Consider the following 57671-nt stretch of genomic DNA (forward strand, 5'->3'; position numbering starts at 1 on the left):
CGCGGTCAGCGCCTGTTCGTCGAACCGCATCGCTGGCATCGCTTCGATGGCGCCGCCGCTCGGCGAGTCACCGCCGGCGCCTCCTGACGACTCTCCCTCTGGTAGCCGGGGCGTTATACTGCAGCCCGAAGGGCCGTCTCGATCCGGCGGCCCGCCATCGACAAGGGAGGAATCACGATGCCAATCACACGCCGGGCGCTGGGCCTGATGGGGCTGCTGGCCACGCTGTTGCTCGCCGGTTGCGCCCAGAGCCCGCAGTATCTCGACGTCAACCCGACGGTTTCCGGCAACCTGCCACGGGCCGGCGACGGCCAGATGGTCACCCTGGCCACGGTCGACGGGCGCGAGTCGGACGTACTGGGCACACGCAGCGGCAAGCGCATGTCCACCGACACCATCACCCTGCCCGCGCACACCGTGATCCCCAAGCTCGAGTCCCAGGCCGAGGCCGCCCTGCGCCAGATGGGCTTCCAGCCGACTTCCCAGCCCGCCGAGGGCCGCCCCAGCCTGACGCTGACCCTCACCCAGTTGAGCTACGCCAAGGGCAACGCCCAGGCGATGCTCGACAAGGCGCAACTGGTCGCCAAGCTGCAGGCCGTGGCCGAGAACGACGGCACCACCTACACCGGCGTCTACACCTCCCGGCGCTCGCAGAGCTACGCCCTGACCCCGGATTACGACAAGAACAACCAGATGGTGACCGAGCTGCTCAGCGACGCTCTCGACCGGACCTTCGGCGACGCCGCGATCGGCGAGCTGCTGTCACGCTGACCCCGCCTCTCGATCCCTGCGCCCGGCGCCGCACCTTGCCCTACGCGCGCCAGCGGCCCGGGCCGCGCCGCACCAGGCGCCACACCTGCTCCGCCAGGCCCGCCTCGTCCGGCGATGACACCGCCAACTGGGTGAGTTCGAAGTTCGGCGCGAACAACCGCTCCACCTCCTCGGCCGCCACCGAATAGGGCGGCCCCTTCTCCATGTCGCGCTCCCGGGTCAGGCTGATCAGCAGCCCCCTGGCCCCGGGCGGCAGCAATTGCGCGAGGTGGAAGGCATAGCGCTGACGGGTGGCGGGGGGCAGCGCGATCAACGCGGCCCGGTCGTAGAAGGCCTGGATCTCCAGCGCCTGATCGATGTGGAAATGGAAGAAATCGCCGCACCACACCTCGATGCTGGCCTGGCGGTAGACCTCGAACACCCCGTGGCGGTAGCGCGACACGTCCCCCGTGCCTTCGGCGACGAACTGTTCGACCGCCTGACGGGCGAGTTCGATGCCCAGCACCGGGTGGCCCCGGTCGGCCAGCCAGCGCATGTCGAGGCTCTTGCCGCACAGCGGCACCAGGACCTTGCCGGGGGTATCGATCTCGAGCGTCGGCCAGTAACGCTCGAGGGCCGGATGCACCGTCTCGCGGTGAAAGCCGATCCGGCCTTCCCGCCAGCGGTCGAGCCATTCGTTGGGCATGTCTCGCCTCTCGTCCTCAGAACCAGCGGTCGCGCTTCTTGCGGCGGCGCGGCAGGTGCGGCACCAGCAGCCCGACGACCAGACCGGCACCGGCCACGCCGCCGCCGTACATGAAATAGCGCATCAGCAGATCCTGTTCCTGGGTGTCCAGACGCGCCTGCAGCTCGCGCAGGGTCGTCTGGGCCTGTGCGAGCTGCTGGTCGAGGGAGCCATTGCGCTGCTCCAGCTCGGCGATGCGCTGTTCGCGGGCCTCGAGCGTGTCGGTCATGCTCGCGGTGCGCGACTGCCAGGTCTGGTTGATGCCGTCGAGCTTGTCGCTGAGCGTGGCGACCTTCTCCTTCAGCGCCGGCACCCGCTCGCTCAGGCTGCGCTGGTCCTGCAGCTGGTCGTTCTTGATCCACACGACATCGCCACTCTCGGCGCGCACCCGGGTGTAGTCGCCCTGGGTACCCAGCACCGTCACCGGCTCGCCCGAGGTCAGCGCCCCCACGATGCGATAGTTGTCGGTGGGGCCGCTACGCACGAAGGCCTTGAGGTCGTCGGCCACCCAGCGGGTGTCGTCGGTCGATTGGGCATCGGCCTGTCCGGCCGCCCCGGTGAGACTCAGCCCCAGTGCGAGGCTTGACATCAACGTCTTGATCTTGAGCATTTTTTTCGGCTGTCTTCAGCTGTCGGAAGGCTCTGGGAGCGCTGGCTCCACGCGATGTGTCGACATCGCCGACACGATTCCGTTCGTGTCGGCGGCCCGGCTCTTGGTCCCCATCCACACTTTCTGTGGATAAGTCTTGGGAAAACCGGGTGGTTGAATCAGCAGACGGGCCGCGAGACCTGCCAGGGCAACAAATCGGTCATTTTTTGATCATCATCCGTCGTCCCGGGGCGGCATGTTGAAGGGCCGCGGGAACTCCGCGACCTTGCCCTCGGCCTTGACCGCCCGGGGCGTACCCTCGCGCTCGACCTCGTCGATGCGCACGATGGCGTTCATCGGCACATAGCTGCGGCTGACGCCCTCGAAGGTGCGCCGCAGCTTCTCGCTCGACGGGTCGACCACCAGCTTCGAGGCATCCTCGAAGACGAAGGACTCGACCTCGATGAACCCCCACAGATCGCTCTGGTAAATGTCCCGGGCATAGAGTTCCCAGATCTCCCCCTGATTGTAGAAGACCACCCGGTAGATCGATTTCGCCATACCGCTCCCGTCACGCAATGAGAATCAAAGGCCCCGCCGGGTCCGTCCAGCCGCCAAGAATATCACAGACACATCGCCTTCGAAGGCGGCGGGCTGGCCAAGCCGTGCCGGTGATCCGTATAATCGCGCCATTTCCGTTCCCGCACGCATTCATCCCTCTTTACACGGACTTGTCGCGCCCGACGCCGACACGACGCTATGACGAAGAAACTCTTCATCAAGACCCACGGCTGCCAGATGAACGAGTACGACTCCGCACGCATGGCGGATCTGCTCGGCGAATCGCACCAAATGGAGCTGACCGACGACGAGCGCGAAGCCGACGTCATCCTGCTCAACACCTGTTCGATCCGCGAGAAGGCCCAGGAGAAGGTCTTCCACCAGTTGGGACGCTGGAAGAAACTCAAGGAGCGCAACCCCGACCTGGTGATCGGCGTCGGCGGCTGCGTGGCCAGCCAGGAGGGCGAGAACCTGCGCAAGCGGGCGCCCTACGTCGACATGGTGTTCGGCCCGCAGACGCTGCATCGCATCCCCAACATGCTCGAGCAGCGCAGCAAGAGCGCCCAGCCGATCTCGGTGGTCGACGTCACCTTCCCCGAGATCGAGAAGTTCGACCACCTGCCCAAGCCCAGTTCCGACGGCGCCACCGCCTTCGTCTCGGTGATGGAGGGCTGCTCGAAGTACTGCACCTTCTGCGTGGTGCCCTACACCCGCGGCGAGGAGGTCTCGCGGCCCTTCGAGGCGGTGATGGACGAGGTCATTCACCTCGCCGACCAGGGCGTGCGCGAGATCAACCTGCTGGGGCAGAACGTCAACGCCTACCGTGGCGAGAACGCCCTGGGCGACGAGGTCGATCTGGCCGAGCTGATCGCCTGCGTGGCGGCGGTGGAAGGCATCGACCGCATCCGCTTCACCACCTCGCACCCGGTGGAATTCTCGGACAGCCTGATCGAGGCCTACGGCGAGATCCCCGAGCTGGTCAGCCACCTCCACCTACCGGTGCAGGCGGGCTCGGACCGCGTCCTGGCGGCCATGAAGCGCGGCCACACCGCCGAGGAGTACGTCGCCAAGCTCGAGCGCATCCGCGAGCTGCGTCCGGACATCAGCTTCTCGTCGGACTTCATCGTCGGCTTCCCCGGCGAGACCGAGGCCGACTTCGAGGCGACCATGGACCTGATCCACCGCATCGGCTTCGACGTCTCGTTCAGCTTCGTCTACTCGGCACGCCCGGGCACCCCGGCGGCCGGCCTCGAGGACGACACCCCTGAAGCGGTCAAGAAGCAGCGCCTGGCGATCCTCCAGGAGCGCATCAACCAGAACGCCATGCAGATCAGCCGGCGCATGGTCGGCACCACCCAGCGCATCCTGGTGACCGGCTTCTCGCCCAAGGATCCGGGGCAGCTCTCGGGGCGCACCGAGAACAATCGCGTGGTCAATTTCCGCGCCGCCAATCCCATGGAACTGATCGGCACCTTCGTCGACGTCGAGATCAACGAGGCGCTGCCCAACTCGCTGCGTGGCGAACTGGCCTCGCCGGTCTGCTACTGACGCGCTCGTCGGCGCCCTCGGCGGGCGTCGGCGGAACGCCCCCGGCCGTTTCCCGATTGCCCCGACCTCGCTCGGGGCATTAAGCTGACTTCATCATCCTCAACTCACGGATTCTCTGTTCTTGAGCCAACAAAGCACTCAGGCGAACCGCGTCATCACCCTGACCCTGGAGCCCAACGACCCGATGCGGCTGGCCAATCTCTGCGGTCAGCGGGACGAGCATCTCAAGCTGGTCGAATCGCGCCTCGGGGTCACCCTGCGCAATCGCGGCAACACCTTCCAGCTCGCCGGCCCCGGCCCGCGGGTGAAGGCCGCCGCCAACGTCATCGAACACCTCTATCGCGAGACCGAGGCCAGCGAGCTGGAACCCGACACCGTGCACCTGTTCCTCCAGGAATCGGGCATCGAGGCGCTCGAGGAAGAGGAAGGCAGCGATCACGAGGCCGAGGTGGTGATCCGCACCCCGCGCAGCCTGATCAAGCCGCGCGGGCTGAACCAGCAGAGCTACGTCACCAGCATCCGCAAGCACGACATCAACTTCGGCATCGGCCCGGCGGGGACCGGCAAGACCTACCTGGCCGTCGCCGCCGCCGTCGAGGCGCTCAATCAGCAGGAGGTGCGCCGCATCCTGCTGGTGCGTCCGGCGGTCGAGGCCGGCGAGAAACTGGGCTTTCTGCCCGGCGACCTGGCCCAGAAGATCGACCCCTACCTGCGCCCGCTGTATGACGCCCTCTACGAGATGATCGGCTTCGAACAGGTGGCCAAGCTGATCGAGCGGCAGGTGATCGAGATCGCCCCGCTCGCCTACATGCGCGGCCGGACCCTCAACAACGCCTTCATCATCCTCGACGAGAGCCAGAACACCACCCGCGAGCAGATGAAGATGTTCCTGACCCGCATCGGTTTCGGCTCCACCGCGGTGATCACCGGCGACATCACCCAGGTCGACCTGCCCCGCGGCCAGAACTCCGGGCTGATTCAGGTCCTCGACGTGCTCAAGGACACCCCGGGGATCGGCGTGACCCACTTCGCCGCCAAGGACGTGGTCCGCCACCCGCTGGTCCAGCGCATCATCGAGGCCTACGACCTGTTCGAGGCCGAGCAGGAAGCCCAGGACCGGGCGCGCCGCGAGGCCCGCGAACAGGCGCGTCGCGAACAGCAGGCGGCGGCGTCCGACGGTTCGGAATCCGGCACATGAACGACGACGCCCGGGTCCTCGTCGATCGCCAGGTAGCGCTCGACGGCGCCGACGACGCCCTGCCCGACGCGGCCCGGCTGGCGCGCTGGGTCGCCGGCGCGCTGGCCCACCATCGGCGCCATGCCGGCAGCGCGGGCGGCGGCGAGGTCGAACTCACCGTCCGCTTCGTCGACGACGAAGAGAGCCGCGGCCTCAATCACGACTACCGCGGCAAGGACCGGCCCACCAACGTGCTATCCTTCCCTTTCGAGGCTCCGGCCGGCCTCGATCTGCCCCTGCTCGGCGACCTGGTGATCTGTCACGGCGTGGTCGATCGCGAGGCCCGCGAACAGGCCAAGCCGCTGGCGCATCATTACGCGCACATGGTGATTCACGGCACCTTGCATTTGCTGGGCTACGACCATATAGATGACGCGGAAGCCGAGGAGATGGAGGCGCTCGAGCGCCGGATTCTCGCCGACTTCGACATTCCCGACCCTTATGCGCCCGACCCCGGCGAACGAGACAGCGAGGACACGAGACCCGACGCATGAGCGAAGACCGATCGAGTAGCCAGAACAACAAGTCCTGGCTCGAGAAGTTGTTCAGCGCCTTTTCCAGCGACGCCGACGAGCCAAGCTCCCGTGACGAACTGCTGGTCTTTCTCCGCGAGGCCGCCGCCCGGCTGCGTCTCGACCCGGATGCTCTGACGATCATCGAGGGCGCCTTCCAGATCAGTGACCAGCAGACCCGCGAGGTAATGATCCCGCGCTCCCAGGTCACGGCCATCAGCATCGACCAGTCCCCCGAGGACTATCTGCCGGTGATCTTCGAGACCGGCCACTCCCGCTATCCGGTGGTCGGCGAGAATCTCGACGAGGTGCTCGGCATCCTGCTGGTCAAGGACCTGCTGCCGCTGCTGCAGGTCAACGACGGCGAACGCCGCCAGGTGGCACTGCGCGACGTCATCCGTCCGGCGATGTTCATCCCCGAATCCAAGCGGCTCAACAGCCTGCTCAAGGAATTCCGCGACACCCACAACCACATGGCGGTGGTGGTCGACGAATACGGCGGCACGGCGGGCATCGTCACCATCGAGGACATCCTCGAGCAGATCGTCGGCGACATCGAGGACGAGCACGACACCGACGAGGAAGACGACATCCGCGACATGGGCGACGGCACCTTCGCAATCCGTGCCCTGACGCCCATCGACGACTTCAACGAGCGCTTCGATACCGCCTTCTCCGACGAGGAGTTCGACACCGTCGGCGGCTTGGTCATGCAGCGCTTCGGCTACCTGCCGCGTCGCGGCGAGCAGGCCGACCTGGGGGGCTGGCGCTTCACCGTGCTGGGCGCCGACAACCGCCGTATCCGCCTGCTCCAGGCCGAGGAACTCGCCGAGGTGTCCGCCGACGAAACCGACGACTGACCCCCGCGTCGAGTTTGTCGCCACGCTCTGGTATAAGGGGCACGTCCCGACAAGGAGTGCCCCATGCCGACCGTCTACCGCCCGTGGATGGGCTATATCGCCGCGTTGATCGCCGGCTGCCTGACCACGCTCACCTTCGCCCCCTTTCATCTGTGGTGGCTCGGCCCCGTCGCCGTGGCCCTGGTCTACGTGGGCATCCACGACCTGACCCCGGGGCAGGCCGCACTGCGCGGCTGGTGCTACGGTTTCGCGCTGTTCGCCTCGGGGACCTCGTGGATCTATGTCTCGATCCACGACTACGGCTACACGGGCGTGCCGCTGGCGGTCTTTCTGACCGCGCTGTTCGCCGTCACCCTGGCGCTGTTCTACGCCGTGCCGTTCTGGCTCTACCGTCGTTTCACCGGGCCGCGTCTGGCCTGCCTCAGCTTCGTCGGCCTGTGGATCGCCAGCGAAGTCGCCCGCACCTACCTGTTCACCGGCTTCCCCTGGCTGCTGCTGGGCAGCGCCCACGTCGACTCGCCACTCGCCCCGCTGGCACCGCTCGGCGGGGTCTTCCTGCTGTCGCTGGTCACCGTGCTGACCGGCACCCTGGGTGCCGACCTGCTGCTGCGCCGGCGCTGGTGGGCGCTGGCCCCGCTCGTCGTCCTGTGGGGCCTGCCGCTGCTGCTGCCCGCCCAGTGGACCCAGCCCCGGGGCGAACCGCGGCAGGTGGCACTTCTGCAGGGCAACCTGCCGCAGTTGATGAAGTGGAGCGCCGAGGGCCAGCGCAATGCGGTCAACACCTATGCGCGGCTGACCCGCGAGGTGCCCGACGGCACCGACCTGATCGTCTGGCCGGAGACCGCGCTGCCGATGTTCGAGTCCCAGGCCCGGCCCTATCTGGAGCGCGTGCAAACGACGCTCCCACCGGACGCCGCCCTGCTGACCGGAATCGTCGAGCGCGATGCCGGCGGCTACTACAACGCGGTGATCGGCCTCGGCAACACCCGGGGCAGCTACCGCAAGGAGCACCTGGTGCCGTTCGGCGAGTACATGCCGCTGGAGAGCCTGCTGCGCGGCATCATCGCCTTCTTCGACCTGCCCATGTCGAGCTTCTCGGCGGGAGAGCGCGACCAGGCACCGATCCACGCCGCCGGGCTGACCATCGGCACAGCGATCTGCTACGAGATCATCTATCCCGACCTGGTGGCGAGCCGCGCGCGCCGCGCCGACGTCTTGCTGACGGTGTCCAACGACACCTGGTTCGGCCGTTCGATCGGCCCGCTGCAGCACATCCAGATGGCCCGCCTGCGCGCGCTGGAAAACGGTCGCTACGTGCTGCGCGGCACCAGCAACGGCGTCACCGCGATCATCGACCCGCAGGGCCGGGTGACCACCCGCGCCCCGCAGTTCGAGACCACCCTGGTCAGCGGCGACGTGAGCGCCATGCAGGGCGAGACGCCCTTCACCCGCACCGGCAGCTGGCCCGCCTGGCTGCTCGCCGGGCTGATGCTGCTGCCCGGCCTGCGTCGGCCGGGCCGGAAGCGCGACACGGCCCGGTGATCGCGTTCGCGTGATTGACTTGCCCGTCGTGCGCTTACCCGTCCGACCGATCACCTTCGGGTCCTTGGCACTGTCTGAAACGTCGACGAGCGAAGGTCAGACAAGGCAAAAATCAGCGAAAACGCGGAGTTTACGGGGTGTAAATGAGCATTTTGAGCTGATTTTTAACGCCGTATGACCGAGCGCAGGCAGTTTTCAGAAGTGCCTAGGTCGGTGCGGCGTCGCTGGGGGCCCTCATGAAGTAACGATGCCCGCAGGCGTGGCAGGGCTCGAGGCGAGTGACCGCGTCGAGCACCACCGTCTCGCCGCAGTGCACGCAGGCCATGCGCCCGGGAACGGCCAGCTCGCCCTCGACATAGTCGGCGCGTGCCGCCTCGAGATCGTCCTCCAAGCGCTCGCGCTCGACCACGCTGCGATCGGCGATCGAGAACAGCGCGTCGGTCACCTTGCGCGACAGCACGTCGAGATCGATCCCCAGCCAGCTGGCGACCCCGGCGCCGCCCGCGGCCAGGTAATGGCGCAGATCCTTGAGGTCGCGCTCCACCCAGGCGCGCAGCAGCGCCATCTCGTCCTTGGTGAACTCCTCGACGTCCGCCTCGAAGGCCACCGCCTCGTCGAGCTCGTGCTGCAGCCGGTCCCAGGACAGCTCGTCGGCGCCGTCGCGCATGCGGTCGAGCACGCGCTCGTAGGCATCGTGCAAACGCCGGTCCTGTTGCTGGTCGTCACTCATCGCGCCTCTCCTCAAATGGCTGTATCGGGTGGCCGTAGCATCATCCGGACGCCACGGCGTTGCGGCAAGCGGCGCGGGGGCGGGGCGGCCCCTACCTGCCGATGCACGTCTAGGGTATCCTTGGGCGAACACGAACGGTATCCGTGACCGCCTTGACCGATTTCTAACATATTGTACGGCAGGGTGTTATCTCCCGGGGCCGGACCGCGCTCCCCGATCGCGGGTCGAGCCGTCAGCCCGGGTCACGCCGGCATCGAGGCGTTCGGTGCCATCAGTCACAAGCCCACATGCAAGGTGCACCACGCAAACGATGGACACTCAGTACCAGCCCCACGTCACCGAGTCAGCCGCCCAGGACTACTGGGAAAAGAACGCCTGCTTCAAGGCCATAGAGGACGCCGCTCGCGAGAAGTTCTACTGCCTGTCGATGTTCCCCTACCCCAGCGGCAAGCTGCACATGGGTCACGTGCGCAACTACACCATCGGCGACGTGGTCTCGCGCTTTCAGCGCATGCAGGGCAGGAACGTGCTCCAGCCGATGGGCTGGGACGCCTTCGGCATGCCCGCCGAGAACGCGGCGATCAAGAACCGCGTGCCGCCCGGCGACTGGACCTACCAGAACATCGACTACATGCGCAGCCAGCTCAAGGCGCTGGGCTTCGCCTATGACTGGGACCGCGAGTTCGCCACCTGCGACGTCGACTACTACCGCTGGGAACAGTGGTTCTTCACCAAGCTGGTCGAGAAGGGCCTGGTCTACAAGAAGATGTCCACGGTCAACTGGGACCCGGTCGACAACACCGTGCTCGCCAACGAGCAGGTGATCGACGGCCGCGGCTGGCGCAGCGGCGCCCTGGTCGAGCGCAAGGAAATCCCGCTGTGGTTCCTCAAGATCACCGATTACGCCGAGGAACTGCTGGCCGATCTCGAGCATGTCGACTGGCCCGAGCAGGTCAAGACCATGCAGCGCAACTGGATCGGCAAGTCGCGCGGCGTCGAGCTCACCTTCGACGTCGCCGGCCACGACGATGCCCTGCACGTCTACACGACCCGCCCCGACACCCTGATGGGCGTGACCTACGTCGCCGTCGCCGCCGGGCATCCGCTGGCCCGTGCCGCCGCCGACGGCGATGCCGAGATGGCGGCCTTCCTCGAGGAGTGCGCCCGTGGCGGCACCTCCGAAGCCGACCTGGCGACCATGGAAAAACGCGGCCGCGACACCGGCTTCAAGGCGATCCATCCGCTGTCCGGCCGCGAGGTGCCCATCTTCGTGGCCAACTTCGTGCTCATGGAGTACGGCACCGGCGCGGTGATGGCGGTACCCGGCCACGACCAGCGCGACTGGGAGTTCGCCACCAGGTACGGCCTGCCCATCGAGGCGGTGATCGCCGATGCCGACGGTAACGCGCCGGACCTGTCCGAGGGCGCCTACGCCGAGCACGGCAAGCTGATCAACTCCGGCGAATTCGACGGGCTGGACTTCGACGGCGCCTTCCGGGCGATCGCCCTGCGCCTCGAGGCCGACGGCCGGGGCGAGGTCAAGACCAACTTCCGCCTGCGCGACTGGGGCGTGGCCCGCCAGCGTTACTGGGGCGCGCCGATTCCCATCAAGTACGGCCCCGAGGGCCAGACCGTGCCGCTCACCGACGACGAGCTGCCGGTCGCCCTGCCCATGGAGGTCGAGGTCGACGCCAGCGGCTCGCCGCTCAAGAAGATGCCCGCCTTCTTCGACCTGGGCGACGGCTGGACCCGCGAGACCGACACCTTCGATACCTTCATGGAATCGAGCTGGTACTACGCCCGCTTCGCCTGCGCCGACAACCCCGACGCCATGCTCGACGAGCGCGCCGACTACTGGCTGCCGGTGGATCTCTACATCGGCGGCATCGAGCACGCCATCCTGCACCTGCTCTACGCGCGCTTCTTCCACAAGCTGATGCGCGACTTTGGCCTGGTCGCGAGCGACGAGCCCTTCCAGCGCCTGCTCACCCAGGGGATGGTGATCGCCGAGACCTTCTACCGGGAATCCCCCGACGGCGGCAAGGACTGGTTCAACCCCGCCGACGTCGACGTGCGTCGCGACGACAAGGGCCGGCCGCTCAGCGCCGTCTACCGCGGCGACGGCCAGCCGGTCGAGATGGGCGGCATCGAGAAGATGTCCAAGTCGAAGAACAACGGCGTCGACCCGCAGGCGATGATCGATCGCTTCGGCGCCGACACCGTGCGGCTGTTCATGATGTTCGCCGCGCCGCCGGAACAGTCGCTGGAGTGGTCCGATGCCGGCGTCGAGGGCGCCCACCGCTTCCTCAAGCGCCTCTGGAAGCTGGTCGCCGACCACGTCAACGCCGGCACCCCGGCCGCGCTCGACGTCGACGCGCTCGACGACGACCAGAAGGCCCTGCGCCGCAAGACCCACGAGACCATCGCCAAGGCCAGCGACGACATCGGCCGGCGCACCACCTTCAACACCGCCATCGCCGCGGTGATGGAGCTGACCAACGCGCTGGGCCGCTTCACGGATACCCGCCCGCAGGGGCTGGCGGTGGCCCGCGAGGCGGTCGAGGCCTGCGTGCTGCTGCTCGCCCCCATCACCCCGCACGCCTGCCATGTCCTGTGGCAGCAGCTCGGCCATGACGAACCGGCGATCGACGCTCGCTGGCCCCGGCTCGACGAGAGCGCCCTGGTCAAGGACAGCGTCGAACTCGCCGTGCAGGTCAACGGCAAGCTGCGCGCGCGCATCGAGGTCGCCCCCGACGCCGCCAAGGATGCCGTCGAGGCCGAAGCCATGGCCGCCGAGAACGTGCAGCGTCATGTCGAGGGCAAGACGGTACGCAAGGTGATCGTGGTCCCCGGCAAGCTGGTCAACATCGTCGCCAACTGAGATCGACGTGAGTCGAGGCAAGGAGACCGCCATGAACCGTCGTACCTTCCTGACCCGCTCGCTGGGCGGGTCGCTCGCCCTGCTCGCCGCCGGTTCGCTGGCGGGCTGCGGCTTTCACCTGCGCGGCCGCGACCAGGTGGCGATGCGCCTCGACCGCCTGACGCTCGCCGGGCCGGCCGCACCGCTCACCGACGCGGTCCGCCAGACCCTGCGGCGCAGCGGCGTCGACACGGTCGATGACGCGCCCTGGCGGCTCAACCTGGATACCGAGCGACTCGTGGAGACGCCGCTGACCACCAACGATGCCGGCAGCCGCGACATCGAGCTGCGCCTGTCCGTGCCCTTCTCGGTCCAGCGCGTGCAAGACGACGCCTACCTGCTCGAACGCCAGGACCTCGAGGTGTCGTCGATCTACCAGACCAACGCCAGCGACCTGCTGGTTCGCGGCGACCGCCGCGAGGCGGCCATCAAGGACCTGCGCCGCGAGGCCGCGTCGCGTCTGCTCGATCGCCTGCAGAGTCTCGATCCGAGCTCATGAAGGTCTTTCCCGACAAGCTCCCGGAGGCGCTCGGCAAGTCCCTGCCGCCGGTGGTGATCGTCGCCGGCGACGAGCCGCTGCTGCATCGCGATGCCTGCGACGAGGTGCGCCGGGTCGCTCGCGAACGCGGCGTCGAGGAGCGCGAGGTCCTGCACGTCGAGAACGGCTTCCAGTGGGGGCGGCTCACCGAGTCCGCCGCCAGCCTGTCGCTGTTCGCCACCAGCAAGCTGATCGAGTTGCGCCTGGGCGATCAGGCCCCCGGCCAGGAAGGCGGCAAGGCCTTGGAAGCCTACGCCGCCCAGGCCGGGGGCAGCGACGACGTGCTGCTGATCACCGCCGGTCGGCTCGACCGCCGCCAGCAGCAGAGCAAGTGGTTCAAGGCCCTCGACAAGCTCGGCCTGTTCGTGCCGGTGTGGCCGGTGGATCACGCGCGGCTGGGCTTCTGGATGCGTGACCGGGCCGGCCGCCACGGCCTGCAGCTCGACATGGACGCCGCGCGCCTGCTCGGCGAACGTACCGAAGGCAACCTGCTGGCTGCCGACCAGGAGCTGCAGAAGCTCGCCCTGCTGCACCCGCCCGGCGCGCGTCTCGGGGTCGAGGCGATCGCCGGCGGCGTCGAGGACAACGCCCGCTTCGACGTCTTCACCCTCACCGACGCCTGCCTGCGCGGCGAACGCGAGCGCGCGGTACGCATCGTCCGCGGCCTGCGCGGCGAGGGTATCGAGGCGCCGGTGGTGCTGTGGGCACTGACCCGCGAGATGCGCACCCTGCTCTCGCTGCGCCAGCATCTCGATCAGGGCCAGAGCCTCGAACACGCCTGCAAGGCCCAGCGCCCGATGATCCCCGAGAAGCGGCGCCCCAACTACCAGCAGGCCCTGCAGCGGCTGCCCCACCGCCGCCTGCACAAGCTGCTGCTGTTCGCCCAGCGCATCGACCAGGCGATCAAGGGCGGCCTGCCCTTGCCCGTCTGGGACGGCCTCAACGATCTCGCCCTGACCCTCGCCGGCGGCCGCGGCCTGCTCGCCGAGATGCCCCAGGCCTATCGCAGCGCCTGATGGAGACACCCTCATGACCCGGGCGCCCCGCTATCAGCAGATCAAGCAGTACCTGCTCGAGCGCATCCGCACGGGGGAGTATCCCGTCCACCACCAGATCCCCCCGGAGGAGCAGCTGGCCGCGCAGTTCGAGGTCAGCCGCATGACCGCCAACAAGGCGATCCGCGACCTGGTCCACGAAGGCTATCTGGTGCGTCAGGCGGGGCTGGGCACCTTCGTCACCGACCTCAAGGCGGAGTCCTCGCTGCTCGAGATCCACAACATCGCCGAGGAAGTGCAGGCCCGCGGCCATGCCTACAGCAACGACGTGCTGCGCCGCGAGGCGATCGAGGCCGACGACGAGGTCGCCCTGCGCCTCGGCGTGCGCCTCGGCACCCGGGTCTTCCACAGCATCCTGATCCATCGCGAGAACGGCGTGCCGATCCAGCTCGAGGATCGTTACGTCAATCCCCGCTGGGTGCCCGACTACCTGGACACCGACTTCGCCCGGCACACGCCCAACGAAGTCCTGGTCGCCGCCTGCCCGATCTCCGACATGGAGCACGTGGTCGAGGCGGTGCTGGTCGACGCCCACACCGCCGAATGGCTGGAGATCCCCGCCAGCGCCCCCTGCCTGAGCATGGTGCGCCGGACGTGGTCGGACGACCACCTGATCAGCTACGCGCGGCTGCTTCATCCCGGCGACCGCTACAAGCTGCGTTCCTCCATGCAGCGGCGCCGCGCCTGATCGCTGGGCCCGGCGCGGCTCAGCCGCCGGCCAGCGCCTGCACCATGTACCCGGCCGGAATCGCCAGCAGCAGACTGAGCAGCGTGCGCAGGAACCACACCACAACGATGCGTCCCACGGACAGCGGGATGCTGGTCGACAGGATGCAGGGGATCGAAGCCGAGAAGAACAGCACCGAGGCGACCGAGACCACCCCGGTGGCGAAGCGCGCCGCGAAGCCGGCATCGCCCATCAGCAGGGCCGGCAGGAACATCTCGGCAAGCCCGGCTGACGCCGCCTGGGCCAGCGCCCGGGCCTCGTCGAGCCCCCACAGCGCGGTGACCGGGTAGAACACCAGGCCCAGCCAGTCGAACAGCGGCGTGTACTTGGCCAGCAGCAGCCCGATCAGCCCCACCGACATTATCGACGGCAGGATGCCGATCGCCATCAGCAGCCCCTCCTTGACGTTCAAGGCCACGTTGCGCCGCAACCCCGGCGCCCGGGCGGCCACCGCCAGCCCGGTCCGCCAGGCGGTGCTCAGGCGCTGCCCGGCGGGGACCGCGTCCTCCGTGACCGACTTGCTATCGTCGAGGCGCGACAGCGGCGGCAGGCGCACGGTGACCGCCGTGACCAGGAAGGTGATCAGCAGCGTCAGCCAGAAATACAGGTTCCACACCGCCATCAGGTCCAGGGTCTTGGCGACGATGATCATGAAGGTCGCCGAGACCGTCGAAAAGCCGGTGGCGATGATCGCCGCCTCGCGCGCCGAATACTGGCCCGCCTGGTAGACGCGGTTGGTGATCAGCAAGCCGATCGAATAACTGCCGACGAACGAGGCCACCGCATCGATCGCCGACTTGCCGGGGGTGCGCCACACCGGCCGCATCACCGGCTCCATCAGCACGCCGATCAGCTCGAGCAGCCCGTAACTGATCAAAAGCGCCAGGAACACCGCGCCGATGGGCACGATCAGCCCCACCGAGATCACCAGCTTGTCGAACAGAAACGGCAGCATGTCGGGTTCGAACAGCGCCGCCGGCCCCCAGCCGGACAGCGCCATGACCGCCGCGACGACCCCCAGCCACTTGAGCACGGTGAACACCCGGTCGGTGAGACTGCGCCGCCATTGCCCGCTGATCACCGGATACAGCGCCCCGGCGACGATCAGCGCCAGCGCGTACCAGCCATCCAGCGCCCCCAGCAGATGACGCGCTCCGGTCACCATGTGATCGAGCGGAATGGTGGTCTTGCCGTCGATGGTCAACGGCACGAAGAAGATCAGAATACCCAGCAGGCTGGGCACGAACAGACGCAGGACGTTGCTCGGCGAACCGTCGGCTCGCGTCTCATCGGCCCCCTCGAAGGCTTCGTCGGAATGGGACATGGGAATTGCCTCTCGTTGTGATTTTTTAATGTATATACATTAAGACGCCCCCCATCGTCACGCCCTTTTCCCGCCAGCGTCAGTTGGACCAAGGTCTAATAACGCCTCGCCGCCGTCGTGAAAGCTCAAGAAATCCATTTAAAACCATAGGCTTGTGAAAGAGTCGATGCACGCCGCAGCGGTGGCCTGCGAGTCGCCGACCTTGACGCGTATCGGGCGACCGCTTAAATGTATATACATTACGGATAACGGAGACTTTCATGACCCGGTCGACACGCATGGCATGGCGAGACATGACCCTCTTCGACGGCCTCGCCACCCTGCCCGAGCCGATGGCGGTGATCGTCGAGGACGGCCGCATCGCCGAACGCCTCCCGATGTCACGCTTCGATCCGGCGGCGTTCGCCGACTGCCGCGAGATGGGCCGCGGCGGCGTGATGACCCCGGGCCTGGTGGACTGCCACACCCACCTGGTGTTCGGCGGCAATCGCGCCGACGAGTTCGAGCAGCGCCTCGAGGGCGTCGACTACGCCGAGATCGCGCGCCGCGGCGGCGGTATTATCAGCACCGTGCGCGCCACCCGCGAGGCCAGCGAGGAGACCCTGTTCGCACGCGCCCTGCCGCGCCTGCAGGCCCTGATCGACGACGGCGTGACCTGTGTCGAGATCAAGTCCGGCTACGGCCTGGACCTGGCCAACGAATTGAAGATGCTGCGCGTGGCGCGCCGCCTCGGCGAGGCGCTGCCGATTCGCGTCGTCACCACGCTGCTGGCCGCCCACGCACTGCCGCCGGAGTTCGCCGACGACGCCGACGGCTACATCGATCACGTCTGCGAGGCGATCCTCCCCGCGGCGGCACGCGAGGGCCTGGCCGACGCCGTCGACGTGTTCTGCGAGACCATCGCCTTCTCCCCCGCCCAGTGCGAGCGGGTCTTCCGGGCCGCCGAGGCACACGGGCTGCCGATCAAGGCCCACGCCGAGCAGCTCTCCAATCTCGGTGGCAGCGCCCTGGCGGCGCGTCATGGGGCGCTGTCCGCCGACCACATCGAATACCTCGACACGGCCGGCGTCGAGGCGTTGCGCGCGGCCGGCAGCGTGGCGGTGCTGCTGCCCGGCGCCTTTCACACCCTGCGCGAGACGCAAGCGCCGCCGATCGACGCCCTGCGGCGTGCCGGCGTGCCGATGGCGGTGGCCACGGACGCCAACCCGGGTAGCTCGCCGCTGTTCATGCCCACCCTGATGCTCAACCTGGCCTGCACGCTGTTCCGGCTGACGCCCCGCGAGGCGCTGGCCGGGATGACCGCCCACGGCGCCCGCGCCCTGGGCCGGACCGAGCTCGGCCGCCTGGAAGTCGGCGCGCCCGCCGATCTGTGCGTGTGGGACGTCGAATCGCCGGCCGAACTCGCCTATGCCGTGCAGCCCGGTCGCCTGCGCCAGCGCCTCTTCAAAGGGGAACTCACCCATGGCTGAGACCCTCGACCGCGGCCTCTGGCAGGGACGCACCGACCCCGAGCCCGACAGCGAACGCTGGCACCAGCGGATCCGACCGCTCGCCGAGAGCGACGCACCGGGCTGCGCCCTGCTGGGCTTCGCCTCGGATGCCGGCGTGGCACGCAATCACGGCCGGACGGGCGCCGTCGACGGGCCATCGGCGATCCGCCGGGCCCTGGCGCCACTGGCCTGGCACCGCCGAGGCCCGGCCTACGATGCCGGCGACGTCCGCTGCGACGGCGATGCCCTCGAAGACGCCCAGCGACGCCTCGGCGAGCGCGTGGCGACGCTGCTCGACGCCGGTCACTCGCCGCTGGTGCTGGGCGGCGGTCACGAGATCGCCTTCGGCAGCTGGCAGGGCCTGGCCCGGCATCTGCAAGCCCGCCGGCGAACCGCCGACGAACGAACGCCGAGGGTCGGCATCGTCAATCTCGACGCCCACTTCGACCTGCGCGACCCGCAGCACGGCCCTTCATCGGGCACCCCCTTCGCCCAGATCGCCGCCGACTGCCGGCAGCGTGGCTGGCCGTTCCACTACGCCTGTCTGGGGGTCAGTCGCGCCAGCAACACCCGGGCGCTGTTCGCGCGGGCCGCATCGCTCGGCGTGCTGAGCCGCGAGGATCGCGACATCACGCACGCCACGCTGCCGGCGATCCGGCGCGACCTGCAACGCTTCATGGTGCGCTGCGACCGGCTCTACCTGACCGTCGACCTCGACGTGCTGCCCGCCGCCGAGGCGCCTGGCGTCAGCGCGCCGGCCGCCCGCGGCGTGCCACTGGCGCTGCTCGAGCCGCTGGTCGAGGCGGTCCGCGACAGCGGCAAGCTGGCCCTGGCCGATATCGCCGAACTCAACCCGACACACGACATCGACGGCCGGACCGCCAAGGTCGCCGCCCGGCTGGTCCACACCCTGACCCTGACTGGCTAGGAACTGCCTGAAAAGGACTGCGCTCGACAATACTGCGTTAAAAATTGACTCAAGATGCTCATTTACACCCCGTAAACTCCGCTCTTTCGCCGATTTTTGCCTTGTCTTGTCTTCGCTCGTCGACTTTTCAGACAGCACCTAGAGCAGCACATCCGGGGCTCGCCGTGAGGGGCTGCCCTCGGGGACAACACCGTTTCACGCCCGACATCGCTAACGAGGACATCACCATGAACCAGCATCACACCCTGCCCGACGGCCAGCGTCCGATCACCCGGCGCCACGACCCCAGCCGGCGCATCGCCGCGCCCACCGGGCCCGAGCGCTCCTGCAAGAGCTGGCTCACCGAGGCGCCGCTGCGGATGCTGATGAACAACCTGCACCCCGACGTCGCCGAACGCCCCGAGGACCTGGTGGTCTACGGCGGGATCGGTCGCGCCGCCCGCGACTGGGAATGCTTCGACAGGATCGTCGAGACCCTGCGGCGTCTGGAGGACGATCAATCGCTGCTGATCCAGTCCGGCAAGCCGGTGGGCGTGTTCCAGACCCACAAGGACGCGCCGCGGGTGCTGATCGCCAACTCCAACCTGGTGCCCGCCTGGGCCAACTGGGAGCACTTCAACGAGCTGGATAAAAAAGGCCTGATGATGTACGGCCAGATGACCGCCGGCTCGTGGATCTACATCGGCTCCCAGGGGATCGTCCAGGGCACCTACGAGACCTTCGTGGAGGCCGGTCGCCAGCACTACGACGGCAAGCTCACCGGCCGCTGGATCCTCACCGCCGGGCTGGGCGGCATGGGCGGCGCCCAGCCGCTGGCGGCGACGCTCGCCGGCGCCTGCTCGCTGACCATCGAGTGCCAGCAGTCGCGTCTGGACTTCCGCCTGCGCACCCGCTATCTGGACGAGCAGGCCAGCGATCTCGACGACGCCCTGGCGCGCATCGAGCGCTACACCGCCGAGGGCAAGGCGATCTCCATCGGCCTGTGCGCCAACGCCGCCGAGGTGCTGCCCGAGCTGGTCGAGCGCGGGGTCAAGCCGGATATGGTCACCGACCAGACCAGCGCCCACGACCCGCTGCACGGCTACCTGCCCGCCGGCTGGACCTGGGACGACTACGTGGCCCGCGGCGAGACCGACCCCGGGGTGGTGACCCAGGCCGCCAAGCAGTCGATGGCGGTGCACGTGCGCGCCATGCTGGCCTTTCAGAAGCAGGGCATCCCGACCTTCGATTACGGCAACAACATCCGCCAGATGGCCCTCGAGGAGGGCGTCGACGACGCCTTCGACTTCCCCGGCTTCGTGCCGGCCTACATCCGCCCGCTGTTCTGCCAGGGCATCGGCCCCTTCCGCTGGGTGGCACTGTCCGGCGACCCGGAGGACATCTACAAGACCGACGCCAAGGTCAAGGAGCTGATTCCCGACGACCCGCATCTGCACAACTGGCTGGACATGGCCCGCGAACGGATCAGCTTCCAGGGGCTGCCGGCACGCATCTGCTGGGTCGGCCTCAAGGATCGCGCGCGCCTCGGCCAGGCATTCAACGAGATGGTCAGAAACGGCGAACTCAAGGCGCCCGTGGTGATCGGCCGCGACCATCTGGACTCCGGCTCGGTGGCCAGCCCCAACCGCGAGACCGAAGGCATGCAGGATGGCTCCGACGCGGTCTCCGACTGGCCGCTGCTCAACGCGCTGCTCAACACCGCCGGCGGCGCCACCTGGGTCTCGCTGCACCACGGCGGCGGCGTGGGCATGGGCTATTCGCAGCACGCCGGGGTGGTCATCGTCGCCGACGGCAGCGACGATGCGCATGCCCGTCTGGGCCGGGTACTGCGCAACGACCCGGCCAGCGGGGTGATGCGCCATGCCGACGCCGGCTACGCTATCGCCCGGCGCTGCGCGGCGGAGAACGAGCTCGATCTACCGATGCTCGACCAGTCATGACGCGCCCCCAGACATTCGCGCGATGAGCGCCGGGGACGAGTCGAAGCGAGGGTTCGATGCCAGGGAAGGCATCGGTAGCGCCCGGGGACGGGTTTACAGCGCCCTCGCTCAGGCTGGTCGCCGGTATAGCGCATCGCGCCATGCCCAACATATTTGCTCAGGCCTGCTCAGGAGAGCCACTGCATGTCCCTTAAAATCCAACCCGGCGAGATGACCCTGGCGCAGGCACGCCGGGTCTTCGCGGCGCCGGTGTCCCTCGCCCTGCCGCCGGAGGCCGATGCCGCGATCGCCGCCGGCGTTGCCTGCGTCGACCGCGTGGTCGCCGAGGACCGCACCGTCTACGGCATCAACACCGGCTTCGGCCTGCTCGCCCAGACGCGCATCCCCCAGCACCGGCTCGAGGATCTGCAGCGCTCGCTGGTGCTCTCGCACGCCACGGGCACCGGCGAGGCGCTGGACGACGCCCTGGTGCGGCTGATCATGGCGCTCAAGGTCAACAGCCTGGCGCGCGGTTTCTCCGGCATCCGCCGCGTGGTGCTCGATGCACTGATCGCGCTGCTCGATGCCGAGGTCTACCCGCGGATCCCGGCCAAGGGCTCGGTGGGCGCCTCCGGCGACCTGGCCCCGCTGGCGCACATGAGCGCGGTGCTGCTCGGCGAGGGTCAGGCACGCCATCGCGGCGAGTGGCTGCCGGCCCGCGAGGCGCTGGCCGTCGCCGGCCTCGAGCCGCTCACGCTGGCCCCCAAGGAGGGCCTGGCGCTGCTCAACGGCACCCAGGTGTCCACCGCCTACGCCCTCAAGGGGCTATTCGAGGCCGAGGACCTGTACGCCGCCGCCACGGTGTGCGGCGCGCTGACCGTCGAGGCCACGCTCAGCTCGCGTTCGCCGTTCGATGCGCGCATCCACGAGGTACGCGGCCAGCGCGGCCAGGTCGACGCCGCCACGGCCTACCGCCGGCTGCTCGGCGAGCGCAGCGAGATCAGTGACCTGCACGCCGACTGCGGCAAGGTCCAGGACCCCTACTCGCTGCGCTGCCAGCCCCAGGTGATGGGGGCGGTACTCACCCAGTTGCGTCAGGCCGCCGAGGTACTGGCCGTCGAGATCAACGCCGTTTCCGACAACCCGCTGGTATTCGCCAGCGAAGGCGATATCATTTCGGGCGGCAACTTCCACGCCGAGCCGGTGGCCATGGCCGCCGACAACCTGGCACTAGCGATCGCCGAGATCGGCTCGCTCACCGAGCGGCGCATCTCGCTGATGATGGATCAGCACATGTCGCAGCTGCCGCCCTTTCTGGTCGAGAACGGCGGGGTCAATTCCGGCTTCATGATCGCCCAGGTGACGGCCGCGGCCCTGGCCAGCGAGAACAAGGCGCTGGCGCACCCGCACAGCGTCGACAGCCTGCCGACCTCCGCCAACCAGGAGGATCACGTGTCGATGGCCCCCGCCGCCGGTCGGCGGCTGTGGGAAATGGCCGCCAACGTGCGCAGCATCGTCGCCATCGAATGGCTGGCCGCCTGCCAGGGCCTCGACTTCCGCGAGGGCCGGCGCAGCACCGAGGCGCTGGAACGGGCTCGCACGCGGCTGCGCGAGCGGGTCCCCTACTACGCCGAGGACCGTTTCTTCGCCCCCGACATCGAGCAGGCCGAAACGCTGCTCGCCGCGGGCGTGCTGAACGCGCTGCTCGACCCCGGCCTGTTGCCCAGTCACTGACCCCACGCCCGCGTCGCGGGCGATGGCGTCTACAGTCATCGCATTCCAAGGTCGTTTTAATGTCCGAACAACGACGTCCCATCCCCTTTCTCGTCGCCCTGCTGCCCTTCGCCGTGATGATCATGACCATGATGACGACGATCATGATGTTCGACGGCAGTCCTCACGTTCCCCTGCTGATCGGCGCCGTGACCGCGGGTCTGGTGGCCTGGCGCTACGGCTATGCCTGGGCGGACATCGAACAGTTCGTCTACGACGGCATCAAGAAGGTGCTGCCGGCGGTGATCATCCTGATGCTGGTCGGCCTGCTGATCAGTTCCTGGGTCGCCGGCGGGGTGGTCGGCACGATGATCTATTACGGGCTCGAGTTCCTGTCGCCGGAGTATTTCCTGCCCACCCTGATGCTGATCTGCGCGGTCAGCACGCTGATGATGGGCAGTTCCTGGTCGACCATCGGCACCCTGGGCGTGGCGGGCATGGCCGCGGGCACCAGCATGGGCCTGTCACCGGCGGCCCTGGCCGGGGCGATCGTCTCCGGGGCCTTCTTCGGCGACAAGATGTCGCCGCTGTCCGATACCACCATCCTCGCCTCGGGCATCGCCGGCGCCAACATCTTCGCCCACATCCGGCACATGCTCTACACCACGGTGCCGGGGCTGGTGATCGCGCTAATCGTGTTCTGGATCATGGCCGGCGGGCATGGCGGCGCCGACATCGACCGGGCCATCACCACCGTGATCACCAATCTGGAGGCCAACAGCGTGATCACGCCCTGGCTGTTCGTCATCCCGCTGGCGATCCCGCTGCTGGCGATCAGCAAGGTGCCGGCCGTGCCGACGCTGATCCTGGGCATCGTGATGGGCAGCCTCGCCTACCTGTGGGTGCAGGGCGGCGACGTCGAATCGCTGTTCACGATCCTCCAGGGCGGCTATGTCGCCGATACCGGCAACGCCGGGGTCGACAAGCTGCTCAGCCAGGGCGGGCTCGACGCCATGATGTACACCATCTCGCTGGCGATCATCGCCATGACCTTCGGCGGCATCATGGAAAGTACCGGCATGCTCGACGCCATCGTCGGGCGCATCGTCGCGCTGGCCAGAAGCGGCCGCTCGTTGTGCGCCGTCACCGTGGGTTCCTCCTTCCTGACCAACGTGATCACCGCCGAGCAGTACATCTCGATCATCATCCCGGGGCGTATGTACGCCCACGCCTTCCGCGACAAGGACCTGCACCCCAAGAACCTGTCCCGGGCCCTGGAGGACGGCGGCACCATCACCTCGGCGCTGGTGCCGTGGAGCACCGACGCGATCTTCGTCTACAGCGCGCTGGGCGTCAGTGCCTGGGCCTATGCGCCCTACGCGGTGCTCAATTACACGGTGCCACTGATCTCCATCGCCATGGCGCTGGCCGGCATCGCCATCGTCAGCAACCGCGACGCCCCGTCGCCGGCCCCCGCCTCCCGGTGACCCCCGACGGCACTCCCCGGAGTGCCGTGTGGCCTCCGCCCCATCCGTGGGATCCGCTATCGCAGGTATCACGGATACTCATCAATCGACGCGGCGGGGTGCGTTACTCTGGATCGGCGACGAAAGTCGTATCCGATAACAACAGAGGACTCTCGCTGTGAAGCACCCCATCGCGACACTGCTGACCACCCTGGGGCTGAGCCTTGCCGGCGCGGCCGCGACGGCCCAGGCCGCCGACGAGCCGATCGTGGTCGGCGGCCTCAACTACACCGAACACCTGATTCTCACCTCGGCCACCGCCCAACTGCTGGACGCCCACGGCTACGATGTCGACAAGCGCGACGGCCTGGGCACCTCGGTGCTGCGCCAGGCCCAGGAGAACGGTCAGGTCGACCTCTACTGGGAATACACCGGCAACTCGGTGATCCTGTTCAACGATCAGCCGCAACCCGACACTGCCGCCGAGACCTACGCCACCGCCAAGCGGCTGGATGCGGACAAGGGCCTGGTCTGGCTCGATCCCTCGGACACCAACAACACCTATGCCCTGGCCATGCGCGAGGCCGACGCCGAGCAGCGCGGCATCCATACGCTCTCGGACCTGGCCGCGGCGATGAACGACGGGGCCGGGCTGACGCTGGCCTCCAACGCCGAGTTCTACGCCCGCGACGACGGCCTGCGGCCGCTGCAGGAGGCCTACGGCTTTCGCTTCCCGCGCGCCGACGTCAAGCGCATGGATTCGGGGCTGACCTACAACGCCCTGCGCGACGGCGAGGTCGACGTGGCCCTGGTGTTCGCCACCGATGGTCGCAACGGCGCCTTCGATTTCGAGGTCCTCGACGACGACCAGCAGTTCTTCCCGGTCTATCAGCTGGCGCCGGTGGTCCGCGCGGAAACCCTCGAGGCGCATCCCGACCTGAAGCCACTGCTCAACCGCATGTCCGCCGCCCTGAACGACACGACGCTGATCGATCTCAACAGCCGCGTGGACATCGACGATCAGGACATCGACAAGGTGGCTCGGAGTTTCCTGACCGAACACGACCTCATCTGATCTCCTCTTTCTCCCACCCTTTTCCGTCTTTCACCGTCGGGGCGATGCCGGCATCGCCCCGTTCCGACGACAGGACAGGCCATGTTTCCCAGCGGCAGCCAACCCGACGCCCGGGAAGTCCGCGACTTTCCGCACGCCATCGTCGAGGAGCCGGCGCTCTTCATTCCGTTGCCCGACGGCACGCGCCTGGCGGCGCGCCTGTGGCGACCGGCGGACGCCGACGCACACCCGGTCCCGGCGATCATCGAGTGCATTCCCTACCGCAAGCGCGATGCCACCAGCGCCGACGACGAACGCATGCACCCCTACTTCGCCGGCCACGGCTATGCCGCGCTGCGCATCGACCTGCGCGGCAGCGGCGACTCTGACGGCGTGCTCGAGGACGAATACCTGAGCGGCGAGCAGGACGACATCGTCGCGGCGATCGCCTGGATCGCCGCGCAGCCCTGGTGCAGCGGGCGCGTCGGCATGCTGGGCATCTCCTGGGGCGGTTTCAATTCGCTGCAGGTCGCCGCTCGCCGGCCGCCGGCGCTCGCCGCGATCATCGCCGTCGGCGCCACGGTCGACCGCTACCACGACGACGTCCACTACAAGGGCGGCTGCGTACTCAACGAGAACTTCGGCTGGGCGGCGTCGTCGCTGTCGTTCATGTCGCGTCCGCCCGATCCCGCCCTGCGCGACGACTGGCGCGAACTCTGGCGACACCGGCTCGCCCACCAGCCGTTCGTCGCCGAGCACTGGTTCGATCATCAGACACGCGACGCCTACTGGCGCCACGGGTCGGTGTGCGAGGACTATGCGCGGCTGACCACGCCGATCCTGGCGGTCACCGGCTGGGCCGACGCCTACGTCAACTTCGTCGCCGAGATTCTCGAACACGCCCCGGGGCCGCGACGCGGCATCGTCGGTCCCTGGCCCCACGCCTACCCGCATCTGGCGATGCCGGGACCGACCATCGGCTTCCTCCAGGAAGCGCTGCGCTGGTGGGATCACTGGCTGAAGGATCGCGACACCGGGATCATGGCGGAGCCGCTCTACCGCGTGTACTGCCAGGGCTTCTCCGGCGCCGACCCGCAACGCCGCGACATTCCCGGGGAGTGGCTAGCCGAGACGCAGTGGCCGAGCCCGCACGTGCGCTCGCACACCCTGGCGCTGGGCGACGGCCGTCTGCAGGCGCCGGACGATGACGCCACCCACCGCGAGGCACGGTTGTGGGCACCCGCCGACAACGGCCTGCAGTGCGGCGAGTACATCCCTCACAGCAGCGGCCCCGAGATCGCCGGCGACCAGCGCGCCGACGACGCCCATTCGCTGGTCTACGACACTCCGCCGCTGGAAAGCGACACGGTGATCCTGGGACGCCCGGAACTGGCGCTGCGCGTCAGCGTCGACCAGCCCCGCGCCAACCTGATCGTGCGGCTCTGCGACGTATCGCCGGATGGCGTGTCGCAGCGCGTCTCCTACGGTGTGCTCAACCTCTGCCACCGCGACAGCCACGCCGCCCCGGCCGACGTGCCCCCGGATACCCCGCTCGACGTCACCGTGCGCCTCAACCAGGCCTGTCACCGCTTCGTCGCCGGCCACCGGCTGCGCGTCTCGGTGACCACCGCCTACTGGCCGCTGGTCTGGCCGAGTCCCTACCCGGTCACCCTGACCCTGCACGAGGCGGGCTGCCGCCTCGTCCTGCCCGAGCGCAACGCGCACGAAACGCCGCCGGTGAGCTTCGCGCCGGCGGTGTTCTCCGGCCCCGTGCAGCATCGCGTGGTGCGCGCGGGCGGCCAGTCCCGGGAGGTCAGCCACTCGCTGACCGACGGCTGGACGCGGCACGCCATCGTCGACGACTTCGGCGAGATCGCCTACGACCATGGCCTGCGCAACGTCGCCTCGGCGGACGAACGCTACGCCATCCACCCCGACGCGCCGGCCACCGCGACCATGAGCAAGAGCTGGCGGCAGACCTTCCGGCGCGACGACTGGTGCGCCCACACCGAGACCTGGGCACAACTGCACTGCGACGCCGACGGGTTCTATCTGGAAGCGCGGTTGCAGGCCTTCGAGAACGGCGAACGATTCATCGATCGACGCTGGATCACGCGGCGCCCCCGCCGCTGGGTGTGATGGCCAGCGACTGTGTCATTCGGAAACGCCGGGGTCGCCCTTCTACCCATCCCGCCCCCGAAAGGCGCATGCCATGAACCAGGACGGGGCACGAACCAAGCGTGCCCTCGCAATGCTGGCACGCCGCCTCGACCCGATTGTGCAGGCTGCACCGATTATCGACATAGTTAGGGGCGAAAACCGACAAACACGCGCCCTCTTTCCCCGTCCGCCGAAATAGTGGAACGCGCCTTGCTTACTGGGTGATACGGCAAGGGGGCCCCCTTTGCTCAGACGAACGTCATGCGGAGGACGTCATGGAAACCTCGGATTACCCATTGAGCGAAGTGCCCAACGGCGAACGCAAGGGGCTGCTTTCCACCTCGGCGGTGCTACTCGGTTTCACCTTCTTCACTGCCACCATGTGGGCGGGCGGCTCCCTCGGCAGCGCCTTCTCGTTCGGTGAGTTGCTGTGGGTGATCCTCGTCGGCAACCTGCTACTGGGGGCCTATGCGGCGGCCCTGGCCTATATCGCCTGCAAGAGCGGTCTCAACTCGGTGCTGATGGGGCGTTTCTGCTTCGGCGAGGTGGGCAGCAAGCTCTCCGACGCCCTCCTCGGCTTTACTCAGATCGGCTGGTACGCCTGGGGCACCGCCACCATCGCCGTGGTGCTGGTCAAGACGCTGGGCCTGTCGGCAGCGCTCGAGACGCCGCTGATGGTGCTGTTCGGCCTGGCCTTCTGCATCACCGCGATGATCGGCTTTCGCGGGCTCGACCTGCTGTCCCGGATCGCCGTACCGGCGATGCTGCTGTTCATCCTGATCAGTCTCTACACCGGTATGGTGGACGTGGGCGGGCTCGCCGGCCTGGCGGGCCAGACACCCAGCGAGAGCATGAGCGTCGCCGCGGCCATCACCGTGGTGATCGGCACCTTCATCAGCGGCGGCACCCAGGCCACCAACTGGAGCCGTTTCGCCCGTACCCCCAGGATTGCGGTGATCGCGACGCTGGGCGCCTTCTTCGTCGGCAATGGCCTGATGGTGCTGACCGGAGCGCTGGGCACGATGATCTATCAGCAGGCGGATATCGTCGATGTGCTGCTGGCCCAGGGCTTCGTGACGCTGGCCGTGCTGATGCTGTTCCTCAACATCTGGACCACCCAGGACAACACCATCTACAACTTCGCCGTGGCCGGCTGCAACCTGCTGCGTACCGACAAGCGCCGGGTGGTCACCGTGGCCGGCGCCGCCATCGGCACCGTGCTGGCGGTGGGCGGCATGTATAATCTGCTGATTCCGTTCCTGGTATTGCTCGGCACCTTCATCCCGCCGATCGGCGGCGTGATCATGGCGGACTTCTGGCTCAAGCACAAAGGCCGCTACCCGGCGCTGGCCGAGGTCCGTCTGCCCGCCTTCAACGGGACCGGGCTGGCCGCCTACGCGATCGCTTCCACGGCGGCTTACCTCTCTCCGCTAATCCCGCCGCTGGTGGGCGTCATCGTGGCGGCGGCGAGCTACGCCGTGCTGCTGAAACTGCCCTTGCGCGCCACGCTGCCAAGCCCAGCCAAGGACTGACATGGCGATCACCTGTGCCGAGATACCGCGGCTGCCCGGCCTGGAGGCGATCCGTTTCCGGGCCGGACTGCAAGGCGGCAACCGCCCCGTGCGCTGGCCCTACGTGGCCGAGAACGACACCATCGTTCCCTGGGTCCGGGGCGGCGAACTGGTCTTCGTCACCGGCATCAACCTGCCCCGCAGCGAGGCCAACCTCAAGCAACTGGTCAGCGAGGCGGTGGAACACCGGGTAGCGGGCCTGGTGATCCTCACCGGCCCCGAGTACATCCGCGAGATCCCCGCCGGCGTGCTGGATCTGGCCAACTCGCTGAGTTTCCCGATTCTCGAGCAGCCCTACTCGCTGAAGATGGTGCTGGTCACCGAGGTGATCAGCAACGCCATCGTGCAGGACAACCTGATCGGCCAATCCATCAAGCTGTTCCTGACCCGGCTGATCAACGGCTTCGCCGACGCCCCCGAGCTCATCCACCTGCGTGCCGCCGAACTGGGCCTCAACGATGAACGCCCCTATGCGGCGGTTTGCGTGCGGCTGTCGGCCTTCCATCAGCGCCTGCTCAGCGAGGATCCCGACCAACGCTGGCAACTGATCCATCAGCGCAACCAACTGGAACAACACCTTGGCGAGTTGCTGAAACGCCGTGGCATCGACTGGCCGGTACTGGTGCTGGAACAGGACCTGATCGCCATCTGGCCCGCGGACAAGGACCACGCCAGTGCCCTGTCCGACGACCTGCATGCCGCGCTGGACCTGCTGCAGAACCAGCTGCCGGAGCTGACGCTGTATGCCGGCGCCAGCGACCTGCAACCCGGCCTCAGCCAGTTGTCGGCCGCCGTGGAACAATCCCGACAGGCGGTGCAATTCGCCGTGCAGCACGGTGGTCAGCGGCTGTTCTTCTACGACCAGTTGGGGATCGCCCGGCTGTTCGCGGCGATCCCCCAGCGCAACCTGCTGGCCCAGTTCTGCCAGGAGCAGCTCGGCGAGTTGTGTTTCGCCCGCGACGCCCCGTCGTTGCAGCTGAAAGACACCCTGACCCAGTACCTGAACCGGTTCGGCAACCAGCAGCAGACCGCCGAAAGCCTGGGCATTCATCGCAACACCTTGAGACATCGCCTGAAACGGATCGAGCAACTGATCGGCCACCGCCTGGGGGATGCCTTCGTCAGGCTCAACCTGCAGAACGCCCTACTGATCGAGCAGATCCTGTTCCAGCATCACGCCATCGACAGCCAGCTCTCCACGTCCAGGGATCACTGAAGAGGGACCCATGAAAATCGTCAACGCCCGTCTGAGACACACCCCCAAGCTCCACACCCTGGAGATCGCCGATGGGCGGTTCTCCCGGATCGACGCACAGACCGACACCCTCGCCTGCCCCGACGGCGCCCTCGATGCCGAGGGCCAACTGCTGTGCGCGCCGTTCGTGGAGCCGCACATCCACCTGGACGCCGCGCTGACCGCCGGTGAGCCCGACTGGAACCACAGCGGCACGCTGTTCGAGGGCATCGAGCGCTGGGGCCAGCGCAAGCCGCTACTGAACGAGGCCGATATCCGTCGCCGCGTGCTGGAGACCCTCGAGCTGCTGGTGCGCAACGGCGTGCAGCACATCCGCACCCACGCGGACATCTCCGATCCCGGGCTGGTGGGACTGAAGACCCTGTGCGGCCTGCGCGACGAACTGCAGGACAAGATCGACCTCCAGGTGGTCGCCTTCCCCCAGGAGGGGTTGCTCTCCTTTCCCGACGGCCTGCGACTGATGGAAGAAGCGCTGGAGTTCGGCGCCGATGTGATCGGCGGTATCCCGCACTTCGAGTACACCCGCGAACTGGGCGTGGCATCGATGAAGACGGTGATCGCGCTGGCGACGAAATACGACCGTCTGGTGGATGTGCACTGCGACGAGATCGACGACCCGCATTCCCGCTTCCTCGAAGTCCTCGCCTGCGAGGCGCTGTTCAAGGAACTCGGGCCGCGCGTCACCGCCAGCCACACCACCGCCATGCACTCCTACGACAATGCCTACTGTTCCAAGCTGTTCCGCCTGCTGAAGAACGCCGACATCAATTTCATCGCCTGTCCCACGGAGAGCATCCACCTGCAGGGCCGGTTCGACAGCTACCCGAAACGCCGCGGCCTGACGCGGGTCAAGGAGCTGCGCGAGGCCGGGATCAACGTCTGCTTCGCCGAGGATTCGATCGTCGATCCCTGGTACTCGCTGGGTAACGGCAAGCTGCTGCGCAGCCTGGATTTCGGCCTGCATATCTGCCAGATGATGGGCCATCGCGACTTCGAGCGCGCCCTGGACCTGATCACCGACAACAGCGCCCGGACCCTGAACATTGCGGATCGCTACGGCATCGAGGTCGGCAAGCCCGGCAGTTTCATCCTGCTCGAGGGCGACGACGACTACAGCGTGCTGCGCCGCCAGGGCGACGTCCGGCTCTCGGTCCGCCACGGCGAGATCATCATGCAGCGCCAGCCCGCACGGGTCATCAGCGAGCGCCATGTCGGCGCGTGAGCCCGCCGGGGCCGGCGCTCGATGCCGGCCCATCCCCGTCCCCGACGCCCCCTTTTCGTGCAAACCACTCTCCGTCGCAGCGGCCGTGCCCGCTCAGCCGGTCCCCGCGCCGCCCCGCCGACGCCGCCTGTTTGTGCAAGGTGCACCGTCCAGGCGGCGCCCGACTGTTCAATGGCCACCGATGGATTTTTCAAGCTCGCCCTTTGCGCTTTTGGTACGCCCCTTGCTCGGACAAGTCTGAAGCCATCCGACTGGCCGGGCGCCAGACCACCAAGGTGCACAGCCGGCGGACCGACCGGACCTCGAACAAGAACCCAGCAGGAACCCAGCATGGCCACAGTGATCACCGGCAACGGCCCGCGCGCCGTCAACAGCAACGACCTCGACAGCCTCGTCGTCCCGTTCTCCGCCATACCGGTCATCGACTTCTCCGCGATGCGCACCGCTGACGCGGACGCCCGGCGGGCCGTCGGCGACGCGGTGCGCAAGGCGTGTACCGAAGTGGGCTTCTTCTACGCCAAGGGCCACGGTGTCCCGCAGCCGGTGATCGAGCGGACGTTCGACGCCGCCCGGCAGTTCTTCGCCCTGCCGCTGGAAGACAAGCTGAAGGTCGATATTTCCCGGTCGCCCAATCTGCGCGGCTATACCGGCCTGCTGGAAGAGAACACCAATGCCGAGGGCCTGGGCGATCTCCACGAGGGCTTCGATATCGCCCTGGACCTGCCGGCCGACGACCCCGACGTCGTGGCCGGCAAGTTCGGCTACGGCCCCAACCAGTGGCCGGACGACCTGCCCGGCTTCAAGGACGCGCTGCTGGACTATCAAAGTGCCGTGCTGGATTTCGGCCAGACCATCTTTGCCGCCTTCGCACTGGCGCTGGATCTCGAAGAGGACTTCTTCGCACCGATGAGCACCAAGCCGATGGCGCAGATGCGGGTGCTCTCCTACCCGAGCCAGGAGGGCCCCATCGACGAGAATCAGATCGGCATCGGCCCGCACTCCGATTACGAGTGCTTCACCATTCTGTGTACCGATGACATCCCCTCGCTGCAGGTGCTGAACTGCGCCGGTGAGTGGATCCAGGCGCCCCCGATCCCCGGTGCGTTCATCGTCAACGTCGGCGACCTGATGGCGCGCTGGACCAACGGCTACTTCGCCTCCACCCTGCACCGCGCCATCAACCGCTCCGGCAAGCAGCGCTACTCCATCCCGTTCTTCTACGGCCCCGACGCCGACGCCATGATCGAGGTCCTGCCCTCGTGCCAGAACGAGAACTGGCCCCCGCAGTTCGCGCCGATCAAGGCCAGCGACTACATCCAGTCGCGCTTCAACGAGACCTACGCCCACCGTCGCGCGGACGCCCCGTCCTGAGCGATGCCGCCATCGAGCCTGCCCCTATCGGAGACCTCATCGATGCCTCACCCGATTTCGACATCCGTGCTTTCCCTGACCGCCATCGCTGGCGGCCTGCTGCTGGCCACCCCGACCCTGGCCGCCCCCTTCCATCTGGATGGCGAGCCCAGGATCGCCTTCATCTATGCCGCCACCGCCCGCGATGGCGGCTGGAACGAGGCGATCGACAACGCCCGCCAGAAAGTCGCCGATGAACTGGGTTACCCGATCGCCGTGGCGGAGAGCATTCCCGAAGACGCCAGCGCCCTGAAAAACGCCATCGACCTCTACGTGCAGCGCGGCTTCAACATCATCGTCGGCACCACCTACGGCTACTCCGACGGCATTGCCGAAGCCGCCGAGAAATACCCCAACGTGGCCTTCATGAACGCCTCCGGCACGACCCACGCCAACAACCTGGAAAGCTTCTACGCCCGCACCTACGAAGGCTGGTATCTGGCCGGTATCGCCGCAGGGGCCGTGGCCGACGATGGCAAGCTGGGCATGCTGGCCGGGTTTCCGGTCAGCGTGGTCGACTGGGACATCAACGGCTTCACCCGTGGCGTGCAGGTCACCAACCCGGAGGCCACCGTCTCGGTGCTCTACACCAACTCCTGGTGGGACCCGGTGAAAGAGGGTCAGGCCACCCAGTCGCTGCTCGAGCAGGGCGCCTCGGTCATCGCCAACAACCTGTCCTCCGCCGCCCCCTTCAGCGAAGCGGAGAAAGCGGATGCCTATAGCGTCGGCTTCCAGCTCGACATGAGCGCGCAGGCCCCCGACAAGCACCTCACCTCGGTGGTGTTTCACTGGGACAAGTACCTGATCCCCACCATCGAGTCGATCGTCGCCGGCACCTGGGAGCCCGAGCCCAATGGCGCCTTCCCGGGTCTCGCCGACGGCGTCGTCGATATCACCCCGTTGCCGGACAGCGTGCCCGACGCGGTCAAGCAGACCGTCGCCGCCAAGCGCGCCGCGATCATCGCCGGTGAGCTGACCCCGTTCGACGGGCCGCTCATCGCCCAGGACGGCACCGAGAAACTGCCCCGCGGCGAGGCCCCCACCGACGCGCAGCTCTGGGCGATGGACTACCTGGTCCAGGGCACGCTCGGGGGCGGTCGATGAGCCAGGGTTCCGCCCTGCTGACACTCAGCGCCATCGACAAGCGCTTCGATGTCCATCGGGTGCTCGACGCGGCCTCGTTCGAACTCGCCGAGGGCGAGGTGCACGCCCTGCTCGGCGAGAACGGCGCGGGCAAGTCGACCCTGATGAACATCCTCATCGGCGTGTACAGCGCCGATGCCGGCACCCTGACCCTGGACGGCCAGCCGCTGAGGATCGCCGGGCCCGCCGACAGCGCGCGCCAGGGCATCGGCATGGTCCATCAGCATTTTCGGCTGGTGGATCGCTTGACGCTGACCGAGAACCTGTTGCTCGCCGCCGATGATCGCCCCGCGCTGCAACGCCGCTCCGCCGCCCGCGAAACCCTGCTGGCCACCGCCCGGGAGGTCGGCTTCACGCTCGATCCCGACTGCCCGGTGGGCGAACTCTCCGTGGCGGAGAAGCAGCGCGCCGAAATCTGCAAGGTCCTGGCGCTGGGCGCGCGCATCCTGATCCTGGATGAACCCACCGCCGTGCTGACCGATGCGGAGGCCACCGCCATGCTCGGCGCCATCCGTCGCATGGCGGCATCGGGCCGCAGCATCATTCTGATCACCCACAAGTTGCGCGAGGTGGTCGGCTTCAGCCATCGCGTGACGATCATGCGCCGCGGTGAAACCGTGGCCGCCGGGCTCGACACCGCCACCCTTTCCATCGAGAAGATCGCCAGCCTGATGATGGGGACCAACGCCTCGCGGGTCGCTCCCGACAAGGCCCCCGGCCACGTTCGTGCCCAGGGCCCGGATCTGCTCGCCGTCGCCCACCTGCACGCGCGGCGTGATGACGGCGCCCCCGCACTCGCCGACGTAAGCCTGCGGGTGCGCGCCGGCGAGATCCTGGGCCTGGCCGGCGTGGGCGGCAACGGCCAGCACGAACTGGTGGAAACGCTGTGCGGCCTGCGCTCGGCCAGCGCCGGCAGCGTCATGATCGATGGTGCCGATGCGCTGGGGCTGTCACCCCGCAAGCGACGCCGGCTGGGCCTGCGCGTGATTCCCGCCGACCGCATGGCGACGGCGCTGGTCTCGGAACTCGACATCGCCGCCAATCTGGCGCTGACCTCGGTGGTCGACGGCCGCTTCGGGCAACTGTGGCTCGACCGCCGCCGCATGGCGCGCGACGCCAGGGGCCGCATCGAACAGCACGAGATCGCCGGTGCCCGGCCCCGGGGCCGCATGGGGCTGCTGTCCGGCGGCAACGCCCAGAAAGTTCTGCTGGCCCGGGAGATCGACACCGGCATGAAATTGCTGCTGGCCCACTCACCGACACGCGGGCTGGACATCCGCGCCGCGGCGGCCGTGCATCGTCGACTGCGCGAGGCCGCCGCCGACGGCGCCGCCTGCCTGCTGGTGAGCGAGGACGTGGAAGAGATCATGGCGCTGTCCGACCGCATCTGCGTCATCAGCGCCGGAAGAATCACCGGCGAACTGCCCGGCGATGCCTGCGCCGCCGATATCGGGAGGCTGATCCTTGGCCATGAATAGCATCCGGCTGACCCTCGAGCGCCGCCAGCAGGTCAGCACGCTGCGCTCGACCACCACCTACGTGCTCGGCCTGCTGGTCGGGCTGGCCGGCGGCCTGCTGGTCCTGCTCGCCGCCGGTGCGCCCGCCTCGACGCTCCTCGACGACCTGGTGATCCAGGTCTTCTTCAGCGCGATGGGCCTGGCACAGACCCTGACGCTGGCGGTGCCGCTGATCCTGGTCGGGCTGTCGGCCACCGCTGCCATGCGCCTGCGCTTCTGGAACGTGGGCATCGAAGGCCAGCTGTGGCTCGGCGCCATCGGCGCGACCCTGGTGGCGATCCACGATGTCGGCAGCGACGCCCTGCGGCTGCCCATCATGCTGATCGTGTCCGCCCTCGCCGGCGCGGCGTGGATCGCCATACCCCTGATCATGAAACTGAAAGCCGGGGTGAACGAATTGGTGGTCACACTGCTGCTCTCCAACGTGGCCTACCTGCTGTTGCAGCATCTGCTGTTCGGCGCCTGGAAGGATCCGGTGAACAGCTTTCCGGTCTCGCCCCGTTACGACGCCAACGAGCAACTCGCCAGCCTGGGGTTCGGCAACCTCCATTCAGGCCTGTACATCGCCCTGGGCATCACGCTGCTGATGGCGATTCTGGTCCAGAAGAGCCGCACCGGCTTCTACGTCGATGTCATCGGCCACAACCGCCCCGCGGCACTGGCCACCGGCATCCCGGTGACCGCCACCGTCACGCTGATGATCCTGCTGTCCGGCGCGCTGGCCGGGCTGGCGGGCGGGCTGATCGTGACCGGCGTCGAGCACCGCCTGACCCAGACCATCGGCATCAACACCACCTTCAGCGGCATCGTGATCGCCTTCGTCGCTCGCTTCCATCCGCTGGCGGTGTTGCCCACGGCCATCGTGCTGGCGGGCATCTACAACGCCGGCGGCACCCTGAAGGTGTTCTACGGCATTCCCGACGCCATCGTGGTGCTGATCCAGGGCATCGTGCTGCTGACGCTGCTGATGATCCAGTTCTTCCGCGGCTACCGCGTCTCGCTGCTGCGCCCGTCACGCCAACGGCCCGCCTGAGGACACCGAAACACCATGGAAGCGTTCATCACGAGTTGGCTGGGCAGCACCCCGGCATTCGCCATTCCGCTGGCGCTGGCGAGCATGGGGCTGGTGCTCTGCGAGCGCGCCGGCATCCTCAACATGGCCGCCGAGGGCTACATGGCGCTGGGCGCCATGACCGCCGCGGTGCTGACCCTGACACTCGGCAACCCGACCATCGGTATCGTCTGCGCCGTGCTGGCCGGGGCGGCGCTGGCGCTGCTGTTCGGCGTCGCCGTGGTCATTCTGCGCTGCGAGCAGATCCTGGCCGGGCTGGCCACCATGGCCGTGGGCCTGGGGATCGCCGGCGTGGTCGGACGTCCCTACGTGCACAAGAGTTTCGACGGGCTGCAACCGCTGCACCTGCCACCATTGGATCGGATCCCCGTGATCGGCCGGTTGCTGTTCGATCAGGACGTGCTGGTCTATCTCACCGTGCTGATCGGCGTGGCGCTATGGTGGCTGCTGGAGAAGACCCGCGCCGGCCTGAAGATCCGCGCCGTGGGCGAAGACCCGGCGAGTGCCGACGTGGCAGGCGTCAAGGTGCAGGTGCAGCAGTTGCTGGCAATCACCGCCAGCGGCGCGCTGTGCGGCCTGGGCGGCGCTTACCTGTCGGTGGCGAGCAGCAGCATCTGGGTGGAAAACATGGTCGCCGGGCGCGGCTGGATCGCCCTGGCCCTGGTGGTCTTCGCCCGCTGGGACCCGCTCAAGGCACTGGCCGGCGCCTTCCTGTTCGGCGCCATCGAGGCCCTGTTACCCCGGCTTCAGGCGATCGGCGTACCCGCGCCGATCTACCTGATGAACATGCTGCCCTACCTGTTCACCATCGCCGTGCTGCTGGTGGCGGCCGTCTCCGGCGCGAAGAAGGGCGTGGAACCCGCCGCCCTCGGCAAGCCCTATGTGCGCCAGGATCGCCACTGACGGGCGGCGCCCACGCACGACGTCAGCCCTGCCGCTCGCGCTCGAGCCGCCGCGCCAGCAGCGAGGCCACCAGCGGGGTATCGGCATCGCGATGGGTGGGCATGGCGAAGCGGGCCCGAGCGATATCGGCGGTGTCGATCGCGGCCACCGCCAGCCCCTCGCCGTCGTCGGCCCGTGCCAGCACGCCGCCGTCGACACCCACGATGCAGCTGCCGCCCCAGAACCAGGCATCGCCCTCGGCGCCGTAGCGGTGCGCCATGACCAGCGGCGTGGCGTACATCATGGCGTAGAATTTCAGGCAGAGCAGCCAGTTGCCTTCGTCGTCGAAATCGCCATCGACCATCCCCGTCGCCGCATTGACCGGCGCGAGCATCACGTCGGGGCGCTCCAGCATGGCCGCATGGGCGAGCCCCGGGTTCCACAGGTCGGCGCAGATCATCACGCCACAGGCGAGACCGTCGGCGTCGGCCACGGTCAGCGCCTGCCCCTTGCCGAAATGCTTGCCTTCCTCGTGGCCGCCGTAGGTGCACAGGTTGAGCTTGCGATGCACGGCGACGACCCGGCCGTGGCACAGGCACGCCATGGCGTTGGCATACTCGCCACGCCCCACGGTCTCGACGAAGCCCACCACGACGAGCATGTCACCGACCGCCTCCGCCAAGCGGATGAGTCGCGGATCGTCACGGCGCATCGCCACCGCCGGGACCCGCTCCCCCAGGTCGTAGCCGGTCAGCGACAGCTCGGGAAACAGCAGCACATCGACAGCCCGCTGACGGGCCTGCGCGATGAGGCGACGATGGGTCTCGAGATTGGCCGCGACATCGGCCAGCGAGCAGTTGATCTGGGCGGCGGCGAGTCGGTAATTCGCCCTGTGAGCACTCACGTGAGGGCCTCCTGGGAGGTGCATGAAAACACGGAATTATCGTCGACGAGGATACGGCGAAGCCGGGGGATTTCCTATCCAGGGCTCATTGCCACCTCAAATGACTGGCATTGCACATCCCAATGCCCGCGGCGGCGGGCGCCCGGGAAAAGCATGTTATGCTCACTTCATAATTCGAACTTATAAAACGCCTCTCAGATAAGAAATTTCTAAGCACTCAAACGACATACTCGTTCGCCAGTGCGAGGACCAAGCCCGTGGAATTACTGCAATACGTGCTCGATAATCTCGAGCTGCTGGGGACCCTGACCCTGGAACACATCAGCCTGGTCAGCGTGGCCGTGGGGATCGCCACGCTCACCGGCGTTCCCATCGGCATCGCCATCACCAAGAACGAGAGCCTGGCCAAGGGCGTGCTCTACCTGGCCTCGATCATCGTCACCATTCCCTCGATCGCCCTGTTCGGGGTGATGATCCCGCTGCTGTCGATCTTCGGTTACGGCATCGGCTACGTGCCCGCGGTGATCGCCGTGCTGCTCTACTCCCAGTTGCCGATCATCCGCAACACCTACACCGCCATCAACAACGTCGACCCGGCGCTGCGCGAGGCCGCCCGGGGCATCGGCATGAGCCAGAACCAGCGCCTGCGCATGGTCGAGATTCCGCTGGCGGTGCCGGTGATCATGGCCGGCGTGCGGACCGCCGTGGTGCTCAACATCGGCGTCATGGCGATCGCCGCCTACATCGGCGCCGGCGGCCTGGGCACCCTGATCAGCCGGGGCATCTCGCAGTCCGATCCGCGCCAGCTGATCGTCGGCGCGGTGGCCGTGAGCCTGCTGGCGATCGTCGTCGACTACGCCCTGCTGGCGCTGCAGAAGCGCCTGACCCCCAAGGGGATGGAACGCGACGCCACCGCTGCCTGAGCGCGACAACGCCCAATCGACAAGGTTCTGCCATGATACGACTCGACAACCTGACCAAGGTCTTCGATACGCCCAAGGGGGCCGTCGTCGCCGCCGACCATATTTCCATGGACGTGCCCGAGGGGGAGATCTGCATCCTGCTCGGCCCGTCCGGGTGCGGCAAGACCACCACCCTGAAGATGATCAACCGCATCGTGCGCCCCACCTCGGGCAAGGTGTTCCTCGACGACCAGGACACCACCGGCATGGACACCCAGGACCTGCGCCGCAACATCGGCTACGTGATCCAGCAGATCGGGCTGTTCCCCAACATGACCATCGAGGAGAACATCACGGTGGTGCCGCGCCTGCTGGGCTGGGACAAGGCGGCCTACAAGCAGCGCGCCCGCGAGCTGATGGACATGATCGCCATGGACGCCGAGGCGTTCCTCAAGCGCTATCCCAGCGAGCTGTCCGGCGGTCAGCAGCAGCGCATCGGGGTCGCCCGGGCACTCGCCGCCGACCCGCCGGTGATGCTGATGGACGAGCCCTTCGGCGCCATCGACCCGATCAACCGCGCGGTGATCCAGGACGAGTTCCTCAAGATGCAGGCGGAACTCAAGAAGACCATCATGTTCGTCAGTCACGACATCGACGAGGCGATCAAGATGGGCGATCGCATCGCGGTGTTCCGCGAAGGCCGGCTGGTCCAGTATTCGGCGCCGGACGACCTGCTCTCGGCGCCCAAGAACGCCTTCATCGAGTCGTTCCTCGGCGAGGACCGCGCGCTCAAGCGTCTCAACCTGGTCAAGGTGCGCGAGGTCTTCTCCGACGACCTGGGCACGGTGCGCCCCGATGACACCCTGGAAACCGCCCTGTCACGCATCGACGACTTCGGTTACCAGAACGCCATCCTGATGATCAACGACCGCAACGAGCCCGCCGGGATGGTCACCCGGGCGGTGGCCCGCACCACCCGTGGCTACTGTCGCGATCACTTCCAGGCGGCGCCGCCGGTGGCCCGGCTCGACGACGACCTGCGCAAGGTCGCCTCGCAGATGTTCGCCAACGACACCACCTGGATGCCCTGCGTCGACGACGACGGTCGGGTCTGCGGCCACATCACCCAGCGCGCCATGACCCACCACCTGGGGTCCCGCTATCGCTCGCGCTCGGAAGAGAGCGCCGCGCTGCGTTCGCAACCCGCGGGCAAGGAGTAAGGCATGCCGATTCGCTCGCTGAAAAGCGCCGGACGCTGGGGGCTGGCGGTGCTGCTCTTCGCGGCCGGCGTCTGGGCCCAGCGCAGCGGCATGATCGGGGAGTTCGCCTACTACATTCCCGACATCCGCTACCTGGCCGTCCAGCACCTGTTCCTGACCGCCGTCTCCGGCGGCCTGGCCATCGCCATCGCCGTACCGCTGGGCATCCTGCTCTCGCGGCCGAGCATGAGCCGCTGGGCGGAATCGCTGATGCAGGTGCTCAACGTCGGCACCACCATCCCGACCCTGGCGGTGCTCGCGCTGTCGATGAGCTTTCTGGGCATCGGCACCACGCCGGCCGTCTTCGGGCTGACCGTGGCGACGCTGCTGCCGATCACCCGCAATACCTACGTTGGCCTGAAAGGCGTGTCGCCGGCGTTGATGGAGGCCGCCGCGGGGCTGGGGATGTCACCCGCGCAGCGTCTCTTCCGGGTCGAGCTGCCCAACGCCCTCTACGTGATCTTCGCCGGCATTCGCACGGCGCTGGCGATCAACGTGGGCACCGTGCCGCTGGCCTTTCTGATCGGCGCCGGCGGACTCGGGGAATTGATCTTCACCGGCATCGACCTCTACGACACCGTGATGATGCTCTCCGGGGCTATTCCCACCGCCCTGCTGGCCATCGTCGTCGATGCCCTGATCGCGCTGGTCGCCTTCCTCGTCGTGCCGCGCGGGGTCAACCCGGCGCGCGCCTGATCGAGAGCGGCCATCCGCGCGCCCGACAATAACCGCAAGGAGAACCAAGCCCATGATTCGCACCCTGACCGCAACACTGGCCGGACTCGCCCTGAGCGCCGGCATCGCCGCCACCGCCCAGGCCGACGAGATCGTCGTCGGCGGCAAGAACTTCACCGAGCAGCAGATCCTCACCAGCATGACCACCCAGTACCTGCAGGGGCTGGGTTACGACGTCGACAAGCGCGCCGGGATGGGCTCGGCGGTGCTGCGCCAGGCCCAGGAGAACGGCCAGATCGACCTCTACTGGGAATACACCGGGACCTCGCTGATCAACTACAACGACGAGTCCGCCGAGGGCCTGTCGGCCGAGGAAACCTACCAGAAGGTCAAGGAACTCGACGCCGAGAAGGGGCTGGTGTGGCTCGCGCCCTCCCACGCCAACAACACCTACGCCCTGGCGATGCGCGAGGCTGACGCCGACAAGCGCGGCATCGAGACGATCTCCGACCTGGCCAAGGCGGTCAACGACGGCAAGGCGCTGACCTTCGCCTCCAACGCCGAGTTCTACGCCCGCGAGGATGGCCTGCGCCCGCTGCAGCAGACCTACGGCTTCCGCTTCGGCCGCCCCAACGTCAAGCGCATGGACTCCGGCCTGACCTACCCGGCGCTGCGCGACGGCCAGGTCGACGTTGCCCTGGTGTTCGCCACCGACGGGCGCATCCCGGCCTTCGACTTCCGGGTCCTGAAGGACGACAAGAACTTCTTCCCGGCCTACTCGCTGACGCCGGTGGTACGCCAGGAGACCCTCGACGCCAACCCCGAACTCGACGCGCAGATGGCCAAGCTCTCCGAGCTGCTCGACGACGAGACCATGGCCTCGCTCAACGCCAGTGTCGATGTCGACAAGCAGGCCATCGAGAAGGTCGCCCACGACTTCCTCGAGGAACACGACCTGCTGTAAGCGCGCTTCACGATGGCCGCCTGCGAGGCGGCCATCGCGTTTTTAACGTAGCAACGTTTCCAACGCAGCAAGGGGACGGCATGCACTACCAGGACACATTGCGCGTGGGCGCGGCGCAGATCAACGCCGCGCTGGGCGATGTCGACGCCAACCTGACGCGCCACCACGCGATCATCGACGAAGGCCGCCGACGCGGCCTCGAACTGCTGGTCTTTCCCGAACTCTCGCTGACCGGCTACGGGCTCGGCGCCCGGGTGATCGACGTCGCCTTCCCGCGCGAGGACCCGCGACTGCAGGCGCTGGCCGACGCCGCCGGCGACATGCAGACGGTGGTCGGCTTCGTCGAGGAAGCCAGCCCCGGCGAATACTACAACGCCCTGGCGATGCTCCAGCACGGCGAGGTCGTCAGCGTGCACCGCAAGCTCAACCTGCCGACCTACGGCGGCCTCGAGGAAGGCAAGTGGTTCAGCCACGGCGAACGGCTCACCCACACCACCATCCGCCCCGGCTGGACGGCCACGCAACTGATCTGCGCCGACCTGTGGAACCCGGCGCTGGTTCACGCCGCCCTGCTCGCCCGGCCGACGATCCTCTGCGCGCCGATCAACTCGGCCTCGGGCATCGTCAGCGAGTCCTTCTCCAACGAGGACAACTGGGTGCTGAACGTGCGCTTCTACGCCATGACCTACGGCACCCCGGTGGTAATGGCCAACCGTTACGGCCCCGAGGGCGACAGCCACTTCTGGGGCGGATCGCGCATTCTCGGCCCGCGCGGCGAATCACTGGCCGAGGCGGACGCCGGCGAGCAGTTGATCACCGCCGACGTCTCGCGGACCGCCATCGCCCGGGCCCGCTTCGAGCTGCCCACGCTGCGCGACGCCGACACGCCGCTGATCCGCCAGCTAATGGACGGCTACCGCTGAGCCGCCCACTCTCCGCTTCAGGAACCGCCCCATGAGCCCACTGCCCTTCGACTGGATTCAGGATTTCAACCCCGAGAGCCTGGATGACGCCCACTACCGGCACGCCAGGCGCTGCCTGCTCGACCTGCTCGGCGTGGCCGCCGGCGCGACCCGAACACCGCTGGCGACGATCGCCGAACGTTTCGTCACCGCGCAGCACGGCGGCGACCGGCCCCTGCTGTTCTCGACGGCGCGCGCCTCGTCGACCGGCGTGGCACTCCACGGCGGCTGGCTGATCGACGCCCTCGACGCCCACGACGGCCAGGTGCTGACCAAGGGCCATGCCGGCGTGGCGGTGCTGCCGGGGCTGCTCGCCCTGCCCGAGGTGGAGGCGCTGAGCGGCAAGGCGCTGCTGGGCTGGCTGACGCTGGGCTACGAGATCGCCACCCGCGCCGGCATCGCACTGCACGACACGGCGTGCGACTACCACACCTCCGGCGCCTGGAACGCCCTGGGCGTGGCCGCGATCGCCTCGCGCCTGTTCGGCCTGGACGCCTCGCGACTGCGCGAGGCGCTGGGCATCGCCGAGTTCTACGGGCCGCGCAGCCAGATGATGCGCTGCATCGATCACCCCACCATGGTCAAGGACGGCTCCGGCTGGGGCGCGATGACCGGCGTCTCGGCGGCGCTACTGGCCCGGGAGGGCTTCACCGGCGCGCCGGCCGTGACGCTCACCGACGCCGCCGTCGAACCGATCTGGGTCGATCTCGGCCAGCGCTGGTACCTGTTCGAGCAATACTTCAAGGCCTACCCGGTGTGCCGCTGGGCCCAGCCCGCCGTCGAGGCGGTACTCGAGCTGGTCGACGGCTCCTTCGCGGCCCAGGACATCGCACGCATCGAGATCGACACCTTCCACGAGGCCAAGCGGCTGCATACCGTGCACCCCGCCGACACCGAGCAGGCCCAGTACAGCCTGCCCTGGCCGGTGGCCTGCGCGGTGTACTTCGGCACCGTGGACGTGCATGGCATCACGGCGGCGCTGACCGATCCGACGGTGCGCGACATCGCGGCACGCGTCGAGACCCGCGAGGACGCGACGTTCAACGCACGCTTCCCCGCCGAGCGCTGGGCCCGGGCGCGGTTGCAGCTCAACGATGGTCGCGTGCTGGAAAGCACGCCCCGCGAGGCGCGCGGCAACCCCACCAACCCGCTCGCCGACGCCGAGCTGGAGGCCAAGTTCCACGCCCTGGCCGAACCGGCGCTGGGGCGTGAACGCGCGACGGCGATTCGCCACGCCGTCGAGACCCTGGAAACGCGACCGGCCAGCGACCTGCTCGCGCTGCTGTGACAGACCATAACGAAAAGACCGGGCCCCCGGGCCCGGTCCTTGTGACGGCGACGGCGAGCGCCGGTCGCTACAGTTCGATGCCCAGCAGCTTGGCGCCGTAGCCCCACAGCAGCACCGTCACGCCCAGCAGCGCCTCGAGTACCAGCACGCCGATGCCCAGCGTGGAGCCGGTGACCACGAAGCCCTCCTCACGGCTGATATCCAGGAAGTTGGGAATGCCCAGATACAGCAGATAGGCGCTGTAGCAGAGCCCCAGCACCACCGCCAGCATGCACAGCCACACCAGCGGGTAGAGCGCGACGACACCGCCGACGAACATCGGCGTGGCCACGTATCCGGCGAAGATGATGCAGCGCCGCCGACTGGGGCGGCTGGAATAGCGCTTCGCTATCCAATGGATCACCGTACCCATGAAGCCCACCGCGATCAGCATCGCCAGATAGAAGGCGACACCCGCGGCGAAGGCATCGAAGTAATTGAGCCGTATGGTATGGCCGCCGCCGAAGTCCCAGCCGACCTGGGTGGTACCGATGAAGGCGCACACCACCGGGATCAGCGCCATGATCAGCACGTGATGACCGTAGAGGTGGGTGATCGTCTCCTTCTCGTCGTGGATCTGCTTCCATTCGCGATTCGGATGCGCCAATAGACCCCAAACATGAGTGAGCATGTAACACCTCCTCTATCGACAAGTATTCATCAGGGCCAGAGCCTCATCCCTACCATAGATCACTCATCGACCACTGACCGGCCCTTTTTTGCCAGTCTTGTCAGCCTTTTGCCGAACGAGAGGGGCCGCAAAAGCCCGCCTGTCAGCGTCTACCGACGTACAACGGGCCAGCGGCGACACGGCAAATTCGCGGGTCCTGAACGACACACGGCGCCTCCCGAGGGGAGGCGCCGTGTGCGTTTGGAGCGGCATCTAAACCGTCAAAAGCCGATCAGTCGCGGCGATAGGTCCCGACCAGACGGCTCATGCCCAGAATGTGCGGCTCGAGCTGGTTGAGCAGCTCCGGCTGCGTCAGCCCCTCGGGCAGCTCGGTGAGGGTATCCAGCGCCAGCACCCAGAAATAGTACTGGTGCACCCCGTGCCCTTCCGGCGGCATGGGGCCACCGTAGCCGGTCGCGCCGCCATCGTTGACGCCGGCGGTGCCCAGCTTGGAGCCCTCCTCCAGCGAGGTGACGTCCGCCGGCAGGTTGTAGAGCAGCCAATGCACATAGCCATAGCTGCCATCCTTGACCAGCGGCGCATCCGGGTCGTGGCAGATCACCGCGAACCCCTGGGTTCCCGCCGGCGCGTCCTTCCAGCTCAGGGCCGGGGACAGATCCTCGCCCTCCGCCGAATGGCGCTTGGGAATCGCCCCATTCGGCGCGAAGGCGGGGCTTTCGACGTGCATGCTGGACGGTGCAAAGGGCATGGAGTTCCTCCCGTGGAGTGTGGTGAAACGATAAAACCGGATAATGCCATCACGACGGCTTATCCCTGGAAGGTGGTGGCGGCAGTGGCGGATTCAACCCACTACATGCCTGAGGGTCACCGATCAGCGCCGTATACCTTCCTCCCTTCGCTCTTTACATGGCAATTGGCTTTGCGGCGTATCGCCCAGGTGCGTCCACCTGTAATGACCACCAGCCACCGGTCATGAAGAGGCTCACTCAATCCGGCAGCCCGCCGAATTCCGGCACTTCCCCTAGCCCCCGGTCCCAGGCAGCCTTGCTGGCTGAAAAGATGTGTGCCGTTGGCAACATGGTGATGTCAGTGTCCAAACACCCCGCAGGGACGACGAGCAAACCGGCGACCTGAGCGCTCGGCAAGGCCGAACCACAAAGCTTGCAAAAGCTCTTGCCATGCCGAGTGCCAGGAAGCGTGAAGGAAGTCACCGCATCGGCACCCGCCAACCAGGTCAATTCGGCTGACCGCGAGAACAGATTTGCCGCATGAGCCGACCCCGTATCCTTTTGACAGTGGTGACAATGGCACAGGTAAAAACTGTCAAATTCACCTTTCACCTCAAAGCTTACGGTGCCACACAGGCAAGAACCGAAATAATCAGTCATCAAAAGGCTTCCATCGGCTATGGGTGAAAAACATATAACGCAAAGATTGTTCGGTACCGCGAAGCGGTATGCGAACGAACCGATTGTTACACGCCCACAAGACCAGTCCATAGGTGCATGGAGGCACGCCGTTGTGACTCTGATTGGCCTGCGTGAGGTGTGACGGTATTTACCTGACAGTCGGCCGCTGAAAAGCAAAGTGGCCATAGTGCCCCCCGTGGGTTATAGAACGAGTGTCTGACGCTCGGCTGTAACACCATGAGGCAACGACTATGACCACCGAAGAAAAGGTAGCACGACGCAAGCTCAGTCTCCTAGAACTGGCCAAGGATCTGCAGAACGTCAGCAAGGCCTGCAAGGTCATGGGCTACTCCCGGCAGCAGTTCTATGAGATCCGTCGCAACTATCAGACGTTCGGCTCCGTGGGGCTCGTCGACAAGCTTCCCGGGCCGCGGGGACCACACCCCAACCGCGTCAGCGAAGAGATCGAAACGGCCATTCTCGAGCACAGCCTGGCCTTCCCCACCCACGGTCCGGTTCGCGTCGCTCAAGAACTGGCGCTACGTGGCATTCAGGTCAGCTCTACGGGCGTCCGAGGCGTCTGGGGACGCCATGATTTGCTGACCCGTCATGAGCGCCTGCTGCGGCTCGAGAAGGCCACACGCGAGCAGAAGATCGAGCTGACCGAAGATCAGGTTCGCCACTTGGAACGCTTCAGCCCTGAGTTCCGCTAACGCCATATCGAGGTCCACCACACCGGCGAGCTGGTCGCCGTCGATACCTTCTTCGTCGGCACGCTCAAGGGAGTCGGCAAGGTCTATCTGCAGACCGTCATCGACTGCTTCAGCCGCTACGCCTGGGGGCGCCTCTACACCAGCAAACTGCCCATCACGGCAGTACATGTGCTCAACAACGACGTGCTGCCTTTCTTCGAGGCCCACAACGCCAAAGTCAGCACGGTGCTCAGCGACAACGGCCGAGAGTTCTGCGGCCGGAAGGATCAGCATCCGTATGAGCTGTTCCTTCAGCTCGAAGAGATCGAGCATCGCACCACCAAGGTTCGGCGACCGCAGAGCAACGGCTTCGTCGAGCGGCTGCACCGTACCCTGCTGGACGAGCACTTCCGCATCCAGGGGCGCACCAAGTGGTACGAGGCCCTGGAAGAGATGCAGCAGGACCTGGACGATTATCTGGTCATCTACAACACGAAACGGCCGCATCAGGGCCGCAACATGAAGGGGGCGACGCCCTATGCCGTCTTCAAGAAGGGACTCCCTAAGGCGACGAAGAAGGAGCCCAGGAAAACGGCAGAAAACACTGCTTAACTATAGGGAGCCCACGGGGGCATGTGTCAGGCGAATACCATCACTGTACATTCTATGAATCCAGGGAACTAAGAAACTTCGCCCTCTCAAATGAATATTCAAATATTCTCTTATGCCAGCGCCCAAAATTAGAAGTTTCTGGACTCATATGCCATTCATAAAATAGTGCGGATCCAAACAATGTAAAAAAAATGAAACAACTCCCCACTTATCCTGAATTGTCCAGTCATCAAGCTCAATATTGAATATAGTGAAAGCAGATAACGTAAAGCTAGAAAGAGCACCAATTGTCAACCACTTAACAGATAATGCCTTATAGTAATCTTTCATATTTCGATCCATTTACAACTTGTCCTAACGCCCAATTAAAGGGTTAACAACGCCAACACCCAAACTAAAGCATTTTGCCATAAACACTAAATCTGAAGTAGAAGCAAAAAATGCCCAGCGTTGAGCCCCCCTCTTAAATTGTTTGTTAGGCTTAAAGTTTCAACAGTTTGTCTTTATCTGCCAACCAAATACCGTCAACGCCCTTATCAATATTGTCGTTGATGACCTCTGTATTTAGCTCATCTAAAATATCAACTCGTTCTGGAATGTCATTCGATTGTATCTTATTCTTAACGTGGCATAACGGCATGTTTAGTTCTGATAGATATTGGAACATAAGCCCCAGCAAGAAATGGCGCTGTAATTCATACATATCGTGGTCAAAGCCACCGCTTTTGCTGCGGTGCCCGTCTATATCAACATAGAGCTTTCTCGTTCGGTTAGGGTACTTATCTTGGCTACTTCGAATTAGTTCATGCAAAATCTTAGCACTCACCGCAAATTCTTCATTTTCGAGAACAGCATGATATAAAACTATACTGCTTCCTCTTAACTTTCCTTCAAAATGACCATCATGATCGATACTACAGTAATCAATAAAGTCTGGATTCTCGGTGATTTTACTTCTTCTTTCTTCCATAAGCTTCCACCAATGATCTCTCATTTGCAGAATCATCTTGCGCTTTTCAGGGTTCCCCCCATACAAATCATGACAAGATGCACACAGAGGCGCAGCATTTTCGATATCATCGGAACCTCCCTCGCTTTGGGGCTTGATATGATGTATTTCGACAAAGGGGCGGTAACAAACACAACACCGAAACGATGAATTTTGTTTCGCCAATGTCTTCACTTTTTCACTAAATGCCATGCAGCTTTCCTAGAAACTCCGTATTTAAGCCTAACGCCGCTCAGCACGCGCGTCTACGGAATGGAGGCGAAGCCGCAATGCAGTAGACGTCGCCGCGACTGGCTTTGTTAAGAATATAACTCATCTAATTTATTAGCAAAGAACTCATCCTCATTAAGAGAAGAGGAGACCATTCCATGGCTTACGAAATCGCTTATGTCAAAATATATCTTTTTAGTGCGACTATCTGCCATCTCGATTTCAATCACATCAAAATAAATATCTTTTTCCATAGCTTTATCTGTAATGTGACCTAATGTTGTAATTAACTGCATCTTTATGTCGCAACCTGGATACGTGTTTTTTATCCAATGATACTCAGCCCCAACTCCTACAGGGTGCGTTGTGGCAAATATTTTAACGACATCTCTACGCAAACTTATTATTTTCTCTTCGTATGTTGCAGTTTCTTCCATAATCGTAAACTTCAACTCCTCATCCACCCTTGGAATTTCAATATTATTGTTTCTTACCATTTCAATCCACTGACTCTTGGATTTCTTTAATTCCTCTCGAGAATACTTTGTCCCCTTAGGGTGCTTGGGGTTGTAATGTCCAGCATCAGCATGGCAGTCAAAACAAAGGGCAATAGCGTTTTCATACGTATTCGGCCCACCTTCAGATTGTGGAAGTATATGGTGCACCTCTACTTTTACGCCTTTATATCGATGACAAGCACAACAGTGCCGAGCAGTGTCAACTAAGATTCTACTCTTTACGTCTTTTGGAAATCCCATTATTCAGACCTTGTGATACCGAAGAATGTCTTAACAAGTATTAGATAGCCCGCTCTGATAACAACTTGAGCGCGCACGCTCTTTCAAGCTTCTTATACCGCACGGTCAACCCATTGATTTTCCAAGGCTATATACCCGATCACGCTATATAGTACCAATAAAAGTGCCTGCCACCTGTGCCACCCTGTCGACCTCGGGCCGACTTCTGCCCTCGCCCACTCGTCCGAGACCATTTCCCCCACGCTACCGCCAGGCGAAGCACTGAACGCTACACCGTCTGGGTCGTTAGAGTTTGCATCGGCCAGATCAAACGATACTTAACCTATCGCGGTCCGGCGTCGAGCGACAGTTCGTCGCATGAACGGTGCTTACACGAAAACGCCCGCGCCGTCGGGGCGGCGCGGGCGTGGTTTCTGGCGTGTGAGTGGCTTACACGGGGATGTTGAACTGAACGACTGCCTGGGCGTTACGTTGCGACAAACTTGGTGAGATGACCTGGCGGCGGGTGGAGAAGCGCACGGCGTCGGAGCCATCGAGGTGCGGGTTGCCGAACAGCGCGTCTTTCGATGGCGCCGTTATCAACGGCTTGGCGGCGGGGTCGCGCCGCGCGAGCCGATTTGCAGCGCGGCTTCGCGGCCGCCGTACCCTTCGATCAACGCTTCCTGGTCGGCGAAGGCCTGCGCATCGACTTCTGCCGGGTCACAGATGCCGTAAAGGACCTCGTAAAGCGCGGCGAGCCGGTCGGCGCAGGCGGGGTCGTGGGCGCGGTCGTTGAACTCGCCCGGGTCGGTGTTGAGATCGAAGAGTTCCGGCTCGAAGCCCTGGTAGTGAATCAGCTTCCAGCCATCCTGACGCACCATGAAGGCGCCGGAGACCGCACCCACGGCGTGATATTCACTGAACACCACCCGCGAGGGATCGTCCGCCTCCGCGAGAATCCGATACAGGGAGCGCCCGGGGCGCTCGCCGGCCAGCGGTGCGTCGAAGTGATCGATGATCGTCTCCGAGATGTCGATCAACGACACCGGCGTGCGGCATACACTGCCCCGGGGCAACCGAGGCCCCGCCACGATCAGCGGCACGGTGACGGATTCTTCGTAGAAGTTGCCCTTGCCCCAGTAACCCCGGGCACCGACGTTATCGCCGTGGTCGCTGCTGTAGATGACCGTGGTGTTCCGGTCCAGCCCGTTCGCTTCCAGCGCGTCCAGGATGCAGCCGATGTTGTGGTCCAGGTAACTGCAGAGCGCGTAGTAGACGCGGCGCGCCATCTGCCGCTCGGCCTCGTCGCGCATTCCCTCGTCGCCGACGAAGGCGATGGACTCCAGATGGACCCAGGGGTGCTGCTGGTAGCCATCGCGGGGGTGCAGCTTGATCGGCGGCAGGCTCCCTTCCGGGTAGAGGTCGAGAAACGCCTGGGGAACGATCAGCGGGAAATGCGGCGCGACCAGCCCGACGTAAAGACACCACGGGTCCTGGCGCGCTTCCTGCGCTCTCGCCGCCAGCCACTCCCGCGTCAGGTCGGTCACCGCGGCGTCGTATTGGGTATAGGGGCTGTCGCCCGGTCCGATGTAGTCGCCCAGCATGCGCGTTTCGCGCTGCAATACGCGATCCTCCAGCCGGCGGATCGAGCCGAACACCATGCCGTGACCGTTGGCGACGTGCATCGGCACGTGCTGCGCGTCGAACCCGGTGTCATCCTCGTCGTCGCGGTAGTGAAGCTTGCCGATCGACTCGACCCGAATCCCCTTGTCCTGAAGCGCATGGCCCCAGCCCCGGGGATCGCCGACGTAGGGCATGGCGTTGTCCCACAGGCGAATGTCATGCACGTGGCGCCCGGTAGCGAACGCGGCCCTGGCCGGCACGCAGATGGGCGATGGCGTATAGGCGTTGGTGAAGCGAACCCCACGCGCGGCGAGGCGATCGAGATTCGGGGTGTGAACCTGGACGTCGGCGGCCGCCGCGCCAAGCGCCGCCGCGGTGTGTTCGTCGGACAGGATGACCAGCAGATTGCCGGGATCGGACATGGACGTCTCCGATGACAGGAAGTGGTGAAAGAGCGCCAGCCGTCGCGTCGACCGCCGGCGCTCGCCTCGGCGCGAGACTCAGGTGCCGGTTCGGCGCTTGTTGTTGTTGAAATCCGGCCGCACCCGCGTGATCCAGTCCGGGTCCATCTCCGGTGCCGCGGCGACCAGTTCCCGGGTATAGGGCTCGTCGGGATCGTTCAACACGTCGTGGACCATGCCGCGATTCACGACCTTGCCCTGGCGCATGACGATGACGGTATCGGCGATCTCGCGCACCGTGGCCATGTCGTGGGTGATGAAGATCATGCCGAGGCTGAGTTCCTGCTTGAGCCGCCGCAGGATGCGCAGCACGCCGGCCGCGACGAGCTGGTCCAGCGCCGAGGTGACCTCGTCGCAGATCAACAGCGCGGGATCGGCGGCCAGCGCCCGGGCGATGGCCACGCGCTGTTTTTCACCCCCGGAGAGTTGCGCGGGATAGCGTCGGGCATAGCTGGCCGGCAGTTCGAGCATCTCGAGCAGCTCGGTCACGCGCTGCGCCTGGGCGCGTCCGGTCAATCCCTGGAAGACCTTGAGCGGCCGCCCGATGATGGTGCCGATGCGCTGCGCGCTGTTGAGCGCGAGATCGGGTAGCTGATGGACGAGCTGGATGCGCTTGAGCGTGTCGGGTTGGCGCCTGTCGAGCCGTGGCGGGAGCACGGCGTCATCGAACAGCATCTCGCCGGCCATCGGCGGCAGTAGCCCGCAGATCGAGCGCGTCAGCGTCGACTTGCCCGAGCCGCTCTCGCCGACGATGGCCACGGTCTCGCCGCGATGCACGTGAACGGTGACGTCGTCCAGCACCTTTTCCGAGCCGCTGTAGCTGGCACTCAGGTGGTCCAGCCGCAGCAGCGGCTGGGTGTCGGGTTCCGGCACGAACACGGCATCGCGCTGGGTCTGCAGGCCCTCGAGCAGCTCGCGGGTATAGGTCTGCCGGGGATTGGCCAGCATCTCGCGGGTCGCGCCGGTCTCCACCATGTCGCCGTTGCGCATCACCATGATGCGGTCGGCCAGTTGCGCGACCAGCGCCAGGTCATGGGTGATGTAGAGCGCGGCGGCGCCGGCGCGGTCGAGCACCCGCTTGACGCAGCCGAGCACATCGAGCTGGGTGGTCACGTCCAGCGCCGTGGTCGGCTCGTCGAACACCAGCAGGTCCGGGTCGGTGGCCATCGCCATCGCGATCATCGCGCGCTGCAACTGCCCGCCGGAGAGCTGGTGCGGGTAGCGGTTGCCGATGGTTTCCGGATCCGGCAGACCGAGCTCGGCATAGAGATCCGCCGCCTTGCGGGCGATGTCCTGCTTCTTCATGCCGGTGCGCAGCCGCAGCACTTCCGCGAACTGCGCGCCGATCGTGTGGGCCGGGTTGAAGTGGCTGGCCGCGGACTGGGCGACATAGGCCACCCGGGTGCCGCGCATCTTTTCCAGGGTGGCGGTCGATGCGGAGAGCATCTCCACACCGTCGAGAAAGACCTTGCCGCCCGAAAAGCGCCCGCCATTGCGGGTGTAGCCCAGTGCGGCCAGGCCGATGGTGGATTTGCCGGCGCCGCTTTCGCCGATCACGCCGAGGATTTCCCCGCGCTTCAGCGCGACGCTGACGCCGTGAAGAATCTCGGACCAGGTGCCCTCCTTGTCGACTTCGATACGCAGGTCCTCGATCCTGAGAAGCGCCGCATCGGATTCCGATGGTCGCATGGCACGGCTCCTGAACGGGGTGATGTTGGATGTCTGATGGTTGGGCTTCATGGCATGGCTCATGGCGTCGGCCGAACACGATCGGCGATGGCATCGGTGACGAAATTGACGGCGATGGCGAGGGTGGCAATCACGGCGGCGGGAAACAGCGGCGCCAGCACCCCGAAGGAGATGGCCGGGGCATTCTCGCGCACCATGGAGCCGAGATCGGCGGTGGGTGGCTGAACGCCCAGGCCGAGGAAGCTCAGCGAGGCGATGAACAGGAAAATGAAACAGAAGCGCAGGCCGAACTCGGTGATCAGCGGCCGTACCACATTGGGCAGCACTTCCCGGGTCATCAGCCACAGCTTGTTTTCGCCGCGCAGCTTGGCGGTTTCGAAGAACTCCAGGGTGGTGACGTTCATGCCGACCAGGCGCGCGAGCCGGTAGACGCGGGTGCCATCGACGACCGCGATGACGCCGATCAGCACGGGAATCGACGGTCCCATGGCGGTGATCACCAGCAGGGTCACGATCAGCGACGGTACGGCGATGATCAGATCGACGATGCGCGAGGCGATCATGTCGAACTTGCCGCGCACGATGGCGGCCCAGAAGCCGAAGACGATCCCCAGCACGAAGCAGGCGAAGGTCGCTGTCAGGGCCACGAACATGGTGTTGCGCGTGCCGTAGAGCAAGCGGGTGAGCATATCCCGGCCGAGTTGGTCGGTACCCAGGATCTGCCCGGCGTGTTCGGAGGTGTCCTGCCAGAACGCCCCCGACCAGGCACCACCGACGATGGCGTCGGGCGAGAACGGCGAGACCAGACCGGCGGCCAGCGCCGCGGCCAGCCAGAGCACGACCGCCGCGATGAGCAGCCAGCGCAATGCAGTGAAGATTCGGGAAGGTAGGGTCATCAGCGAGGGAACCTGAGTCGGGGATTGAAGGCGATGGCCAGCACGTCGGCCACCGTATTCAGGAACAGGTAGAGCGCGGCGAAGATCAGGCAGGCCGCCTGTACCAGCGGCAGGTCGCGCTTGGCGACGCTGTCGATCAGAACCTGGCCCAGGCCGGGATAGACGAAGATCACCTCGACCACCACCACGCCCACGATCAGATAGGCCAGGTTGAGCACGATGGAGTTGATGATCGGGGCCATGGCATTGGGCAGCGCGTGTCTCAGCACCCGCCTGCGCATCGGGATGCCCTTCATTTCGGCCATCGCCATGTAGGGGCTGTCCAGCACGTCGATCAGCGCCGCGCGGATGGTGCGCATCATGTGCGCGATGACACAAAACGAGAGTGTCAGCGCCGGCAGGATCAGCACATCGATCCGGTCCATGAATCCGGCACCCTGAGGCAGCGTCGCGATGGGCGGAAAGATCGGAAAGTAGATGGCGAACAGCGCCACCAGCGAATAGGCGACGAAGAACTCCGGTACCGAGATCGCGCCCAGGGTGAGCAGCGACGCGATGCGGTCGAACTTGCTGTCGCGCCACAGGGCCGCGCCGATGCCCAGCAGCAGCGAGATCGGCACGGCGATGCTGGCTGCCATGCCGGCCAGGAACAGGGTGTTGTAGAGGCGGGTGGAAATGGTCTCCGAGACGGGTTCGCGGGTGGCGAGGGAAACCCCGAAGTCCCCGTGCAGGACGCCGCCTGCCCAGTCAAGGAAGCGAATGATGGCCGGCTGGTCGAGCCCGAGCTTGGCGCGCATGGCATCCAGGGCTTCGTTGGATGCCGCGTTGCCGAGCATGGCGCGGGCGATATCGCCCGGGAGCAGGTCCACGGCCAGGAAGATGACTACCGAGATGACCGCCAGCATGGCGATCCCGATCAGCAGCCGCTGAAGGATGGTCTTGGTCAGAATGCTCACGACAGGTCCACGCAGTTGGGGGGCGCGACGCGCGAGACGTCACGCCCGTCATCACTTGAAAATCAGTGCCAGAACCACCAGCGTTCGGTGGCTCGGAAGCCGTCCAGATCGCGGTTGGTGGCGATCTTCTTCGGCGTGGCGACCTTGCTGCTGGTAGCGTCGGTGATGTTCGCGAACGCAAAGATGTTGTTCGAACCGCGGGTATGGATGATTTCCTGCATGTCGTAATACATCTGGCGGCGCTTGGCTTCGTCGGTCTCCTGGCGCGCCGCGGAAACCAGCTGATCCAGTTGCGGATCCCGCATGCCGGTTTCGTTCCAGCCGGCTTCTGCCGCCGCACTGGTGTAGGCACCGCCGATCATGATTCCTTCGGTCGGCCGCCCCGACCAACGCGCGGTACATAGCGGCACCCGGGTCCAGACCTTGTCCCAGTAACCGTCGTCCGGCACGCGCTTGATGTTGATGTCGATGCCCGCATCCTTGGCGTACTGCTTGAACAGGACTGCTGCGTCCGTGGCCCCGGAAAAGGGCACCTCGCAGACGTTGAGGTCGACGCTGAGGTTGCTCATTCCCGCTTTCTTGAGCAGCGATCTTGCCCTGTCCGGATCGTACTCGCGCTGGGGAATGTCGGGATTGAAGTAGGGGTATGCCGACGAGATCGGCTGATCGTTAGCGACCGTGCCATAGCCCTTGAGAATCCGCTGGACCATGTCCTTGCGGTCGATGGCATAGCGCATCGCGTCGACCACGTCCGGGTTCTTGAACGGGGCCATCGTCTGCATCATCGGGAAGCAGTAGTGCGCCTTGGAGGGCAACGAGATGATCCGCACCGAGGAGCTGCGCTTGAGCAGTTCCACCGTCTTGAGGTCGACCTGATTGTAGGTGTTGATGTTGCCACCGATCAGCGCCGACGTGCGTGCCGACGGATCGGCGATGGCGACCAGTTCGACGCTGTCGAAGTGGCCGCGCCCTTCTTTCCAGTAGTTGTGGTTGCGCTTGAACGACGCACCGATGGCCGGCCTGAAGCTTTCCAGAATATAGGGGCCGGTCCCGTTGCCGTCGTTGGGGTCGCGAGTGCCGTCGGCGATGATGGCGGACATCGGGATCGAGAGAATGGCCGGGATATCCACGTTACCGCTGGACAGCGTAATGGTGACTTCATCCGGCCCGGTGGCCTCGAATGACTCCACGTCGCCGAGGAAGGGCTTGATGCCCGAGGTGGATCCCGCTTCCAGATGGCGCTTCAGCGTGAAGACGACATCCTCGGGGCCGAACGTCTTGCCGTTGTGGAAGGTGACGCCCTGGCGAAGCTTGAAGGTCCAGACCTTGGCGGCCGGGTCACTGTCCCAGCTGGTCGCGAGCTCCGGGATCAGCTTGCCGTCGCCGTCCACCTCCACGAGGCAGTTGCGCGTGGTCATCTGCGCGACGTTGAAGAACTTGGTGTCGTTGGTGGTCACATCCATGGTGTCGGTGGCCGAGAAATCGCCAATGCCGACGCGAAAGTGACCGCCCGGTTTCGGCTTCCAGGACTCGGCCCACGTCTGTCCCGGCCCCACAATCAGGCCGGCACCCAGCGTCGCGGAACCGGCGAGGAACCCCCGGCGAGTCAGTTCGAAGGGTTTTTGCATCTTGTCGTTTCTCCCGACACCGCCGTCGCCGGTGGTGTCTGTGCAGTCATTGTTCTTGGTTTGTCGCCGTGCCCATCTGCCAGGGGCATGGCGGTCTTTTACCGTGGAGCACTGCAATGGGTCAGTCAGGGCCTGACACCGCCACCACTGGAATCCACTAAACCGAAAGTCGTAGCCAAGTTAAATAATGATTATCCACACTCCTGATTAGCAAAAACCTAACCAGACCAGATTCAGGTAAAGCTAAAGCTTCGCAAGCGCGTCAATGGCCTGCCCCGCCGCCCGTCGTGATAGCCCTTCTCGAGAAACTCAATGCAACCCTCATGCCATGCGTGGCATCGGTGAGATCGGCATCGGCCCCGCCTCGGACTGCTGCGCAAACGGGCCTGAGTGGACCGAGGGCCGCTGAATCAAAAAACCTGAACCCAAAGAACGGATAACAATATTTTAATGACCCAGCCGGCCTATCTACTATGAGAACCACGCGACTCGCCTCGCGTTGCCAATAACAATATCGGAGGTTGAGATGATCCCTTCTCCGGCGTGCGCGACAGCGCAGAGATGCCCAGAGCCGAGCGGCGATTCGGCGCCATGGCCTGATGCCATGCACCCTAACGGTGCCGGCCCGGCGACCGGTTACACCTTCCGGCGCAAGAGCCCGGCCGTCAGCGTCGAGCCCTGCCCCACCGCCGAGCCGGCCCCGCCCCATCGCGTCATCCCTTTCGACGACGGCAGCCGAGACGTTCCCGCGGGGTTTCACTCACGTGTTGACGCTCGACAGCGCCATCCCGCGCCAGTCTCCCGCGGGGCGTCGTAGCGACGGGCCTGGCCCAGCGCGTTACCCGCCGATTGCGCGATCTCTCAAGGACATGAAGATGATGAATGACATAACGAAGACCGACACGCTGATCGTCGGTGGGGGCCAGGCCGGCATCGCCATGAGCGAGCACCTGACCCGCCATGGCGTGCCGCACCAGGTGCTGGAACGCGACCGCATCGCCGAGCGCTGGCGCACGGCGCGCTGGGACTCGCTGGTCGCCAACGGGCCGGCGTGGCATGACCGCTTCCCGGGCATGGAATTCCCGGACATGGCGCCGGACGGCTTCGTGCCGAAAGAGCAGGTGGCAGCGTATTTCGAAGCCTATGCACGGAAATTCGAGGTTCCCGTGCGTACCGGCGTCGAGGTCACCCGCGTGACGGCGAATCGGGGCCGCCCCGGCTTCACGGTGGAGACCTCGCGGGGCAGGATCGAGGCGCAGCGCGTCGTCGCCGCGACAGGGGCCTTCCAGACGCCGGTCATTCCGGCGATCGCCCCGCAGGACCCGCGCTTGACCCAGTTGCACACGGCCGATTACCGCAACCCCGAGCAACTGCCCGAGGGCGCCGTGCTGGTCGTCGGCGCCGGGTCCTCCGGCACTCAGGTCGCCGCCGAACTCAATCGCGCGGGGCGTCGAGTCTACCTCTCCGTCGGCCCCCACCACCGCCCGCCGCGATCCTACCGCGGTCGCGATTTCTGCTGGTGGCTCGGCGTACTCGGCGAGTGGGACAACGAGGTTCGCCAGCCGGGCTCGGAACACGTCACCATCGCGGTGACCGGCGCTCGCGGGGGCTACACCATCGATTTTCGGCGGCTCGCTCACGAGGGGGTGACGCTGGTCGGACGTACCGACGCCTTCGAGGCGGGT

50 protein-coding genes and 1 pseudogene (2 of these 51 running past the window's edge) are annotated in these 57671 nt (G+C 66.0%); 34 read left to right on the top strand and 17 right to left on the bottom strand.

The window, feature by feature from the left end; all coding sequences use genetic code 11:
• Window positions 1-87, top strand: the 3' portion of a protein-coding gene (locus KGR00_RS10085; protein WP_224416915.1) for a TOBE-like domain-containing protein. Its footprint begins 993 nt before the window's first position; 87 of the gene's 1080 nt are visible here — the last part of the coding sequence; the start codon falls outside the window, past its left edge; the stop codon is at window positions 85-87.
• A 90-nt stretch (window positions 88-177) separates the two neighbouring features.
• Entirely contained in the window at window positions 178-771 is a 594-nt protein-coding gene (locus KGR00_RS10090) for a YajG family lipoprotein (RefSeq protein WP_129139643.1), read from the top strand.
• 40 nt (window positions 772-811) lie between these two features.
• Here KGR00_RS10090 and tmpT read toward each other — a convergent pair whose 3' ends face one another.
• The 3 genes from tmpT to KGR00_RS10105 all read right to left on the bottom strand — a co-directional run bounded on the left by tmpT (window position 812) and on the right by KGR00_RS10105 (window position 2645).
• Window positions 812-1456 carry a thiopurine S-methyltransferase gene (tmpT, locus tag KGR00_RS10095; RefSeq protein WP_224416914.1) on the bottom strand — a complete coding sequence of 215 codons (645 nt, stop codon included), beginning with the start codon at window positions 1454-1456 and terminating at the stop codon, window positions 812-814.
• Window positions 1457-1472: 16 nt separating this feature from the next.
• Window positions 1473-2084: a TIGR04211 family SH3 domain-containing protein gene (locus tag KGR00_RS10100; RefSeq protein WP_224416913.1), complete on the bottom strand. Its 612-nt coding sequence runs from the start codon at window positions 2082-2084 to the stop codon at window positions 1473-1475.
• Window positions 2085-2318: 234 nt separating this feature from the next.
• A complete protein-coding gene (locus KGR00_RS10105) occupies window positions 2319-2645 on the bottom strand; it encodes a DUF1820 family protein (RefSeq protein ID WP_129139640.1) in 327 nt (108 codons plus the stop codon).
• A 198-nt stretch (window positions 2646-2843) separates the two neighbouring features.
• On the opposite strand from KGR00_RS10105, the gene miaB reads away from it, so the two are divergent.
• From miaB to lnt, 5 genes are all read left to right on the top strand, one after another.
• Complete coding sequence (gene miaB / locus KGR00_RS10110) at window positions 2844-4193, top strand: tRNA (N6-isopentenyl adenosine(37)-C2)-methylthiotransferase MiaB (RefSeq protein WP_224416912.1); 1350 nt, start codon at window positions 2844-2846, stop codon at window positions 4191-4193.
• A 121-nt stretch (window positions 4194-4314) separates the two neighbouring features.
• On the top strand, window positions 4315-5391 hold the full coding sequence (locus KGR00_RS10115) for a PhoH family protein (RefSeq protein WP_129139638.1): 1077 nt from the start codon (window positions 4315-4317) through the stop codon (window positions 5389-5391).
• Window positions 5388-5924 (top strand): rRNA maturation RNase YbeY, encoded by a 537-nt coding sequence (gene ybeY, locus KGR00_RS10120; protein ID WP_224416911.1) that lies wholly within the window; start codon window positions 5388-5390, stop codon window positions 5922-5924. Before KGR00_RS10115 ends, ybeY begins: the two co-directional genes overlap by 4 nt.
• A complete protein-coding gene (locus KGR00_RS10125; protein ID WP_129139636.1) occupies window positions 5921-6802 on the top strand; it encodes a transporter associated domain-containing protein in 882 nt (293 codons plus the stop codon). Before ybeY ends, KGR00_RS10125 begins: the two co-directional genes overlap by 4 nt.
• Window positions 6803-6865: 63 nt before the next feature.
• Window positions 6866-8344 carry an apolipoprotein N-acyltransferase gene (lnt, locus tag KGR00_RS10130; RefSeq protein ID WP_224416910.1) on the top strand — a complete coding sequence of 493 codons (1479 nt, stop codon included), beginning with the start codon at window positions 6866-6868 and terminating at the stop codon, window positions 8342-8344.
• A gap of 205 nt (window positions 8345-8549) precedes the next feature.
• On the opposite strand, the gene KGR00_RS10135 is transcribed toward lnt, so the two are convergent.
• On the bottom strand, window positions 8550-9074 hold the full coding sequence (locus tag KGR00_RS10135; protein ID WP_224416909.1) for a zinc ribbon-containing protein: 525 nt from the start codon (window positions 9072-9074) through the stop codon (window positions 8550-8552).
• A 310-nt stretch (window positions 9075-9384) separates the two neighbouring features.
• Between KGR00_RS10135 and leuS the strand changes: the two genes are divergently transcribed.
• From leuS to hutC, 4 genes are read left to right on the top strand one after another with little or no spacing between them, the layout of a single operon-like run.
• A complete protein-coding gene (gene leuS, locus KGR00_RS10140) occupies window positions 9385-11955 on the top strand; it encodes a leucine--tRNA ligase (RefSeq protein WP_224416908.1) in 2571 nt (856 codons plus the stop codon).
• A 31-nt stretch (window positions 11956-11986) separates the two neighbouring features.
• Window positions 11987-12493, top strand: coding sequence for an LPS assembly lipoprotein LptE (lptE, locus tag KGR00_RS10145; protein WP_224416907.1), 507 nt, complete (start codon window positions 11987-11989; stop codon window positions 12491-12493).
• Window positions 12490-13548 carry a DNA polymerase III subunit delta gene (holA, locus tag KGR00_RS10150; protein WP_129139631.1) on the top strand — a complete coding sequence of 353 codons (1059 nt, stop codon included), beginning with the start codon at window positions 12490-12492 and terminating at the stop codon, window positions 13546-13548. The genes lptE and holA overlap by 4 nt, the downstream gene beginning before the upstream one ends.
• Window positions 13549-13561: 13 nt before the next feature.
• Window positions 13562-14275, top strand: a complete 714-nt coding sequence (hutC, locus tag KGR00_RS10155; RefSeq protein ID WP_224416906.1) for a histidine utilization repressor — start codon at window positions 13562-13564, stop codon at window positions 14273-14275.
• Between the two features lie 19 nt (window positions 14276-14294).
• On the opposite strand, the gene KGR00_RS10160 is transcribed toward hutC, so the two are convergent.
• Entirely contained in the window at window positions 14295-15638 is a 1344-nt protein-coding gene (locus KGR00_RS10160) for a YjiH family protein (RefSeq protein ID WP_224416905.1), read from the bottom strand.
• A 260-nt stretch (window positions 15639-15898) separates the two neighbouring features.
• Here KGR00_RS10160 and hutI point away from each other — a divergent pair, with 260 nt between their 5' ends.
• The 15 genes from hutI to KGR00_RS10235 all read left to right on the top strand — a co-directional run bounded on the left by hutI (window position 15899) and on the right by KGR00_RS10235 (window position 36461).
• Entirely contained in the window at window positions 15899-17107 is a 1209-nt protein-coding gene (gene hutI, locus KGR00_RS10165) for an imidazolonepropionase (RefSeq protein WP_224416904.1), read from the top strand.
• Window positions 17100-18056 carry a formimidoylglutamase gene (gene hutG / locus KGR00_RS10170; protein ID WP_224416903.1) on the top strand — a complete coding sequence of 319 codons (957 nt, stop codon included), beginning with the start codon at window positions 17100-17102 and terminating at the stop codon, window positions 18054-18056. The genes hutI and hutG overlap by 8 nt, the downstream gene beginning before the upstream one ends.
• A gap of 227 nt (window positions 18057-18283) precedes the next feature.
• On the top strand, window positions 18284-19996 hold the full coding sequence (hutU, locus tag KGR00_RS10175; RefSeq protein WP_224416902.1) for a urocanate hydratase: 1713 nt from the start codon (window positions 18284-18286) through the stop codon (window positions 19994-19996).
• A 183-nt stretch (window positions 19997-20179) separates the two neighbouring features.
• The gene (gene hutH, locus KGR00_RS10180) at window positions 20180-21709 is read left to right on the top strand and encodes a histidine ammonia-lyase (RefSeq protein WP_224416901.1); all 1530 of its coding nucleotides are present in this window, start codon (window positions 20180-20182) and stop codon (window positions 21707-21709) included.
• Between the two features lie 59 nt (window positions 21710-21768).
• Window positions 21769-23175 (top strand): Na+/H+ antiporter NhaC, encoded by a 1407-nt coding sequence (nhaC, locus tag KGR00_RS10185; protein ID WP_224416900.1) that lies wholly within the window; start codon window positions 21769-21771, stop codon window positions 23173-23175.
• Window positions 23176-23332: 157 nt separating this feature from the next.
• Window positions 23333-24229, top strand: coding sequence for a glycine betaine ABC transporter substrate-binding protein (locus KGR00_RS10190; RefSeq protein ID WP_224416899.1), 897 nt, complete (start codon window positions 23333-23335; stop codon window positions 24227-24229).
• 81 nt (window positions 24230-24310) lie between these two features.
• Window positions 24311-26347, top strand: coding sequence for a CocE/NonD family hydrolase (locus KGR00_RS10195; protein ID WP_224416898.1), 2037 nt, complete (start codon window positions 24311-24313; stop codon window positions 26345-26347).
• Between the two features lie 296 nt (window positions 26348-26643).
• Window positions 26644-27900, top strand: coding sequence for a cytosine permease (gene codB, locus KGR00_RS10200; protein WP_224416897.1), 1257 nt, complete (start codon window positions 26644-26646; stop codon window positions 27898-27900).
• Between the two features lies 1 nt (window position 27901).
• Entirely contained in the window at window positions 27902-29155 is a 1254-nt protein-coding gene (locus tag KGR00_RS10205; RefSeq protein WP_224416896.1) for a PucR family transcriptional regulator, read from the top strand.
• 10 nt (window positions 29156-29165) lie between these two features.
• Window positions 29166-30416, top strand: a complete 1251-nt coding sequence (gene codA / locus KGR00_RS10210; protein ID WP_224416895.1) for a cytosine deaminase — start codon at window positions 29166-29168, stop codon at window positions 30414-30416.
• 330 nt (window positions 30417-30746) lie between these two features.
• Window positions 30747-31787 (top strand): 2-oxoglutarate and iron-dependent oxygenase domain-containing protein, encoded by a 1041-nt coding sequence (locus tag KGR00_RS10215; RefSeq protein WP_224416894.1) that lies wholly within the window; start codon window positions 30747-30749, stop codon window positions 31785-31787.
• A gap of 42 nt (window positions 31788-31829) precedes the next feature.
• Entirely contained in the window at window positions 31830-32930 is a 1101-nt protein-coding gene (locus KGR00_RS10220; protein WP_224416893.1) for a BMP family ABC transporter substrate-binding protein, read from the top strand.
• Window positions 32927-34447: an ABC transporter ATP-binding protein gene (locus KGR00_RS10225; protein ID WP_224416892.1), complete on the top strand. Its 1521-nt coding sequence runs from the start codon at window positions 32927-32929 to the stop codon at window positions 34445-34447. The genes KGR00_RS10220 and KGR00_RS10225 overlap by 4 nt, the downstream gene beginning before the upstream one ends.
• A complete protein-coding gene (locus tag KGR00_RS10230) occupies window positions 34440-35519 on the top strand; it encodes a hypothetical protein (RefSeq protein ID WP_224419787.1) in 1080 nt (359 codons plus the stop codon). Before KGR00_RS10225 ends, KGR00_RS10230 begins: the two co-directional genes overlap by 8 nt.
• 15 nt (window positions 35520-35534) lie before the next feature.
• Window positions 35535-36461, top strand: a complete 927-nt coding sequence (locus tag KGR00_RS10235; RefSeq protein ID WP_224416891.1) for an ABC transporter permease — start codon at window positions 35535-35537, stop codon at window positions 36459-36461.
• Between the two features lie 22 nt (window positions 36462-36483).
• Here KGR00_RS10235 and KGR00_RS10240 read toward each other — a convergent pair whose 3' ends face one another.
• The gene (locus KGR00_RS10240) at window positions 36484-37344 is read right to left on the bottom strand and encodes a nitrilase-related carbon-nitrogen hydrolase (protein WP_224416890.1); all 861 of its coding nucleotides are present in this window, start codon (window positions 37342-37344) and stop codon (window positions 36484-36486) included.
• Window positions 37345-37601: 257 nt separating this feature from the next.
• Here KGR00_RS10240 and KGR00_RS10245 point away from each other — a divergent pair, with 257 nt between their 5' ends.
• The 6 genes from KGR00_RS10245 to KGR00_RS10270 all read left to right on the top strand — a co-directional run bounded on the left by KGR00_RS10245 (window position 37602) and on the right by KGR00_RS10270 (window position 43394).
• Window positions 37602-38267: an ABC transporter permease gene (locus KGR00_RS10245; RefSeq protein ID WP_129139620.1), complete on the top strand. Its 666-nt coding sequence runs from the start codon at window positions 37602-37604 to the stop codon at window positions 38265-38267.
• 32 nt (window positions 38268-38299) lie between these two features.
• The gene (locus tag KGR00_RS10250; protein WP_129139619.1) at window positions 38300-39466 is read left to right on the top strand and encodes an ABC transporter ATP-binding protein; all 1167 of its coding nucleotides are present in this window, start codon (window positions 38300-38302) and stop codon (window positions 39464-39466) included.
• 3 nt (window positions 39467-39469) lie between these two features.
• Complete coding sequence (locus tag KGR00_RS10255) at window positions 39470-40201, top strand: ABC transporter permease (protein WP_224416889.1); 732 nt, start codon at window positions 39470-39472, stop codon at window positions 40199-40201.
• Between the two features lie 52 nt (window positions 40202-40253).
• On the top strand, window positions 40254-41144 hold the full coding sequence (locus KGR00_RS10260) for a glycine betaine ABC transporter substrate-binding protein (RefSeq protein WP_129139617.1): 891 nt from the start codon (window positions 40254-40256) through the stop codon (window positions 41142-41144).
• Between the two features lie 80 nt (window positions 41145-41224).
• Complete coding sequence (locus KGR00_RS10265; RefSeq protein ID WP_224416888.1) at window positions 41225-42067, top strand: nitrilase-related carbon-nitrogen hydrolase; 843 nt, start codon at window positions 41225-41227, stop codon at window positions 42065-42067.
• 31 nt (window positions 42068-42098) lie between these two features.
• Window positions 42099-43394: an MmgE/PrpD family protein gene (locus KGR00_RS10270; protein WP_224416887.1), complete on the top strand. Its 1296-nt coding sequence runs from the start codon at window positions 42099-42101 to the stop codon at window positions 43392-43394.
• A gap of 67 nt (window positions 43395-43461) precedes the next feature.
• Here the strand turns inward: KGR00_RS10270 and KGR00_RS10275 are convergent, their stop codons facing one another.
• From KGR00_RS10275 to KGR00_RS10285, 3 genes are all read right to left on the bottom strand, one after another.
• Window positions 43462-44064, bottom strand: coding sequence for a Yip1 family protein (locus tag KGR00_RS10275; RefSeq protein ID WP_224416886.1), 603 nt, complete (start codon window positions 44062-44064; stop codon window positions 43462-43464).
• A gap of 271 nt (window positions 44065-44335) precedes the next feature.
• Window positions 44336-44812 carry a YbhB/YbcL family Raf kinase inhibitor-like protein gene (locus KGR00_RS10280; RefSeq protein ID WP_224416885.1) on the bottom strand — a complete coding sequence of 159 codons (477 nt, stop codon included), beginning with the start codon at window positions 44810-44812 and terminating at the stop codon, window positions 44336-44338.
• A 238-nt stretch (window positions 44813-45050) separates the two neighbouring features.
• A complete protein-coding gene (locus tag KGR00_RS10285; protein WP_224416884.1) occupies window positions 45051-45452 on the bottom strand; it encodes a GFA family protein in 402 nt (133 codons plus the stop codon).
• Between the two features lie 272 nt (window positions 45453-45724).
• Here KGR00_RS10285 and KGR00_RS10290 point away from each other — a divergent pair.
• Window positions 45725-46777, top strand: a pseudogene (locus tag KGR00_RS10290) (IS481 family transposase).
• 144 nt (window positions 46778-46921) lie between these two features.
• On the opposite strand, the gene KGR00_RS10295 reads toward KGR00_RS10290, so the two are convergent.
• The 8 genes from KGR00_RS10295 to KGR00_RS10330 all read right to left on the bottom strand — a co-directional run bounded on the left by KGR00_RS10295 (window position 46922) and on the right by KGR00_RS10330 (window position 56103).
• Entirely contained in the window at window positions 46922-47107 is a 186-nt protein-coding gene (locus tag KGR00_RS10295; RefSeq protein WP_224424405.1) for a hypothetical protein, read from the bottom strand.
• A gap of 151 nt (window positions 47108-47258) precedes the next feature.
• Window positions 47259-47978 carry an HNH endonuclease signature motif containing protein gene (locus tag KGR00_RS10300; RefSeq protein ID WP_224419786.1) on the bottom strand — a complete coding sequence of 240 codons (720 nt, stop codon included), beginning with the start codon at window positions 47976-47978 and terminating at the stop codon, window positions 47259-47261.
• A 107-nt stretch (window positions 47979-48085) separates the two neighbouring features.
• Window positions 48086-48754 carry an HNH endonuclease gene (locus tag KGR00_RS10305; RefSeq protein ID WP_224419785.1) on the bottom strand — a complete coding sequence of 223 codons (669 nt, stop codon included), beginning with the start codon at window positions 48752-48754 and terminating at the stop codon, window positions 48086-48088.
• Between the two features lie 578 nt (window positions 48755-49332).
• Window positions 49333-50778 carry a sulfatase-like hydrolase/transferase gene (locus tag KGR00_RS10310; RefSeq protein WP_224419784.1) on the bottom strand — a complete coding sequence of 482 codons (1446 nt, stop codon included), beginning with the start codon at window positions 50776-50778 and terminating at the stop codon, window positions 49333-49335.
• Window positions 50779-50856: 78 nt separating this feature from the next.
• Window positions 50857-52506 carry an ABC transporter ATP-binding protein gene (locus KGR00_RS10315; RefSeq protein WP_224419783.1) on the bottom strand — a complete coding sequence of 550 codons (1650 nt, stop codon included), beginning with the start codon at window positions 52504-52506 and terminating at the stop codon, window positions 50857-50859.
• Window positions 52507-52565: 59 nt separating this feature from the next.
• Window positions 52566-53402, bottom strand: coding sequence for an ABC transporter permease (locus KGR00_RS10320; protein WP_129139603.1), 837 nt, complete (start codon window positions 53400-53402; stop codon window positions 52566-52568).
• Window positions 53402-54358 (bottom strand): ABC transporter permease, encoded by a 957-nt coding sequence (locus KGR00_RS10325; protein WP_129139602.1) that lies wholly within the window; start codon window positions 54356-54358, stop codon window positions 53402-53404. The genes KGR00_RS10320 and KGR00_RS10325 overlap by 1 nt, the downstream gene beginning before the upstream one ends.
• A gap of 62 nt (window positions 54359-54420) precedes the next feature.
• Complete coding sequence (locus tag KGR00_RS10330) at window positions 54421-56103, bottom strand: ABC transporter substrate-binding protein (protein WP_224419782.1); 1683 nt, start codon at window positions 56101-56103, stop codon at window positions 54421-54423.
• A gap of 758 nt (window positions 56104-56861) precedes the next feature.
• On the opposite strand from KGR00_RS10330, the gene KGR00_RS10335 reads away from it, so the two are divergent.
• Window positions 56862-57671, top strand: partial view of an NAD(P)/FAD-dependent oxidoreductase gene (locus tag KGR00_RS10335; RefSeq protein ID WP_224424406.1) — the 5' portion only. The gene runs 522 nt beyond the window's last position; 810 of the gene's 1332 nt are visible here — the first part of the coding sequence; it begins with the start codon at window positions 56862-56864; its stop codon lies beyond the right edge, outside the window.

This window comes from Modicisalibacter sp. MOD 31.J, assembly GCF_020147985.1.
Lineage (GTDB): Bacteria > Pseudomonadota > Gammaproteobacteria > Pseudomonadales > Halomonadaceae > Modicisalibacter > Modicisalibacter coralii.

What these genes read in the sequence shown, in the direction of transcription:
- KGR00_RS10090 (WP_129139643.1), top strand. Translation starts at nt 178, where the DNA reads ATGCCAATCACACGCCGGGCGCTGGGCCTGATGGGGCTGCTGGCCACG.
- tmpT (WP_224416914.1), bottom strand. Translation starts at nt 1,456, where the DNA reads ATGCCCAACGAATGGCTCGACCGCTGGCGGGAAGGCCGGATCGGCTTT.
- KGR00_RS10100 (WP_224416913.1), bottom strand. Translation starts at nt 2,084, where the DNA reads ATGTCAAGCCTCGCACTGGGGCTGAGTCTCACCGGGGCGGCCGGACAG.
- KGR00_RS10105 (WP_129139640.1), bottom strand. Translation starts at nt 2,645, where the DNA reads ATGGCGAAATCGATCTACCGGGTGGTCTTCTACAATCAGGGGGAGATC.
- miaB (WP_224416912.1), top strand. Translation starts at nt 2,844, where the DNA reads ATGACGAAGAAACTCTTCATCAAGACCCACGGCTGCCAGATGAACGAG.
- ybeY (WP_224416911.1), top strand. Translation starts at nt 5,388, where the DNA reads ATGAACGACGACGCCCGGGTCCTCGTCGATCGCCAGGTAGCGCTCGAC.
- KGR00_RS10125 (WP_129139636.1), top strand. Translation starts at nt 5,921, where the DNA reads ATGAGCGAAGACCGATCGAGTAGCCAGAACAACAAGTCCTGGCTCGAG.
- lnt (WP_224416910.1), top strand. Translation starts at nt 6,866, where the DNA reads ATGCCGACCGTCTACCGCCCGTGGATGGGCTATATCGCCGCGTTGATC.
- KGR00_RS10135 (WP_224416909.1), bottom strand. Translation starts at nt 9,074, where the DNA reads ATGAGTGACGACCAGCAACAGGACCGGCGTTTGCACGATGCCTACGAG.
- leuS (WP_224416908.1), top strand. Translation starts at nt 9,385, where the DNA reads ATGGACACTCAGTACCAGCCCCACGTCACCGAGTCAGCCGCCCAGGAC.
- lptE (WP_224416907.1), top strand. Translation starts at nt 11,987, where the DNA reads ATGAACCGTCGTACCTTCCTGACCCGCTCGCTGGGCGGGTCGCTCGCC.
- holA (WP_129139631.1), top strand. Translation starts at nt 12,490, where the DNA reads ATGAAGGTCTTTCCCGACAAGCTCCCGGAGGCGCTCGGCAAGTCCCTG.
- hutC (WP_224416906.1), top strand. Translation starts at nt 13,562, where the DNA reads ATGACCCGGGCGCCCCGCTATCAGCAGATCAAGCAGTACCTGCTCGAG.
- KGR00_RS10160 (WP_224416905.1), bottom strand. Translation starts at nt 15,638, where the DNA reads ATGTCCCATTCCGACGAAGCCTTCGAGGGGGCCGATGAGACGCGAGCC.
- hutI (WP_224416904.1), top strand. Translation starts at nt 15,899, where the DNA reads ATGACCCGGTCGACACGCATGGCATGGCGAGACATGACCCTCTTCGAC.
- hutG (WP_224416903.1), top strand. Translation starts at nt 17,100, where the DNA reads ATGGCTGAGACCCTCGACCGCGGCCTCTGGCAGGGACGCACCGACCCC.
- hutU (WP_224416902.1), top strand. Translation starts at nt 18,284, where the DNA reads ATGAACCAGCATCACACCCTGCCCGACGGCCAGCGTCCGATCACCCGG.
- hutH (WP_224416901.1), top strand. Translation starts at nt 20,180, where the DNA reads ATGTCCCTTAAAATCCAACCCGGCGAGATGACCCTGGCGCAGGCACGC.
- nhaC (WP_224416900.1), top strand. Translation starts at nt 21,769, where the DNA reads ATGTCCGAACAACGACGTCCCATCCCCTTTCTCGTCGCCCTGCTGCCC.
- KGR00_RS10195 (WP_224416898.1), top strand. Translation starts at nt 24,311, where the DNA reads ATGTTTCCCAGCGGCAGCCAACCCGACGCCCGGGAAGTCCGCGACTTT.
- codB (WP_224416897.1), top strand. Translation starts at nt 26,644, where the DNA reads ATGGAAACCTCGGATTACCCATTGAGCGAAGTGCCCAACGGCGAACGC.
- KGR00_RS10205 (WP_224416896.1), top strand. Translation starts at nt 27,902, where the DNA reads ATGGCGATCACCTGTGCCGAGATACCGCGGCTGCCCGGCCTGGAGGCG.
- codA (WP_224416895.1), top strand. Translation starts at nt 29,166, where the DNA reads ATGAAAATCGTCAACGCCCGTCTGAGACACACCCCCAAGCTCCACACC.
- KGR00_RS10215 (WP_224416894.1), top strand. Translation starts at nt 30,747, where the DNA reads ATGGCCACAGTGATCACCGGCAACGGCCCGCGCGCCGTCAACAGCAAC.
- KGR00_RS10220 (WP_224416893.1), top strand. Translation starts at nt 31,830, where the DNA reads ATGCCTCACCCGATTTCGACATCCGTGCTTTCCCTGACCGCCATCGCT.
- KGR00_RS10225 (WP_224416892.1), top strand. Translation starts at nt 32,927, where the DNA reads ATGAGCCAGGGTTCCGCCCTGCTGACACTCAGCGCCATCGACAAGCGC.
- KGR00_RS10230 (WP_224419787.1), top strand. Translation starts at nt 34,440, where the DNA reads ATGAATAGCATCCGGCTGACCCTCGAGCGCCGCCAGCAGGTCAGCACG.
- KGR00_RS10235 (WP_224416891.1), top strand. Translation starts at nt 35,535, where the DNA reads ATGGAAGCGTTCATCACGAGTTGGCTGGGCAGCACCCCGGCATTCGCC.
- KGR00_RS10250 (WP_129139619.1), top strand. Translation starts at nt 38,300, where the DNA reads ATGATACGACTCGACAACCTGACCAAGGTCTTCGATACGCCCAAGGGG.
- KGR00_RS10255 (WP_224416889.1), top strand. Translation starts at nt 39,470, where the DNA reads ATGCCGATTCGCTCGCTGAAAAGCGCCGGACGCTGGGGGCTGGCGGTG.
- KGR00_RS10260 (WP_129139617.1), top strand. Translation starts at nt 40,254, where the DNA reads ATGATTCGCACCCTGACCGCAACACTGGCCGGACTCGCCCTGAGCGCC.
- KGR00_RS10265 (WP_224416888.1), top strand. Translation starts at nt 41,225, where the DNA reads ATGCACTACCAGGACACATTGCGCGTGGGCGCGGCGCAGATCAACGCC.
- KGR00_RS10270 (WP_224416887.1), top strand. Translation starts at nt 42,099, where the DNA reads ATGAGCCCACTGCCCTTCGACTGGATTCAGGATTTCAACCCCGAGAGC.
- KGR00_RS10275 (WP_224416886.1), bottom strand. Translation starts at nt 44,064, where the DNA reads ATGCTCACTCATGTTTGGGGTCTATTGGCGCATCCGAATCGCGAATGG.
- KGR00_RS10280 (WP_224416885.1), bottom strand. Translation starts at nt 44,812, where the DNA reads ATGCCCTTTGCACCGTCCAGCATGCACGTCGAAAGCCCCGCCTTCGCG.
- KGR00_RS10285 (WP_224416884.1), bottom strand. Translation starts at nt 45,452, where the DNA reads ATGACTGATTATTTCGGTTCTTGCCTGTGTGGCACCGTAAGCTTTGAG.
- KGR00_RS10295 (WP_224424405.1), bottom strand. Translation starts at nt 47,107, where the DNA reads ATGAAAGATTACTATAAGGCATTATCTGTTAAGTGGTTGACAATTGGT.
- KGR00_RS10300 (WP_224419786.1), bottom strand. Translation starts at nt 47,978, where the DNA reads ATGGCATTTAGTGAAAAAGTGAAGACATTGGCGAAACAAAATTCATCG.
- KGR00_RS10305 (WP_224419785.1), bottom strand. Translation starts at nt 48,754, where the DNA reads ATGGGATTTCCAAAAGACGTAAAGAGTAGAATCTTAGTTGACACTGCT.
- KGR00_RS10310 (WP_224419784.1), bottom strand. Translation starts at nt 50,778, where the DNA reads ATGTCCGATCCCGGCAATCTGCTGGTCATCCTGTCCGACGAACACACC.
- KGR00_RS10315 (WP_224419783.1), bottom strand. Translation starts at nt 52,506, where the DNA reads ATGCGACCATCGGAATCCGATGCGGCGCTTCTCAGGATCGAGGACCTG.
- KGR00_RS10320 (WP_129139603.1), bottom strand. Translation starts at nt 53,402, where the DNA reads ATGACCCTACCTTCCCGAATCTTCACTGCATTGCGCTGGCTGCTCATC.